This window comes from Cytobacillus firmus, from assembly GCF_023715565.1.
Classification (GTDB): Bacteria; Bacillota; Bacilli; order Bacillales; family Cytobacillaceae; genus Cytobacillus; species Cytobacillus firmus_C.
Genome location: NZ_JAMBOJ010000002.1, coordinates 1 through 57,671 on the forward strand (window position 1 = coordinate 1; position 57,671 = coordinate 57,671).

A 57,671-nucleotide genomic window follows, 5' to 3' on the forward strand; every position below is an offset into this window, starting at 1 on the left:
CATCAACTGCTTACGCACTTGTTTCGGATATTTGCGTTTACTTCTTATGGATTTTCGTTCTATAACGTCTGAAGATGCTTCAATCTGTTTATCATATTCGGTAACGACTTCGTCCACTTTTTGAACGTATTGATTGAGCTCTTCCAATGATAACTGTTCGTCGCTTTCACGTTTAATTTCAGGAATGATTTCGTTCTCAAGAAGCTCACTATATAGCTGATTTGATTTTTCAATTACACTTTGATGATATTTTTCAATCGATTTCTTCCAGACAAACGTAAATTTATTCGCATTCGCTTCAATCTTTGTACCATCAATAAAAACCGCTTCTTGATCAATACATTTTTCTTCTACTAATTGACAGCGAAATTGAACGAAACATTGGCGAATTAAATCTTTCACTTCTGGCTGAACACGGAATCGGTTGATTGTACGATAGCTTGGTTCATACCCTTGAGCAAGCCACATCATACGAAGACTGTCTTTTAATAGAGCTTCAATTTTGCGCCCTGAGAAGACAGATTGAGTGTAGGCACATAAAATAATTTTAAGCATCATACGTGGGTGATAGGCGGGACAGCCCTCATTTCGAAGAAATGGTTCAAAGGCTTCTTGAGGAATACTTTCAACTAAGTGATGGACATGAAAGGCAATATCATTTTTTTGTATATTTACCTCACAATCCAAAGGCAGAACTAATTGATTCATGTTATAATTTTTAAACATAAGGACCCTTCTTTCTGATTTGATTTGGTATGGTAACTTAATTGTATCAGAAGTGGTCCTTATTTTTCTCAAAAACAATCAAAGCCGGTGACATTTTACTCGTCGTAAAATGTCACCGGCTTTTTCATTTCAGAGGTGGGTTTTGTCCCAGCCTCTTTTTGCATTTTTTAGAAAGGAAAGCTATATAGGAGAAAGTATCTATGAAAATTTGCGTGCAATATTTAATATTATTTTAAAACTTTCGAAAAAGTATAGAGTAATTTGTCGTAATTTGGTAGATTAGTAAGGGATATGAAAAAATAGGGGGGATTTTATACTATAGGAAAAATTTAATTTAAATATTGGTTGGTACCCGTTTGTAATGGATAAGGAATCCATTCACATACTTTCATGGTCTGATGAACGGCGTAGTGAGTTTGCTTTATAGCCACATAGTGCCAGGATCCCATTATAAATAGACTGTTTCTTTATTAGTAAACGGAATTTAGGTGGTCTGCATATATGGCAAGGCAAAAAATTATTATAGGGGAGCAGTTTAGTGAAAAAAGCAAAACAATCAATTGTATATTTTCTCATTTTTATTTTAATTTTGCAGTATTTACCTTATCAGTCAGCCTCAGCTGTCATGGCTTCTGAAATGGAACCAGAAAAAGCTGTGATTTTTGCGGAAGAATCTGGTGGAACAGTCAGGCTTTATGAAAGTGATTCTATAGAAAGCGACATTGCCTATTTAATTGAGGATGATACCGTAGTATCTATTTTAGAAATAGGATTAGAGTTTACTTTTCTGGAGTATAAAGATGCAAAAACAAATACTCTTTGGAAAGGGTATGTAGAGAATACCAGATTGGTAGATCTATCTAATGCGGAAGATTTCAGGCTTAATAGGGCTGAAAAGGAACCCGAATCCGTCCCAAACAGTGAGGATGCCGAATTAGAGGAAGCGGATGCTAATGATGAGGCTTCGAATGCTGATGCTGACGGGGAGCAGTTGCAAGAAGAAGATAGCCATGAGGATCTTTCCCAAGAAGGATCCGTGGATCAGGATAAAGGCACTACAGAAGAAACTGTCTCAGAGACTATAGAAGCACCTGAGAACGAACAGGTAAAAGCTGATGAACAGCAGGCGGAACCGGAGGAGCCTTCCGAAGAGGAAGTAATAACTATCGAAGAAGGAAAGCAAGAAATTTCCCCTGCAAGGTCTCAGTTTCAAGCTATGTCTTTGAAAAGTATATCAATCGAATCAGTTAGCCATGAAGGAATTGCACTAGCAAGCCCTACCCATGTGTATGCTGAAACATCAACTGGCTCTAAATCTCTTAAGAGCTACTCGCAGGGTACCATATTAAAATACGAAACTTTTTCAACAGATTGGTATCGTGCGACAGTGTATATCAGTGGTAAAGAAACTGTTGGGTATATAAAGAAGACAGATGTTGAAAATATTGCCTCTTCTAAAACTAATCTTGAGGGAGTGGGCATAAAATCTCCAACCAATATATATACCAAGGCTTCGAAAAGTTCTTCTGTCATTAAAACATATGCACAGGGAACAATTTTAAAATATCGCACTTTTACTTCTGAGTGGTATGAGTGCACTGTCTATATTAATGGAAATGCAACAACAGGCTATATTAATAAAAATGATGTAGAGGATAAAGCAGCTAAACAATTGAGTCTGCAGGGTGTGGCACTAAAAAGCCCGACAAATGTGTATTCCCAGGCTGCTGATGGAACCAAGGTGCTAAAAAGCTATTCAGCCGGAACGATATTAAAGTATTCAACGTTTATTCCAGGCTGGTATGAATGTATAGTTTATGTTAGCGGAAAGGCAACAAGGGGATTTATTAAAGCATCGGATGTGGAAAATGCCATGGAGAATCCTGTAGCGTACAGTGGTGTAGGAATAAAATCTCCTACTAAGGTTTATCAAAAGCCTTCAGCAGATTCTGCAGTCCTAAAATCATATGTACAGGGAAGCATTTTGAAATATCAATCCTTTGTGACAGGCTGGTATTCAGCAACTGTGTACATTAATGGGAAGGCAACAACAGGCTATATCAGTGCAAATGATGTGGAAAATCCGGTTATCAGCCCAGAGAAATATATAGGTGTTGGCTTGACTTCGCCTGTAAAGGTTTATGAAATACCTTCGGCGAGCTCGAGCGCAATCAAATCGTATAGCCAAGGAAGTATCCTTCAGTATGAGACATTTATACCAGGCTGGTATTCGGCCACTGTCTATATCAGTGGGAAAGCACGTACGGGTTATATTAAAGCCGGTGATGTAGAGAACAGTATGAAATCTCCGGTCAACCTTACCGTTTGGGGGATTGCCAGCAAAGTAAATGTCCATTCGACAGCTTCCAGAAGTGCAAGTATCCTAAAATCCTATAGCGGAGGCACCGAATTAAAGGTACAAACCTTCACTTCATCATGGTACAAGGCCACTGTATATATCGATGGATCGCCTAAAACAGGTTATATCCACAAAGATGATGTAAGTACCGAAAAACCTGGATTCCTGGAATTAGACCTAAGAAAGCCAGCCAAAATCACTGCAAAGGATATTGAAAACTTTTTTGACCGAAAAGGCAGAGGAGACAGTCCTTTAAAAGCCTATGCTCAAAATTTCATCAATGTCCAGAATAAATACGGGGTTAATGCAGCTTACTTAGTGGCCCATGCCATTTGGGAAACAGGATGGGGCGGCTCCAATTTAATCACTTATAAAAACAATTTATATGGATATGGTGCTTATGATGTATGTCCATTCACTTGCGGATACTATTTTAATACTATTGAAGAGAGTATTAATGCCGTAGCTTATATTGTTAAAAGAGACTATTTAACTCCTGGTGGAGCATATTATAATGGACCTACTTTAACAGGAATGAATGTCAGATATGCCACAGATCAAAATTGGAAGAATGGTATATCAAACCTTATGGAGGGCATTCAGTCATATGATGCCAAATACTATTCTTCGACTGCAGCAATTACTGGGAATGGAAATTCTCCAGGGAACTTAAGCAGGGACATACCTGCAGGTAAACCGGTTCCTTCTAGTGTGGTCATTGATTTCCCTGAAGGAATTAGTGCTACGATTAATGAAACGCTTAACTTTAGATCTTTGCCTTATACTTCTTCCAGTACAGTGATCAGTAGTTTGCAGGCTTCTACCAAAGTAACGGTTCTAGGATATAATACGGACGTGAGAACTACAGGTAGTTATCCGTATGACCACCGCTGGTATCGTATATCTGTTGGCGGAAAAATAGGCTGGGTATATGGAAAGTCTTTAACAATTGATAACCTGCTTCAGATTAAGGGTGTTACGACTACTTTAAACATCAGAAATGCTCCTAATGGAAATGAAGTCATCGGTTCAGCACCGGCGAATGCATTCCTTAAAAGTGTGGTAGTTAAGGGTCAGCCAGTTTCAAGCAATGGCTGGTATAATATCTATATGCTTAATTCCACAGTCACCGGATGGGTGTCGGGAGATTATATCAACGAGATTCACAACTAGGTGAAAGACCAGGAAAAGTTCCTGGTCTTTTTTCTATCCCCGACATTCGTGCTGGGGATAGAAAAAGCCCTTAGAGTATAGCAATTTCTGCTTACTTTAAGGGGTTTAATAATTCTTAATAGGAAATAGCTCTTTTCTCTTGGTTACTCCAAATTTTATTAAATTCTTTTTTGCTGATCTTTGCGCCTTTTTGCCCTGTCCAAGGATCATTATAATAATAATCATTATTGTCATAGCCGGTAAGGGTTATCGCGTGCACGGTAAATCCATGCATAGGTGAAACCCAAACTACAACAGGCTTACGGTTGTATAATTGTTTTTCAATTGTCGTGTTTGACTTCTTAGAAAGATTAACGGAGCTGCCTGCATATTTTTTTGTAATACCCATTAAAGCAGTTGGGTAGATGGTCCACCCAAACTTAGTAAATGGGTCACCTACATATCCAAGGTATGGGCTGGAATAGTGTTTAGGCATTTCTTTAGCAAGCTTTACCTTGTCAGCGTTTACGCCCTTATATTGAAGCATCATAGTGACGGCAGTTATTTCACATCCCGTCGGCAGCTCAGGCAGCTGTTTTACTAACGGAACATTCAATTTGACGCCGCTTACCTTTGACCAATGATCCCCATATTTGGTTCCCTGATTGAAATAATAGTCGCTTAGAATGACACCTGTATTATTTTCTTTGAGGGTAGCAACAGCTAAAGTACTATTTGTATTCATTCTATATAAGTATTTTATTTTAGAGGCATGTCTTCCATATAGTGCATTTGCGTAATATTGATATCGAGTCAAAATGACTTGTGAACCTTTTTCTCTTTTACTGGCGCTTGTTACATGTCCTGAAGCGTTTAAATCAAATATATAAAGGATTTTGTCACTGTGTGAACCATATCTGGTTTTTGGATAATATTCATATCGCGAAAGTATTCTTGCGGATCCCTTTTCTCTTTTGGAAGCTCGGGTTATGTAGCCTGAAGTATTTAAGTCAAAGATATATTTAATTTTATCACCATGAGAGCCATAAAATGTATTTGGATAGTACTGATATCTGGAAATGATCCTCTTTGTGCCTTTTTCTCTTTTAGAAGCATTTACAACATGCCCTGAAGTATTCAAGTCAAATACATATTTGACTTTATCGCCATGGGAGCCATATGATGCTTTTGGATAATACTGATATCTGGAAATGATCCTCTTTGTGCCTTGTTCTCTTCTAGAAGCATTTACAACATACCCAGAAATGTCCAAGTCCAAAACATACTTTATTTTTTCTCCATGTGATCCTAATTTTGTTTCCGGAAAATATTGATACCTTGTTAGGATCCGTCCTGTTTCTTTCTCTCTTTTTTGAGCGGATACAACATAATTTGAGGGATTGATAGCGAAAACATATTTGATTGAATTTGCGTGATTTCCGTAAATAGTATTTGGATAGTACTCATAATTGTTAATTGTTCGCTGTGATTGTTGTTCTAATTTTGATGCATTTAAAACATTTCCTGTACTATCCAGCTTGAAAATGTACTTAATATTTTGATTAGCGTTTTCTATTGCTGCTCCGGGGTAGAATTCCTGGATTTCACTTATAGTGTCTTGTGAATATACTTCAGCGTAAGTGACTTCATTCTGGCTATTTAGGAAATACTTTGTGTCTCCTTTGATAATTGCCTGATTTTCTGTCGTTAAAGTATTGGAAGGTTTAGCTGATAATGATGACTTTTTTTCTCTCTTTTCCGGTGAATCAGACTGTTTTTGTTCTTCCGATGCTTTAGAAGCTTTTGCTCCTTCATCTGTTTGAATGGTTGGGTCTACTTTTGCTTTGACAGCCTCTTCAGAAGCATCTTTAATTTCATCGGCTTCTGCTTCAGGCTCAATTTCTATGCTTGATTTATCCACTTCAATTAACTCCATTTGTGACTTGTCTTCATTTGAAGGTACATCTTCTGTACCAGATTTGCTCTGATCTTCCGTTAACTCATTGTTTACTCCTGTAGTTTCATTTCCCTGATTATCAACTTCTTCTCCTTGAGCTTGAGGATTGTAACCTGGGAAAATGAGGGAAAAACTAATAATAAAAAATAATCCTTTTCTGTTCATTATTTCCTCCCAATAAATATAGTAATCTTATCTATTTTATAGCAGATAAAATGACATTAATAGAGGAATTTTTGCATGATTCTACGAAATTCGCATTTTTCCTTTGGTTTATCAGTCACCTGAAAGTAAGATAGTGTCTGTAAATGTTGGATAAAATGGATGTAATAATTGTGTAAAGTTTTCAATAAACATATTGCATTTAAGTGAAAAAATGTAAATATCCCCTGAATTCATTTACTCCAAAATAAGAATCCCTTATTCTATAAGAAAAATTCATGAATACATTGCATAGAGGTGAAAAAACATCAGCATACTGCTGACTTCAAAATCCTGCTTTATCCTTGTCCTCGAATGATCAAGCGGCAATTATTGGCCCTTCATCTTTTGTGGTATATTAATGGAGAAAATTTAAGATGACAAGGAGTTTTCTTATGAAACTAGAACATGTGGACATTTTGGGTGTTCCTTTTGTTCATGCAACCCGCTCTCATTTTGTTGATCAATTGCACCATCATATAAATGCAGAACAAAAAGCTTTTGTGATAACGGCAAATCCTGAAATTGTAATGAAAGCCAATGAAGAACCGTCGTATATGAAGGTGGTGGAACAGGCAACCTATGTAACCGCAGACGGGATCGGAGTGGTAAAAGCAGCTAAGCTGTTAAATAGGCCGCTTCCTGAGAGGGTATCAGGCTTTGATGTGATGATGGACTTGCTTCATTTAGCAGATCAGCATCAGCATCGTGTGTATCTGCTGGGGGCCAGGCAGGAAACGCTTGAAAAGGCTAAAAGGAACATTGAAACGAAATTTCCTCAGTTAAAATTAGTCGGTTCGCATAATGGGTTTTTTGATTGGAATAGCAGACATATTCAGCAGGAAATTGCTGAAAAGCAGCCGGATCTCATTTTTGTGGCTTTAGGTGTGCCAAGACAGGAAAACTGGATTGCTGAAAATATTCATCAATTTGACAAAGGTGTGTTTGTCGGTGTTGGGGGCAGCTTTGATGTCATTGCAGGGACCGTGAAAAGAGCGCCGGAAATCTGGCAAAGAATGAATCTGGAATGGTTTTACAGGCTGTTAAAGCAGCCAAGCCGTTTTGGACGGATGATGGCACTGCCGAGATTCGCTTTCAAGATTTTAGCGCAGAAAGCAAGAAGCTAGCATGAAGCAAACGTTTATTAAAAGCACGTTAATCTTATCCATAGCTACGCTTGCATCAAAGATACTTGGCAGCGTTTTTCGAATTCCGCTTCAGAATATTGCCGGAGATGAAGTGCTCGGTATTTTTAGCTTAGTTTATCCTATCTACATGGTGGCATTGATCCTTTCAGTTGCTGGAATTCCAATTGCTATTTCCAAGTTGATTTCTGAAGCCAATGTGCATGGAGATCATGAGAAGATTTATAAAATATATGTCACTGCAGTGATTTTGGCCTTTTTGTTTGGGCTAACTAGTTTTACGCTTATTTATAGCTTTTCTGCACCGATAGCGGCCGTCCTGGGCGGTGCAAGCACCCGCTTACCATTAATTGTTGTCTCGGCCACTCTTCTTGTTGCGCCGTATATGGCTGTGTACAGAGGCTATTTTCAAGGCTTTCAGGATATTAGGCCAACAGCCGTTTCGCAGGTGCTGGAGCAATTTATTCGGGTGGCCTTTATCCTGATAATTGCTTATGTGCTCGTTGAAAGGAATTATTCCGATGAGGCGGTGTCAGCGGGCATTATGGCTGGCTCCATTTTAGGGGCTGCTGCATCCGCTGTATATTTGCGAATTTTGTTTGCCCGTTCTTCTTTAAAGCCCATATCAGAAGGATTTCGTTATACATTCAGTGATTTTTTGAAAACAGGAAAAACGATACTCTATATTTCCCTGCCGATCTGTATCGGCGCCATCACGATGGCGCTTTTGAATTTCGTGGATTCTGTGACCATTCCATATAGTCTAAAGAGAACAGATATTGACCAAAATATTACCTATATGTATGGAATTTATGGGCGGGGACTGTCGCTTGTTCAAATTGCTACTGTATTCTCAAGCTCGATCGTGCTTCCGCTTATTCCGCTATTAACCGAAACGCTGGCGGAAAAGAACCATGAAAAGGCAAGGGGGATCCTGGAAAGAACTCACCGTCTGACACATCTTGTGTCATGGCCCGCAGCATTCGGGCTGCTGGCATTAAGTCTTCCTTTAAATCTGGCGCTGTTTAAAGACTTGGAAGGAAGCACTGTGCTTGCGGTCATCGGCTTTAGCTCTGTATTTACTTCGTTAACTGTACTAGGTACAGGGATTTTGCAGGGAATCAATCTGGCCAAGCAGGCTGCCTATATCATCGTTTGCGGTGTGGTTCTTAAAGCTGCAGCTAACATCATACTTGTCGGTCTGTTTGGCCTAATCGGGGCAGCCTTTTCGACATTGGCCGTATATGTGGTCATTTTTATTGCCAATACTATTTTTATTAAGAAGGCGGTTCCGTTCACTGTGTGGAAATGGAAGGATTCCGCTGTTGTGATTTCTTCCATTATTATGGGAGGGCTCATTAGTCTTTCGATACTTTATGCGAATATTGAACAGTGGAGCAGAATGAAAGCTTTGCTGTTTTCCGGAGCTGCTGTTATAGCAGGTGCCTTCATTTACTTTGTCTTTTTATATATTACAAGGGGTATTGATAAAGCAGAAATCACCTCCTTGCCTTTATTGAACAAGAGGAAATCAAAAGGAACAAATTAGCATTCGATGCTTTCTTTGAAAGGATGTCGAGAGTGAAAAAAGCTGTTCTTAGTTTATTGATTCTGTCTCTTCTTTTAACGCTGCCTGGCCTAATGAAAAGGCATCAGGCTGAATGGAATAATCGGAATTATGAAACAGTTATTCCGTTTCAGGATATTCAAACACTGGTAGCAAAGGATCCCAGCCTGAAATTGGAGGATGTTTTGCAGGATTTGAAAGATGCTGGACTGCATGCTGTCAGTGTGCAGCCTGAAACCTTAAATAGCCTGGAGGACATAGGGGATATTAACGTCCTGACCGGCGGGAGAATCCAGGAAATGTCTATTCTGAATAGTGAATTGGACGATGCAGCCGACCGGGTTTCTAATGAAGGAGCATATATACAAATCCAAAATGAGAACAAGCTGACAGGCCGGCTCACGGATGTTTTTCAGGCAAAAGAAACAGTCAGAATTGCAGACAAGGAATTTATTCATTTTCCTTCACTGAACAGTGCCCAATTCAATGAAACACCTATTGGCTATACGGAAGAAATGATAACTGAAATTAAGAAAGCAGATCTTTCAGTCGTTTTTAGAATGCCTAATTCATTGGATGAAAAAAATTCATATGTATTTAACCAGCTGCTTGATCTTTCAGATGAGAAATCAAATCGCCTTTTGATTTCAGGTAATGAAGTCATCGGCTATCCGGACATAGAGAAGATTAAAAGGTATGCTCAAAAGCTTAAGGAAGAGAATATAGCTGTTTATGCCATTGAATTTTCTGATCAGGTTGGAATCGGTACAATGGCCAGAGCGCTGGATTATAATATAATCCGGCTGCACAGCATTGACTTGAACAAAGTTCCAAGCATGGAGGAAGGCGTGGATAGGGCTGTTCGGGCCGTAAAGGAAAGAAATATCCGCTCCCTGTTCATAAGAGTGGAGAAGGGGTCAGACTCTAAGGAAGCCCTTTTGAACACTGAGGAGTTTATTCAAGCAATAAATAATCAATTGCCTGTCCATTATAAAGCTGGTAAAGCCCAGGTATTTGATCCAATATCTGTACCGTACTGGAGTCAATTGGCTGCTTTAGTGGCTGCAGTCCTTTTCATCTCTATTGCTGTACAAGTGATTTTTTCCAGGCGGGCTTTATTCTATGCCTCGCTTGCAGGCCTGTTTTTGATTGCGGCAGCCGCCTTTTTGCTGAAGACCCAGATCCTGCTGCAGGGGCTTGCTTTACTGGTTGCCATTATTACACCGATTTTTGCTGTCATCCCTATTAAAAATAGAAAAGGGATATTCCTGACATATGGCCGGGCGGCTCTAATCAGCTTTGCGGGCATTATCATTATTACTTCGCTTTTAAATGGAAATGAGTATTTAATTAAGATTGAAGCGTTCCGAGGGGTTAAGCTGACCTACATCGTTCCCATCCTCTTTGTCATGATTTATGCGCTTTTACGCGACTTCAAGAGCATTCTGAACATGAAGGTTCAGTATTGGCATTTAGCTGTTATAGGTTTAATAGGCTTTATTGGCTTGTACTATATAAGCCGGACAGGTAATGCGGGGAGCGTCTCTTCCATTGAGCTTGCTTTTCGCCAATGGCTGGAAGAGGTGTTGTATGTAAGGCCGAGAACAAAGGAATTCCTGATTGGCTTCCCGTTCTTTGTATTTGCCCTGTACATCTATCCCCTACATCAAAAAATTAGTTTGTATTTGCTTATACCAGGTGTAATCGGGTATTTATCTATTGTTAACACCTTTACCCATTTGCATATACCTCTCTATATTTCACTTCTGAGGACTTTTTACAGCCTAGTATTAGGATTAGTGATCGGCCTGCTATTTATCTTTTTATATAAACAGGGCCGGTCCATTTATGAGAAGAAATGGAAACTGAGGTGTTAATAAATGAAGGTAGTTCTTTCAGGTTATTATGGTTTCGATAATGTTGGGGATGAGGCGATTCTTTATTCAATCATCCAGGCTTTACGGGAAAAAGAACCAGGAATCGAAATTACTGTACTATCGAATAACCCTCCACATACAGAGAAAACTTACAATGTCAAGGCAGTGGACCGCTGGAGCGTGTTAGCGGTATGCAAAGCCTTAGCTGCTTCGGATGGTTTGATAAGCGGAGGAGGCAGTCTTCTTCAGGATGAGACGAAACTTAGATCGATTCCCTATTACTCAGGCGTTATTCAATTTGCAAATATAATCAGAAAGCCGGTATTTATCTATGCACAAGGAATGGGTCCGCTGCGCCATCCTTTCAGCAGGGCAGTTGTAAAGAAAGTATTAAGAAAAACGGAGATAACAGTACGCGACCAGGCATCCAAAAAGCTGCTCGAAAGAATAGGAGTCAAAAATCCAATTGAAATTGTGCCCGATCCTGTATTAGGGCTCAAGCTTGCAGAGCAAAACAGCATTTGGTGGGAGAAGCAGGCCTTTACAGGAAGTGTTGTTACGGTATCCGTCAGAGATTGGCCGTCTTCGGCAAACTACAAAAGCAAGATGGCAGAGGCTTTAGATACCTTAGCACAGGAAGGAAAGCAGATTGTTTTTGTTCCCATGCACGGAAAACATGATGAAAAAGCTTCTAAAGAAACGGCTGACAAAATGAAGGAGAAGAGCTATATTGCTCCTTTTGATGCTTCGATTGAAGAAAAAATAGCCATCATCGGAAAGTCCGATTTACTGGTTGGAATGAGGCTGCATGCCCTTATCTTTTCTTCAATCACCTATACGCCTTTCATTGCTATATCTTATGATCCAAAAATTGAAGCATTTGCCGAGATTGCCGGACAGCCTGTAGCAGGTAATGTAATGGACAATGACTGGAATGGATTATCTCTTTCACAAGCGATAAGAGCCGCCTTGCAAAACAAAGGGGCGGAATCTGCGCATCTTAAGGAAACAATCGGCCGCCTGCAGCGGGAAGCGAGTAATACGGCTCAAAAAGCTCTAAAATATTTTGAAAGGGAGGCGAAGGGGGATAAAATAGGCGAGGGTCACTAAAAAAACGCTAAAAACCTTGTAACTATTATGCTGCCTTGAACGTCTTATTAAAGGAATAGATAGTTAATGTCGAAATAAGGAATCAGGTTGAAGGTTATTTTCGGAAAATTTGTAATATATATGAAAACTAGGTCAAAATAAAAAAGCCATTTGTTACAGATGTATGATATAATTAGGCTCGGTATATACATTTGTTAGGAAAAATATGCCTGATTCCGAAAGTGAAATAGGGGCATTATACTCATAAGGAGGGTCTTTATGTTTTACTTGACCTTAGTATTATGTTTTTTATGCTCTGTGATTATGACCCCTTTTGTAAAAAAATTGGCGTTAAAAATAGGAGCTACTGATCGGCCTAACCATAGAAAAATTCATCAAAAAGTAATGCCCCGATTAGGTGGGCTTGCGATATATATCAGTTTTTTGCTTGGAATGCTCATTTTTCAGCCTGACAAGGAGTACCATATTCCCATACTGGCGGGCAGTTTGCTGATCGTCATTCTCGGGGCATTGGATGATAAGTATGAGCTTTCTGCGAGAATTAAGCTGATTGTACAGATTGCAGCTGCCTTAATTGTTGTATTATGGGGCGGAGTGGATGTTAATTCCATCAATACTCCTTTTGGCGGGAAAATTGAATTTGGTTATTTTGCCATTCCGATTACAGTCCTGTGGATTGTCGGTGTGACGAACGCAATCAACCTGATTGATGGTTTAGATGGCTTGGCAGCGGGCGTATCATCGATTGCACTAATCACCATTTCAAGTATGGCAATCATAATGGGGAATACCTACGTAATCGCTGTTTCAACCCTTGTTTTAGTTAGTACACTTGGCTTTCTCTTCTATAACTTTCACCCCGCGAAGATATTCATGGGTGATACCGGAGCTCTTTTTTTAGGGTATATCATTGGTGTCCTATCCCTATTGGGCTTCAAAAATGTCACAATGATTTCGTTTATCATCCCAATTCTCATTTTGGGTGTGCCGCTATCAGATACATTTTTTGCGATCATCAGAAGGATAGTGAATAAAAAGCCTTTATCAGCACCAGATAAATCCCACCTGCATCACTGTTTATTGAACTTAGGATTCACACACAAGCAAACGGTATTGATGATTTATGCGATTTCAGTTTTCTTCGGCCTTGCAGCTATCATCTTTTCTCAGGCAAAAGTGTGGGGGGCTCTATTATTCATTACGGTCATCGTCCTTTTAATTGAATTATTTGCAGAAGTGATTGGATTAGTGGGGAAGGATTATCAGCCGTTGTTAAAAAGGCTGAAAAACAGAGTTGCCTCCTCTGCCAAAAATAGATAAAGATATATAAGCAGCCTGATTAGGTTGCTTATTTTTATGCCTGTAACAATGGACTGAAAAAACTGAAAATTATCTTTACATTTCTATAATATCTGCTTAATAAATCCATGTTATTTTTTATTTAAAGGAACTTAAGGAGTGATAACATGGTCAAGAAATTGAAAATTAGTTGGCACCAGTTTTGGTTTTTAACTTATAACACGATCCTGTCCACGGCCTCTACATCGCCTTATAATTCCAGTCTCATCAAAAAATCAAAATATCATCAATTAAAACTGATACAGCATTTATAGGCTGTATTTTTTTTCCGCAGGGGAGATTGCAGAAAGAAACCTCTCAACTTTTACGAGAGTTGAGAGGTTTCTGCATTTTTAGTATTCACTTTCGACTTCACTCTGATAGTCTGTCTGACTATCACTCTGTAATTGATTCTCATCATCATCCATTGAATTTTGTCCGTATTCTGTAGGGCTTAGATCTAAATGGCCTTTTAATTCAGTCTGGATTTCTGCAAGGCTCGTCTGATCCAATTCATAATAATAAACGCGATTCCCGTTGCTGTTCGGCAGGTACATATCCTGTCCCGCGATATTTAATGATTCGATGTTGATGGATGATCCTTCTGTGGCATAGTTTAGGAATGCCTTCATCTGATCAAAGGTTAAATCAGTCTCCATATTCTTTCCGACTGCTTCAATGACATTGGCATACTTTGAAATAGAGCCAACTGAAGCTGCTCTGTCTACAATGGCTTTCAGGATTTCCTGCTGCCTTTCGCCGCGCTGGATATCGCTATCCTTTTTTCGGGTACGGGCCAATGCCAGTGCTTCTTCACCATTTAATAATTGGTATCCGGGTTCTAAACTGATGGCATTTGGTTTATCATTTGAGTCCTGTTCTGAAAATGCGTAAGGGACATCTACTTGAATACCATTCAAAGCTTCCACTATATCGATGAACGCATTGAAGTTTACTTTTACATAAAAGTCGACTGGAATATCGAGCAGTCCTTCCACTGTTTCAATTGTAGTGGCAGGGCCACCGTTTGCATGAGCGTGAGTAATTTTATCCTGATATCCCAATTGTGGAATGTAAACATAAGAGTCTCTTGGAATGCTAAGCAATTTAACTGATTTTGAATCCTTATTGAAAGTAGCTAGCATAAGCGCATCCGATCTGGAGGATGTGCTGAAAGACCTTTTGCTGCTGTCATCCACACCAATAAATAGCACAGAAATATTGTCTATATCCGGCTGGGCTGCAGATGCTCTTTTCGTAGTGCGATCTATAGGATTATATGAATCTTCCATAACTGATTGTGCTTTATTATATAAAAATGTTCCATAAGCCGTGGCGCTGAGTGTCAGTAGAATAATGGGAAGGAAAATAAAGAAAAAGATTCTCCTCTTCCTTTTGGTCTTCTTTTTTTCAATTAGTATCGAGCGTCTATCATGAGGCATTTGTATGCTCCTTTATTTAAAAGTAAAGAGTGCCATCTGTTATTTTATAATTTTTAGGAAGTTTAGTAAAACAAAATATTAGGTACCTTATAATTTTACCTCTTCTTCCAGGTAAAGGCTGTCACCTAAAGTAATTTCACCGGCACCATTTGTTAATTCGGTCATCCAGTTAATAAAAGCGCCAGTTTGATTTTCTTCAACAAATGCTTCAACTGTGACTGTATCAAGATAATGAATATCCTTTATCGCATAAATGGAAGACCTCAGCTCATTTTCAACTTTTCCAAGCAAGGTATATTCAATCTTTGTCTTCATAACGGTCATGAGCTTTCGTTCAACGATTCCAGTTGCCTGCAAGCCTTCTGAGGTGGCCCTTCCGTAAGCCCTGATTAATCCGCCTGCTCCTAGTTTTATTCCGCCGAAATACCTGGTTATGACAACGACTGTATCTTTTAGTTGTTTCTTCTTCAACACTTCCAGAATAGGCACACCAGCAGTTCCGCTTGGTTCTCCATCATCATTTGCTTTTTGGATCTGGTCGTTTTCTCCAATTAAGTAGGCAGAACAATTATGAGTGGCATTGGAATGCACCTTCTTAATCTTCTGAATAAATTCCAGGGCCTCATCTGCTGTTTCTGCTCTTCCTACATGAGCAATAAACCTGGATCTTTCTATTTCGATTTCATTTTCTCCGTATCCCTTAACTGTATAATAAGAGGGCAGCACAGAACCGCTCCTTTCATAACTCTTAGTCCAAAAAAATCAGCTAAATTCATTATAATTCGACAAGTTTCCTAACATCAATTTTTTAACAGAATGTAATGAAACTTTAATATAGAACATTTTTTCCCATGTTATAATGTAAGCAATTCTGATGTTTATGCTACTATAATAAAAATGTGCCGATTTTAATCTTTAAGTGGTATAAATATACATATTATTTTCCCTGGTAGTCATGTTTACCCTGCTTTTATATAGGATATAAGACACAGGGAAAAATCACAAGCCTAAGCCTTTTTACCGAATTTTAGGTAACCTGGTATAATTTTCAGACTGGAAAGATAGTATCTTAGCTCATTTAGCGCTAAAATAAAGGTACATAGCGGAAGGGTTACGCCCTTGGAGGAGTGTAAATGAGTATTAAGAAATTCGATTCCAAGACTCTGGATCTTATTCTTGAAAAAATGGTTCAAACAGTAGGTACCAGTAAAGATGAAATATTTCGTATAGGCGAACAATGCCGGAATGACCACAAGACTTTAACAGAAGAACTTATGGAAGTTAAGCAAATGGTTCTTAAAGTAATTGAAGAAGGGGATCGGCTTGAAGTGCAAACCCGGTTTGCAAGAAAGCGCCTTTCTGAAGTAAGCATGCACTTTAAGGATTATTCGGAGTCAGAAGTCCGTGAAGCATATGAGAAAGCCCATCAGCTTCAAATGGATTTATCCATGAACCGTCACCTTGAAAAACAGCTGAGGGATCGCCGTGATGATATTGAAAGAAGGCTTATAGGTGTTAACGACACTATTGATAGAGCAGAAGTCCTGATTTCTCAAATAACGGTTGTGATGAACTATCTGACAAGTGATTTGAAACAAATGGGAGAAATCATTGAAGACGCGAAGCTCAAACAGGATTTTGGCCTGAAAATCATCGAAGCACAGGAAGAAGAGCGGAAAAGAGTATCCCGTGAGATCCATGACGGACCTGCCCAGATGATGGCGAATGTCATGATGAGATCTGATTTAATTGAACGGGTATACAAAGAACGCGGTGCCGATGAAGCCATTACAGAAATAAAAGACCTGAAAAAAATGGTCCGCAATGCGTTATATGAAGTTCGAAGAATCATTTATGATTTGCGCCCAATGGCACTTGATGATTTGGGGTTAATACCTACCCTCAAAAAATACTTAACAACGATCGAAGAGTATCACAGGAGTACAAAGATATATTTTGCGAATGTAGGCCAAGAAAAGCGTCTGTCTCCTCAATATGAAGTTGCTTTGTTCCGCCTGATACAGGAGTCTGTTACAAATGCACTAAAGCATGCAGATGCAAAAGAAATCCAAGTAAAGATAGAGATTAATAATTCTAGGGTTGCAGTAGTTGTAAAGGACGATGGAAAAGGCTTTAATATTCGTGAGAAACGTCCTGGCTCATTTGGAATTATGGGGATGGGAGAAAGGCTTGAGCTTTTGGATGGCCAGATGTCCATAGATTCCAAACCGGGCAAAGGAACCATTGTCATCATTCAAGTTCCATTGAATAAAGAAACAACTTAAGAATAGAGATAGAAAACTAACTGGAGATTTGGGAGGCGAAGCATTTGAATACAAAGATCGTCATAATTGATGACCATCAATTATTCAGAGAAGGGGTAAAGCGGATTTTAGATTTTGAAAAGAGCTTTAGTGTAGTGGCAGAAGGTGACGATGGCAGCGAAGCCATGGCTCTTGTGGAAGAGTATGACCCTGATGTCATCATTATGGATATCAATATGCCGAACACAAATGGCGTGGAAGCGACCCGCCAGCTTATTAATAAATATCCGGAATCAAAAGTAATCATTCTTTCCATCCATGATGATGAGAATTATGTTACTCATGCCCTTAAGACAGGAGCTAGTGGATACCTGCTAAAAGAAATGGATGCAGATGCATTAGTGGAGGCTGTGAAGGTTGTTGCTGATGGAGGCTCTTATCTGCATCCGAAGGTGACGCATAACCTGGTAAATGAGTACCGTCGTTTGGCAGCAGAGGGAACTGGCAACAGCTCCTATACACAGGTGGAAATCCGCCGTCCGCTTCACTTGCTGACACGCCGTGAATGTGAAGTGCTTCAGCTCCTTGCAGATGGAAAAAGCAACCGGGGAATTGGGGAAGCTTTATACATAAGTGAAAAAACGGTTAAGAACCACGTGAGCAATATCCTGCAAAAAATGAATGTAAATGACCGTACTCAGGCAGTTGTTGTAGCGATTAAGAACGGCTGGGTAGAAGTGCGATAATTTTATTGAGAGGAAAAGTCCTTTTGGGAAGGGGCTTTTTCTTTTTTATTTTTAACTTTACTCCATAAGCTCTTTAAATTTCCTTCAACAACAAAAGGGCCATTTAAATACCTTCTGATGGCCAGTTGGAAAATTTCTTCAATTAGTAGAAAGATTACAAACGAAGAAAGAATAATAATGACTGCTTGCGCCATATGGTTACCTCTAATCTCTTAAAAGTGATTACCTAATTACACTAATGATAACGGAAAGACAAGGTAAGTTAAAGGTATTTATATACTTTTTTTGAAATATTAACCAAAACGGCACCCGTATCACATACTACGAGTGTTTATTTTATTAGTGCGGCCGCAGCTGTTTGAAAAATAGCTTTTATATTAGAAGATCTCTTTTTAGCCTGGTTCACCATGTCAATAAGCTCTTCAATTTCTTCAGGGGAAGCACTGTCTATCAGCCATGACGCAAGTTCTGTCCCACTGACAGAATGGTTGATATTAGGAACTTTAATGTGTTTAAATTTACTTAATTCAATATTAAGCATGTGATGAAGTGTTTCTAAGGTGTATTTATTTGATGTGGTGGTATTTGTGGAAGAAGTGCTTTTACTCAATTTGTTACAGCTCCTTTACAAATTAAAGACACAAAAAGCATTTTATCACATACATGGTAATGATTTGAAGGTAAAAAATTACCAGGTCCTAAAAGTAGGTATTATGGGGCATGGGATTATTTCCTTTATAACTTAATGCATTTTCCCCCGCAATCATATAAAATGGTACATACAAAAGAGAAAAAAGATAAGGATGGTACCTCAATATATGAAAACGGCTGTTGTAACGGATAGTACAGCATATATTCCTAAGAATTTAAGAGATAAGTTAAATATACATATGATTCCGCTGATCGTGATTTTTGGCGGGGAGACCTATCAGGAAGAAGTGGAAATTACGGCGGCAGATTTTTATGAAGAAGTGAAGCATAAAGATCTCCCAACAACTTCACAGCCGCCGGTGGGTGAGTTTGCCGAGCTGTTTGAGAAATTATCGAAAGAGTATGATGCGGTAATCTCGATTCATCTGTCGAGCGGCATCAGCGGCACTTACCAGGGGGCAGTCACTGCAGGGAGCATGGTGGAAGGTATTCAGGTGTTCCCATTTGACTCAGAAATCAGCTGTATGGTGCAGGGCTTGTATGTGATTGAAGCCGCTGAACTGGCTGCTGCCGGAAAGAGTCCACAGGAAATTGTGGAGCGTTTGGAGGAAATGAAAAAGAGCGTTCGTGCTTATTTCATGGTGGACGACCTTTCGCATCTTCAGCGCGGAGGACGTTTGTCCAGTGCACAAGCCTTGATTGGAAGTCTGCTCCAGGTTAAGCCGCTGCTTCATTTTGAAGATAAGAAAATTGTTCCGTTTGAAAAGATCCGTACGCGCAAGAAAGCGATGAGGCGGATGGTTGACCTATTCTGGGAAGATGTAAAAAGCGGGGAGCCTTATCAGGCGGTTATTATCCATGCCAACCGGGAAGCAGAAGCACGTGAGTGGAAGGCTGAGCTTGAAGCGGAATATCCAAATGTGGAATTTATGATCAGTTACTTTGGTCCGGTTATTGGAACTCATTTGGGCGAAGGCGCAATGGGATTTGGCTGGGTTAAGAAGTAATGTTTGCGCCATTCTGGGGAGTGGCGCAGATTTTTTGAGAGGAGTGATGTGGATTTGCAAATAGATTGAGGACTTCTGCAAGTAGAAAGCTTGAATATGCAAATAGCGCGCCCAAATCTGCAAATAGATTTGAAAACTTGCAAATAGAACCGTAATACTTGCAAATAGACAGATAAACTATTTAAGCCAGAGGTGAACTAATTGAGATTTACTCCTGAAATGACCCCCTATATAAAAGATTTCCCTCCAGAAAGCCTACCGATATCCTCTATTGAAACCATCCCAGAGCTGCCACTCATCAAAAACTACACATTTAACAAAGAACTTCAGCAAATCCTCCATGGAAAACAGCTTTTACTCGAAAACCTCCAGCATCCACTCGACGAAATCCATCAGCACTATGAGAATGGCTATATTAATTACCGAAAAGGGATCATTAAGACCAAAGGCAAGACAGTGTGTGCCAGATGCGGCAATAAAGACCGCACACTGTTCGCGAGCTTCCCGTGTGCCTGTTGTGGAGAAAATGACTGCACATACTGCCGCAAATGCATCATGATGGGACGGGTCAGTGAGTGCACCCCGTTGATTGGCTGGTGCGGACCGGAGCCGGTCAGTGAAATAAACGAGCATCCCCTGGAATGGGCAGGCAATCTTTCACCCGGTCAAAAGATTGCATCCGATCAGGTGAAGCATGCTGTTATCGAAAATAAAGAACTCCTCGTCTGGGCTGTCTGCGGTGCAGGAAAAACGGAGGTTCTATTCGAAGGAATCAACACTGCCCTCTCCTCCGGAAATAGAGTCTGCATTACCACTCCGAGAACGGATGTGGTGCTCGAGCTTGGTCCACGGCTCAAAGCAGTTTTTCCTGGTATCCAGGTGGCAGTCCTCTACGGCGGCAGTGAAGACCGCCATCTTCAGGCCATCTTAACTATCGCCACCACGCATCAGCTGCTTCGCTTTTACAAAGCGTTTGATACTGTAATCCTTGATGAAGTGGATGCCTTTCCTTATACAGCGGATGAAAGCCTTCAGTATGCTGTCCGCCAGTCCCGCAAAGAACTTTCCTCGATGATTTATCTGACAGCTACCCCAAATCAAAAGTGGCAGAGTGAATGCCGGAGCGGGAAAAGAGATTATGTCACTATCCCGGCCAGATATCATCGTCACCCCTTGCCTGTGCCATCCTTCAAATGGTGCGGCAATTGGGAAAAGTCGCTTCAAAAAGACAAACTCCCGCCTGCAATCACCCAATGGATTAATAAAAGGCTCGATAACCAAAAGCAGTGCCTGCTCTTCCTCCCCAAAATCGACAAAATGGAAAAGGTCCTCACCATACTCCGGAAAGCCTATCCTAAAATCCAAGCTGTGCACGCAGAAGACCCAGAGCGAAAGACTAAGGTTCAAATGATGCGCAATAAGGAAATTCCGATGCTTCTCACTACGACCATCCTAGAAAGAGGGGTTACGTTTCCCGATATTGATGTAGCGGTGTTTGGCGCTGAAGACCGCATTTTCACAGAAAGCGCACTAGTCCAGATTGCAGGACGGGTCGGAAGAAGTGCTCAATTTCCAGGCGGAGATATCACCTTTTTCCATTACGGCAAAACCGAAAACATGGTCAAAGCACGAAAACAAATCCTCAAAATGAACGCTGAAGCCAAAAAGAAGGGATTGATCGACTATTAACTGCTTAATCTGCCATGAAGAAATTCTGTCAGCTGTCAGCTGGTCTACTCTATGGTCACGGCCGAAAGAGAGCTATTTATGCCAAAGTTGCTCGGATAAACTGCCCTTTATCAAAGGCGATACATGTGCTAAATGCAGCCGTCCTTTCAGCTCGCTAGATCCCCAATTTCGAAAAAGGGATCTATGCACAGATTGCCTGAGGTGGAACGAGGATTCAATATGGTCAGGACAGCTTGATAAAAATCATTCAATCTTCGCCTATGATGACTTTTTGAAAGATACAATCGCCCGCTATAAATTCAGGGGTGATTATATCCTTGCTAAAGTATTCTCCCCTTATATCAGCAAAAAACTGCAGACTCTTCAATTCGACTTCCTTGTTCCCGTCCCGCTAAGTCCTAAGCGGCTTTACGAAAGAGGATTTAATCAATCATCAGCCCTTATTCGGGAAGCAGGCTACACACCTTCAGAGCTTCTTCTGCGCAGCCACTCTGAAAAACAATCCAAAAAGTCGCGTAAAGAACGCATACAACTTATGCAGGTCTTCGAGTTATGTCCCGATTCTGTGGTTGAAGGCAAGAATATCCTTCTCTTTGATGATATTTATACAACTGGATCTACTTTATACCATGCTGCAGTAGTACTTAAATCTGCCGGAGCTAAATCGGTGTGCTCATTTACGCTTGCTCGCGGTTGAATTTTGGAAATATTAACAATGTAATAAATTTCTATATTTGTATATATAGTACAAATTTCCTATGGTATCTTATTACTAGGAAAACCGTTATTTACAGATGTATACGAAGGCTCAGGAAGGGCACTGACACGGCAGCGGGGTACTATGAACCTGTTTGCCTATGTAAATAGGAAAGGAAGTTTGTATTGAATAAGTTATTTTCACGCTTTATTAGACAGACCGAACAAGTGCAGGTAGAAATTGATGAACCAGAAATTTTCCGCACTCTTTTTATACATAATCCGGATATGACCTTCATTACTGATAGAGAAGGCAATGTATTGGAGGTTAATAAGAGTGCTTCTGATGTAACAGGATTTAAAAAGGATACGATTATAGGTAAGAATTTATCCTCTTTTATTCGAGAAGAAGACCGCGCTGAGGTATTAAGCGCTTTCCATAAAGTTATAAAAGGGAAGCCCCAAAACATCATCTTTTCTATCCCCCGTAAAAATGGCCAGCTGATTAAGGTTAATAACATATCCATCCCTTTATATAAAGAAAATCAAATTATAGGTGCAATTGGCATTTCAAAGGATATAACCGATGAGGAAAATCTAAAGATGGCTTTGGAACTGCAGAACCAAAAATATAAATCATTATTCGATAACCACCCGGATGCTATTTATACACTTAATCATGATGGTGAATTCACTGGGTATAATGAAGCTCTGCCAAAATTGCTGGGCTATTCACCTGAAGAATTAGCTCAGTCTTTTAAGGAGGTTGTAGCAGATCCTTATAGAAAGATAACACTTGAAAGTTTTCAAAAAGCACTGAAGGGACAGCCTCAAACCTACGAAAGCGTCGGAATTAATAAAAAAGGCGAATTAATCAATGTGCAGATTACCAATGTCCCAATCAAAGTTAAAGGTGAAACCGTGGGGGTTTTTGGAATAGCCAAAAATACTACGGAGTTTCATCAGCAGCAAACTGAACTGCAAAGGGTTAAGTATAATTTGAATCGTGCTCAGGCTGTCGCTGCAATTGGAAGTCTGGAATATGATGTGGAGAAGGATGAATCGTTATGGTCTTCACAATTATATCGAATTCTTGGCGTAGATCCGATAGAAGGGCCATCTCCCAATTTTGCTGTCCATTTGGCTTGTATTCATCCGGATGATCGGCTCTTATTTAAAGAGAATGTTAATCGGCTTATAAATGAAAAGGGGAACATGGAGCTTGAATGCCGGATTTTAAGAGATTTTGGTGAGGTTCGTCATGTTCACTACAAAGCAACTTATTATATAGATGATTTTGGAGATGCCAAAATTACAGCTACAGTTCAGGATATCACTGAGAAAAAAATCATTGAACAAAAACTCTATGAAAATGAGCGGAAAATTGCCCAAATCAATGAAAATCTGGATGTCGGCATTTTTTCTTCCGATATTTTAGAGAGAAAGATCCTTCATTTTTCCAAAGGTGTAGAAGGAATCTTTGGTTACACACCTCAGGAATTTAATAATGATTACGACTTGTGGGACAGAGTCATTCACAAGGAGGATTTGAAACAGGTTCATCGTGAACGTGAGAAGCTGAAGGATGGTAAGATTGTCCGTTTTGAATACCGGATTACCCATAAAAATGGGGAACAAAGGTGGGTGAAAGTCCATAGCATTCCCCATTTGGATGATAGCGGGGAATTGATTCGGGTTGATGGGTTTGTGACAGACATTTCTGAGCAAAAAAAATTGGAAGAAAAGATCCTGCATATGGCTTTGCATGATTACCTAACAGAGCTCCCCAATCGGAGGTTCTTTGACCATAAGCTTAAGAAAATGCTAGATAGAGGTTCACGGGAGAAATTCGCGGTTATGTTCGTTGAACTAGAGAGATTAAAGCATATCAACGATACACTTGGAATTGCTGTCGGAGACGAATTACTAAAACAAGTTTCTGAAAGAATAAAAGCTTTGCTGACTGGCAGGCAAATAATTTCGAGAATAAACGGTGATGAATTTGCCATCTTAATGGAAGGTTTTCAAGGAGTTGAAGAGCCGACCATTTTAGCACAGATGATTACTGAAACACTTTCAAAGCCCTTTTTGATAGACTCCTATGAACTTTATATATCTTCTACAATTGGAATTAGCATATACCCCAATAATGGCCAAACGGAAGAAGAGTTGATCCGTAATGCTGATGCCGCTCTCTATCATGCTAAAAAAAGAGGGAAAAATAGTTATCAAGTATACAATTCATCAATGGATATTGAAGCATATAAGCTTTTTACCCTTGAGCAGGATATGCGTACAGCTTTGAAAAATAGTGAGTTATATCTTGAATATCAACCGAGGATTGACACGAAAACAGGCCGGATACTGAGTGCCGAGGCTTTGATTAGATGGAATCATCCTGATTGGGGGAGGGTCTCCCCTTCAGAATTCATACCAGTCGCAGAGGAATCAGGCTTAATTTTAGATATAGGTGATTATGTCATCGAGAAAGTATGTGAGCAGCTGAGAACTTGGAAAGGTAAAGATCTTAATGTCGTTCCTGTGTCAGTCAATATATCACCGCAGCGCTTTCTGAAAAATGACCTTGTATCGACCTTTAAAAAAGCCTTGGCAATGCATAGGATAGAACCTGGCTTAATTGAACTGGAGCTGACTGAAACGTCGCTGATCAATTACTCTGAAAACGTTATTTCTGCACTTACTCAATTAGGGGAAATGGGTGTGAAAATAGCATTGGATGATTTCGGTACAGGCTATTCATCTGTCACTCAGCTGAGGGAGTACAAATTTAATGTGCTGAAAATTGATAAGTCTTTTATTCAGAATATGGATAAAAGTCCTCAAGATGCAGTGATAACATCTAACCTCATTCAGCTTGCCCATGGCCTTAATATGGAAGTGGTGGCTGAGGGAGTTGAAACGTTTGAACAATTTCAGCTTTTACGGCAAAAAGAATGTGATCAAATTCAAGGTTTTCTGTTCAGTAGACCTCTCCCGCATGATATTTTTGAGCAAAAACTGACTATTGGTATTCTTAAGCCTAAGGATGCGAAGAAAGGGAATGTCTTTAAAAAAATGAGGGAATATTTCCGTGTTGAGTTTCCATATCCGCTGGGGGCAGATATGACCATCCTTAAGCTCAATAACAAAAAAGTGGAAATGGGAACCACGGAGATTCTAATAGAAGATATGGGTCCGGGCGGAGTGAAGTTTTTATCGAAAATAAAACTGCCGGTGAGGCAGGATATCATCTTAAAAATTGAGACAGAGTTATTGGGAGGAGCGGTTTCTTTTACAGGAACAATCGTTTGGAAAGAAGAGCTCTCGGATACTCTCACGAACTATGGGTTCCAATTTATCATGGATGAAAACCAGCGGGCGGCTTTAGTCACGATTCTGAACAAACTGCAAATCCAGCTGAAGAAAAATTCCATGGTACCGGAATGCCGTTTCATCCAAATCAGCAGCAGTCATCTATATTTTGACTAATTTTTCTATAATTCTCAGATTCTTCGAGCTATAATGGTGTCAAAAGAATCTCAGAGAGGAAGAATCATATGGCTGAGTTAACCAACTGCCCAAAATGTGATGCCATCTTTGTCAAAAACCAATTCCGTGAAGTCTGCCAGAATTGCTGGAAAGAAGAAGAGAAGGCTTATGAGACGGTCTATCAGTTCATCCGGAAGAGGGAGAATCGTACTGCTACTATCATTCAGGTTGTGGAAGCAACCGGAGTAGAGGAAGACTTAATTTTGAAATTTATCCGTACGGGGAAATTGAAGTTGGCTCAATTCCCGAATCTTGGCTATCCTTGTGAAAAATGCGGTGCGAGCATCCGGGAAGGAAAAGTCTGCAAGAGCTGCGCAGGAGAGCTGAAAAAAGATCTTCAACAGTTTACCGCCGCTGAGGAAGTGAGAAGAAGAAAGGCTGCCCAGAGAGAAAAACAAGGAACTTATTTTGCCGTCAATGAAAAAATAAAACGTTTCTAAGCTATGTGACTCATCCGCATAGCTTTTTCTATAGGCTTTTTGATATATTTTTTAACCAAAAGCAAATTATGATTTAAACAAACTGCCGCAATAGCCGATAATAGAATTAGGTTAAATCGGCCGGAAAGAAAGAGAGGGGTACACATGAAAATCAATAATTTTGGTCCTTCAGGCGTGAACCCGTACAAACGCCAACTGAACAAGCTTGAAAATGCAGGAAAACCAGCCAGAACGGCATCAGATAAAATTGAGATCAGCACCACTGCAAAGGAAATGCAGCAGGTATCACAGCTGAGCGAGAACCGTAAAGCAAGAGTAGAAGAGCTTAAAATTCAGGTAGAGAACGGCACCTATAAAATCAACCCAAAAGAAGTAGCGAAAAGCATCGCTAATTTCTATACGAAAAAGTAATGGGGAGGGATTGGCATGTCAGCCGAAGCGCTTACGGCAGCAATGGAGAAACTGCTTAAGCTTCATAAAAGCCTTTATGAACTCGCAGTTAAAAAGACAGACATTATTAAGACCGGCGACATGGACGCCCTCAATCAGATGCTGAAGGATGAGCAGGCTCACATTGCGGCTATCAGCCGATTGGATCAGGAACGGGAAAAAGCAGCAAATTCCATCGCACCTATGCTTGAAAGCCCAACCGTATCAGATTGTTTAACTATCCTCATGCAGCCTGACCGTCTCAAACTAGAGGCCATTACAGAGGAGCTTGCTGAGCTGGTGAACGAACTGAAAGAGCAAAACTTCCTAAACCAGCAGCTTGTTCATCAGTCACTTCAGTTTGTGAATGTCTCTATGAACCTATTAAGGCCACAGCCAGAAAATATGAACTACGGTCCGCCTGCCAGAAAGAAATCTGAAAAGATGAATCCAGGAATTTTCAACTCGAAAGTGTAGTAGAACGGAGGAGCAAACATGCGTTCAACTTTCATGGGACTTGAAACAGCCCGCCGCGGCATGTTCACCCAGCAAAGTGCTTTATATACAACAGGCCATAATATTTCAAATGCGAATATGCCCGGATACACCAGGCAGCGCATTAATTTCGCGCAAACCGAGCCTTATCCGGGCGTTGGCATGAACCGCCCTCAGATACCCGGTCAAATGGGAACAGGTGTTGAAGCGGGAACAGTTCAGCGAATAAGAGAATCATTTTTAGACCTGCAATATAGAACTGAAAACACCAAAATGGGCTATTATGGTGCCATGAGCGAGGCTTTAACCAAGATGGAAGAAATCATGAATGAACCTTCTGAGAACGGATTGCACAGTACGCTGGAAAAGTTCTGGAATGCGCTTCAGGATCTATCTAGCCATACTGAAAACACCGGAGCCCGAGATGTAGTGGCAGCCACCGGGCAGATGGTTGCGGATACGCTGAATTATTATCATAACTCCCTGTCGCGTGTTCAAGAGGATATAGGCAATCAGGTTGACGTGAAAGTTGCTGAAATTAATGCAATCGTCGAGCAAATTGATCATCTGAATAAACAGATTGCCTCTGTTGAGCCGCACGGATATCTGCCGAATGATCTGTATGATGAGCGGGATTTATTGGTCGATAGCCTTTCACAATTGGTTAACGTAAAAGTGAGCGGTGTGGTTCCGAATACATATGGAAATGCCAAACCGATGGCAGCGGGCCTTTATAATATAGAGATTGTCCAGAAGGATGGAAAATCCTATAATCCGCCTATTAACCTCATTTCCGTAACAAAAGAGAACGGCATAGTGGGCACTAACAAGGTAGAGGTTGAAAAAAATGAAGAGAACGGACTTGTAACAGGATTAAAGATAGGTCCCGCTTCAATTGCACAGTTTGAGACTTTATCCGGTGAACTATCCGGTTTAATTAACAGCTATGGTTATGAAGCAGATGGTTCTGCTAAGGGTGCTTACCCTGAAATGCTCGAGAAGCTGAATAGAATGGCGTCTGCTTTTGCCAAGGAATTCAATGAGATTCATAAGAATGGATATGCACTTGGAGCAGATACAGTATCCGGATTAGACTTTTTCGAATTTGATGAGAAAAATCCGGCACAAAGCATGAAAGTGAATCAAGCATTGCTTGATGATTCATCAAAAATTGCCGCCGCAGCCGAACAAGGTGGAGCATCAGGTGATAACAAAAATGCACAGCTGCTGGCTGATTTAAGAAAGAAAAGCTTTAGTGATTATACATCATTGACTGATGAAGAAAAATCAAAACTGAATGGAAACCTGGATTCCTATTATTCAGGTATTATCGGTAAATTAGGCGTAGACTCTCAGAGTGCTAAAAAGGACCTGAAAAACGCCCTTGTGCTGGCAGATTCAGTAGACCGGAACAGGCAATCCGTCAGTGCAGTCTCATTAGATGAAGAAATGACCAATATGATTAAATTCCAACATGCATACAATGCTTCAGCCCGAAATATAACAGTGGTAGATGAAATGCTCGATAAAATCATCAACGGCATGGGCGTTGTAGGCAGATAAAGGGTGAGATAAAGTGCGCGTAACACAATCGATGTTATCAAATAACATGCTGAGAAATTTAAGCAACAGCTACAGCAGATTGGACAAGCTGCAGGATCAAATTTCTACGCAAAAGAAATTCACCAAGCCATCGGATGATCCAGTTGCTGCAATGATGGGGATGAACTATCGTACGGATTTAAACCGCATTCAGCAATTCAGCCGCAACATCGGGGAAGTGAGAAGCTGGGTTGACAGCACCGATGACGCCCTGGATAAAGGCGTGCTAGCCTTGCAGCGAATAAGAGAGCTCACAGTTCAGGCAAGCAACGGAACGCTTGAGGGGGATCAGCTCAAAGCCGTTGCTGAAGAGGTCAAGCAGCTTAAAGAACATCTGCAGAATCTCGGAGATACGCAAGTGGGAGGAAAGTATATTTTCAATGGCAATCAGACAAATGTAAGGCCATCTGAATCCGGTTTTCAAAGCGGAACCATTGAGCTTGAGGTATTTTCGGGTATCAAAATCCCTATCAACACAGAAGGAAAAGCTCTGTTTGGGGACATGCTCAGTGAAGATGGAGATATTCAAAAACTAATCACAGCGCTTGAGACGAATGATCCAGCAATTGGGGATATGCTTGAGACTGTTGATAAAAATATAGATAACTTCCTGTCTGCCCGTGCCCTGATTGGTGCCAAACAGAATCGGGTCGAGCTGATGGAGGACCGCCTTTCCCAACAGGAAGTCTTCTCAACCAGAATCCTTTCTGATAATGAAGACATCGATATGGAAAAAGCCATCATCGAGCTCACAACCCAAGAAAGCATCCATCGTGCAGCACTAAGTGTTGGGGCAAGAATCATTCAGCCAAGCTTAACCGACTTTTTAAGATAATCAATGAAAAGCTATCCATAGGAGATAGCTTTTTTTCATAAAAGAGGTGTCTAACATGAACGTGCCGCAGATCAGGCTGGAATCCAACTATATCAAAATGGGATTAAAGATAGAAAAACCGGTGCAGCAAATCGAACAGCCCCCTGCCATCCAATCCATTCAGCAGCCCAAAGCCATCCTGGAAATTAAAACAATCCCAGGAATGCTGACAATCGACCAGACAAAAGCACGCGAGGACGTCGATTTAAAAAGTGTTGGCAGAAGAATAGAAGAGTTCGCCCAAAACGGGTACCAGGATTGGCTGAAAGGGCTGGAGAGAAGAGCTGCACAGGGAACGGAGCTCATGAAAATTGAAAACGGCGGCAACCCCATCACTTACCAGGCCAAGGAAAACAGTGAGGGTCCTCCCCAGCAGTTTAATATTGGCTGGGTGCCGTCTCATAATAGTGTAAAGCTTCAATACGAACCAGCCAAAGTCAACATTGAAGCTCAGCCGCAAAAGCCGAATATTGAAGTTGAAATCAGAAAGCCGGTTCATAACTATACGCCAGGTAAAGTTAGTACGGAGATTATTGAGAAAAATAGCCTAAATGTTGATTATATCAACCTAACAATTTAGTAAAGTGGTGAAAAAATGAATATTTTAACGAAATTTCATGGTGAGCAAGAGATAAACAGAGAAAATATTATTGCGTTTCCATCAGGGATTCCAGGTTTTTTGGAAGAGAAAGAGTTTTATATATTACCTCTTGAAGGGACAGACTTATTTGTATTGCAGTCAGTTAAAACAACTGAAGTGGCATTTATCGTGACAGATCCGTTTGTTCTATATCCGCAGTATGAGTTCGTTTTGCCGGAAGAGGCAATAGAGAAATTAGAAATCCAATCAGATAAAGATGTGGCAACGTTTGCGATTTTGACAGTAAGAGAGCCATTCCAGGACACAACCGCTAACCTGCAGGCACCCGTTGTGATTAACCAAACAAAAAAGCTAGGCAAACAAGTTATTCTTATCCAAACATCATACGGGACAAAGCATAAAATCTTGAATCCTCAAGAACAGGGGGAGAGATAATGCTTGTACTCACAAGGAGACTCAAAGAATCGATCATGATTGGTGATGACATTGAAATCTCCATCATCTCTGTTGAAGGTGACCAGGTAAAGTTAGGCATCAGCGCGCCGAAAAATGTTGATATTCATAGGAAGGAAATATATCTATCTATTCAGCAGGAAAATAGCAGTGCAACTCAAACTGAAGCAAATGCAATCGAAAGCCTAAGCAGCTTTTTTAAAAAGAAATAAAATTTTTTTCCAAACTATTAAACACCTGCCAAAATAAGTCGATATAACCAGTGTAAAGCTGAACAGCAAAAAGGCGGCCGACTTTTCTGTTGTTAGTAAAACAACCACATGGATGTGGGATATATACTCAAGGAGGAAATTAATAATGAGAATTAATCATAATATTGCGGCGTTGAATACTTATCGTCAGTTGAATACTGCATCAAATGCACAATCAAACTCCATGGAAAAGTTATCTTCAGGTCTTCGTATTAATAAAGCTGGGGATGATGCTGCTGGCCTGGCTATTTCCGAAAAGATGCGTGGTCAAATCCGTGGTTTGGATATGGCTGCGAAAAATGCCCAAGATGGCATTTCTCTAATCCAAACATCTGAGGGGGCACTAAACGAGACACATAGCGTACTTCAACGTATGCGTGAATTAGCAGTTCAATCTGCAAACGATACTAATACTGATACAGACCGTGGGGAACTTCAGAAGGAATTAAATGAACTTATTGATGAAGTTGACCGCATTGCTAGTAAAACTCAATTTAATACAAAAACACTTATGGATGGTACTTTTAAAGAAAATGGATTAAAATTCCAAATCGGAGCAAATGCGACACAAAATATTGAATTGAAAATAAACGATATGCAATCAGCAGCAATAGGTACATTAGATGCGGATGGTAATGTAGTGACGGCCTTATCTACTTTAAAATCAACTGATTTAACAGCAGACGCAGGTATACTTAATCAAGGTATGGCTGACTCTGCAATTACAGTTATTAATGATGCAATCGAACAGGTTTCTGCAGAACGTTCAAAACTAGGAGCTTACCAAAATCGTTTAGACCATACAATTAATAACTTGAATACATCATCAGAAAACTTAACTGCTGCTGAATCACGTATTCGTGACGTAGATATGGCTAAAGAAATGATGGAACAAACGAAGAACTCCATTCTTTCACAAGCTGCTCAAGCAATGTTGGCACAAGCGAACCAACAACCACAAGGAGTTCTACAACTTCTTCGTTAATATTAGATTACAGGAGGCTCTAGTAATGCTAGGGTCTCTTTTTATATTAATTTCGTGAAAGAAAGGGAACAATGAGCAGGATTTTAGACATTGATATGGACTTTTTCTTGAATATAATTGCTATAGAAAAAACTGGAGATGTTAGATTAGATGAAAGTAATTATGTTCCCAGGGAAGAAAAAGATTTCCGGTTATTTTTAGAAGAAAAATGAAATTTGAGCAAAGAGAATAAGATCTTGGGCAGAATAATAAAAGATTATAATAAGGCATTTTACTTTTGCGAAGAGTTAATAAAAGAGAAAAATATTGAAGTTCCTTTTCAAGTTACACAAGTTGATGCCCATACTGATTTGAAAGCAGGTTAGCCATTTTAGGCGACATGCTCCACCTACCTATATCTAGAAGGTTAAAAGAATTTAATATGAGCGAAAGGTTCTGCTAATCCCTATCATTAGCAATAGTATGTGGATTGTTTAATAAGATAGGGTTAATCATTCACGTTGATTTTGATTACTGTGACTTACCTACTCTCTTTTAAAAAAGGTAATGTAGATACAAGTATATTAGAAAAATGAAAGCCTACGAAAAATTAGCTATAGAATATAGCAATTTTAACTGTCCCGTCCATATAGATCCAGAAATCCCTTATCAAATAATTCGCTATGAACCATTTCTGTCACAATATTACTATGACTATCTTGTTTTTTGGCAATCACCAGGTCACACACCTAAGACAGCAGACTTCATGATTAAATTAGTTAAAGACTTTATCATCGAAGTATAGGTTCTCATACCATCATCATTCTTAAAAATTAATTAAAGGTGTAGTTAAGCAATGAGTAGCCGAAGGTTGCTCCTTTTCTTTTTTGAGCAAATAGGGAAAGTCGTTTGTTCCCCCGTGTCTAGCTGTTCACAACTAAGAGAGAGAGAAACGGTGCCTGTTCCTACATATATTAATGAATTAAAGCAGAAATACCTTACTCTTTAATGGTCCAAACAAAAATCCCATTGGCATTATCACAATATCCTTCCATCTAATTTCCCTCTCAACATTTCCGCTCCTCTACCGATATAAAAACTAAGAATATATTATAGGTAGGGGATTTCCATGATCGAACGCTTATCATCTCAACACACGCCTCTCACACCTAGACTTTCTAATAATAATGAAGTAAATAATGAGTTTACAAAAAAAGAATCCAATATACTAAAACAGCCAGCACATAAACAAGTTGAACCATTGAAGGAAGATCAGCTAACACAAGTAGTCGACAGCATGAACGAATTCTTACAAGCTTCCCACACCTCATTAAAGTTCGTTCTACACGAAGAACTAAATGAATACTACGTAACCCTAGTTGATGACCTAACCCAGGAAGTAGTAAAGGAAATCCCATCAAAGAAAATGCTGGACATGTACGCAGCAATGACAGATTTTGTTGGACTAATGGTAGATAAGAAGATTTAAAAGGAGGAGTACATATTGGTTAGAATCGGAGGTCTGGCAAGCGGGATGGATATAGACCAGCTTGTATCAGATCTAATGAAGGCAGAACGGATGCCTCTAGATAAATTAAAGCAGAAGAAACAAGTGCTGGAATGGCAGCGCGATGATTATCGTGCAATAAATGCTTTGCTTCTTGATTTCAGAAGTGAATTGACGCAGATGAAGCTGACTACCCGTTATCGCACGCGCCTGACCACTTCTTCAAATGAAGCCATGGTAAGTGCCACAGCAAGCAGCGCAGCAAGTCAGGCTTCTTACTCGATTTCAAAGGTAACAAGGCTGGCAAGTGCGGAGACTCGCGTGAACGGCGGAAGCATTTCTGCGGATGGGAAATCTATCGACCCAAGCAAAAGTCTTTATGCACAGGAAAACAATTTTATGTATAAAGGCAATCATACAGATTCAGGTGGAAATCCTGTCAGTAGTGCATGGAAAAATGGTGCTGTTTTAAATAAAAGTATAAACGTGACCGATCCAGCTGCTATTAGCTTCGGAGACATGTCCAATGTGGAACTTAGTGAACTCAGTTCCTGGAGTGTAAAGGTTAATGGAGTCGGATTTAATGCGCTGAGTGAGGCAGAATTGACTGCGGCGAACCGTCCTTTAAAAGAGAACGAAGTGCTGGTAAAAGAGGATGGAACACTGCAGTTCGGCAAGGAGCCTGCAAAGGGAAGTGTCATTAAGATTGATTATGTAGCGACTGAACGGACAGGTTCCCATGCTATTGCAAGCGGCACTTCCTCTATTCAATTGGCTCAAGGTGCCTTGAACGAAGTGAAAAGTATTAAGGTAAAGGAAACAATCTCTGGAGAGACCACTGAAAAAACTTTTTCAATGGGTAATACCGTGAATGGAGAAAGAGAAATACTCGATGATGCGAATAAAGTGGTAGGCACCCTTAACTACGAAACAGGCAAAATCACGTTTAATTCTGATATGCAAAAACCGGCAGATGGATCTGACACAACCATGACTCTAGATATTACATATGATCACAAATACACTGCTTTTTCCGTAGACACCTCAACTTCTAAAGGAGAGCGTCATGATTCCTTTCTTATATCAGGGAGTGAGTCTCTAAATAATGTTATCAGTAAAGTCAATGCTTCAAGTACTGGTGTCAATATGTTCTTTGACAGTGCTACAGGCCAAATGACAATGACCCGCACAGAGACGGGTGATTTTAATAAAGATGGGGATGAAATCACGACAAATGGCAGCTTTCTGAATGATGTTCTGCGCTTTCAAGGTGCTGTGGTCAAAGAAGAAGGAAGCAATGCCGAATTTGTCATTAACGGTTTGGCTACCAATAGAAGCTCCAACACTTTTGAGGTCAACGGTGTTACCTTTACCCTTAAGCAGACCTTTGAAGATCAGACGGTCAGCATCAATGTCAGCAATGATACCACGCAGGTTTTTGATAATATTAAAGCATTTGTGGATAAATACAATGAAATGATCGATCAAATCCAGAAAAAGACTGGTGAAGAACGGTATCGAAGCTATATTCCATTGACCGATCAACAGCGTGAGCAGCTTTCGGATAAGCAGCAGGAGCAGTGGGAAGAGCGGGCTAAAAGTGGTCTATTGCGTAAGGATTCTACCCTTCAGTCTGTTTTATCAGGGATGCGGATGAACTTTTACCAGCCCGTATTGAATGATCTTGTTTCTCCGCTTTATAATCAGCTTGCCAGCATCGGCATTAAAACGACCAGCAATTATCTAGAAGGCGGTAAGCTGGAAATTGATGAAGCCGCCCTGAAAAAGGCAATCGAAGATGATCCTGTGTCTGTTGAAAATCTTTTTAGAGGAGATGGGCAGACAGACGGGCAGAGAGGGATTGCCCACAGGCTTTATGATACTGTGAACGCTGCGATGGATAAATTGAAGACAAAAGCAGGAAACAGCTTTTCGACCAATCAGCAATTTACCATCGGCAGGGAACTGAATGATGTAGGCAAGCGGATTGATAGTTTTGAAAATAAATTAAAGCAGGTTGAAGACCGCTACTGGCGCCAATTCACCGCCATGGAAAAAGCGATCCAGCGATCCAATCAGCAATCCATGTTCCTTATGAACCATTTTAGCAGCGGCATGTAAGAAGAGGGAGTGTTAACACATGGCAGTAAGCAATCCATACAAATCCTATCAGCAAAATTCAGTGAATACCGCCTCTCCTGGAGAGCTGACACTGATGCTGTATAACGGATGTCTTAAGTTTATTCATCAGGCGAAGAAAGCTATTGAAGAAAAGAATATAGAACTGAAAAATACCAATATCCAAAAGGCTCAATCTATTATTCAGGAGCTGATGGTTACGTTAAATATGGACATGGAAGTGTCTAAAAATATGATGTCCTTGTATGACTTCATGAATCGCAGATTAATGGAAGCGAATATTAAAAATGATGCTTCCATACTGGATGAGGTGGAAGGCCTTGTGACAGAGTTCCGGGATACGTGGAAGGAAGTCATACAGATGAACCGGCAGAAGCAGTTCTCGCAGGGCGGTACGGCTTAGTGAGTTCGGTACAAACCTTTTATGATGCCACACAAAAGCTAATAGCATTACTTGAAGATGCAGAGCTTGACCGTGATGTAAAAATCAGTCAAGTTGAAGGCTTGCTTGAAAACCGCGAGCAGGCAATGGCTCGCATGGCCCCTCCCTATTCAGACGCCGAAAAGGACTTGGGAGCGAGGCTCATCAGTCTTAATGCAAAAGTTACCCAGCTCATGACAAGGGAAAAGCTGTTTATCCAAAAAGACATTAAAGCCTTAAGCGTGAAAAAGGAATCAACCGGAAAATATGCTAATCCCTATCAATCCATGGCAACGGACGGCATGTTTTATGATAAAAGAAAATAGGTGACTAACATTGTTGACCCTGACCGAAGAGCAATACGTTTTTATAAAGGAATACAGCGATCTTTTATTTACCATCGATGAAGCATTTGATTATATCGTTAAGAGCTTTAGCGATTTCAGTAAAACAGAGGGGGAGCGGCTTCTTGGTGATATTTTTCAGGCGTTCCCTCAGGTTGCTTCAGCTCATGAACAGCTTAGCCAGTTTGTTCAAGGCAACGAGTCCTTTCTTAAAACTATCGCGGATATCAGTGCAGTAGCAGATCACGCTGAACAGTTTATTCAGAACTTCGATGATCTGCCGGTTAGACAGGAGATCATCTCGAAAAAGCTCTATCCTGCATTTGCAGAGTGGCATGAAAATATTCAGCAGGAGTTAAATCCATATATCCAATCCTGAATCGGATAGCCAGGAGGTGTTCATTTGGATATCCCATTAATGTCCATGGTCTTATCCCAAGGTCAGGTCCAGCAGCAGGCATCTATTTCAGTCATGAAAAAAGCAATGGACCAGGCAGCAGGAAATGCAGAATTCATCAATAAGATGATGAGCGGGTCTCAGATACAGGCCCTCCAGCATGCAGCCCAGCCTCATTTGGGCAGTAATATTGATATCAAAGGATAAGCAGCAATTATAGCTGCTTATTTTTTATACTTCATCAATTCGACAAATTTTCTCAATCTTTTTACCAGTTTCAGCAGGAGTAATTGGGGGTAAAATAGAAATATAAATATATAGTCTTAATATACTTTTAAGACTAGGTATTCTTTTACAGACGCTAAGGTTTTTGTAGGCGTTCTGAAGAAGTCGCCATTGTATAATGAGAAGGAGGAGTTCACGTATGAATTACAACATTCGTGGTGAAAACATTGAGGTAACTCCAGCAATTAGAGATTACGTAGAGAAGAAAATTGCGAAGTTAGAAAGGTATTTTACTGAAACTCCTAATGCAAATGTACATGTAAATTTAAAAACGTATAACAATAACCGTTCTAAAGTGGAAGTAACGATTCCGATGCCGAATCTGGTTCTTCGTGCAGAGGAAGATCATGATGATATGTATGCAGCGATTGATCTGATTACCGATAAATTGGAGCGTCAAATCCGCAAACATAAAACAAAAGTGAACCGGAAATTCCGCGAAAAAGGCAATCTGACTGCTGTGTTTGCAGCGTTGGAAAATGAAGCAGAGCCACCTGAACTGGATGAGGAGGATAACGATCTTGAAGTTGTCCGCCAAAAGAGCTTTGACTTGAAGCCGATGGACAGTGAAGAGGCAATCCTGCAGATGAACATGCTGGGCCACAGCTTCTACGTGTTCACAAATGCCGAGTCTAATTTAACAAATGTCGTGTACAAGCGTAAAGACGGCCGCTATGGTCTGATTGAAGCTCAATAATAAACGTGAAAACCCCGCTGCTGAGGCGGGGTTTTTGTTTGGTGCGGGTTCATTGTTGGGCTATTTGCAGGAATGGGCCTGCTATTTGCAAATTTGCCGTTTTATTTGCAGATATCAAGCTCTATTTGCGAAAATCTCTTTTCTATTTGCAGGTTTCCTCAGCCTATTTGCAGCGTTCACATCTTGTTCACCTAAAACGGCACTGCCAACCCCGCCTAAACCGTAAATTTCTCCAATTCCCTCTCCATCACACCAGTCATTTCCTTCAACTGCTCCACCTTCACCATAACCTGCTCAAATGCACGAAGCTGTTCTTCCGTAGAAGCGGAGATTTCCTCAGTCCCGGCAGCTGTTTCTTCGGTTACCGCCGAAATGTTTTCCACAGCACTAATGACCTGCTGGCTCATATCACTGGAGCTCTTCATATCTTCAACTAGTTTTTCCAAATGGCTGTGTATGCCGGATACATGTTCGGAGATGGTTTCAAAGACCAGTTCCGTCTCGCTCATCGACTGGGATTGCTCCTTTGAAAGAGCATGTCCCTGTTCAGTGGCATTGTAAATATGGCTGATTCCATTTTGGATATTGCTGACCATGGATGAGATCAGATCTGTTGCTTTGGAAGAGGAATCGGCAAGCTTCCGGACTTCTTCTGCCACAACGGCAAATCCTTTACCGGCCTCACCAGCTCGGGCTGCTTCAATTGCCGCATTTAAGGCCAGCAGATTTGTCTGGTCCGCAATATCTTTCACCGTGTTAGCTGCCCCTTCAATTTCCTTGGTGAACTGAGCAAATTCACTGACTGAACTTCGGATATGATTAGACGAACTGGAAATCTCGTCTGCAAGTTTCATTTGTTTTTCTAAAGACACCCGTCCTTGGTGAACAGATTCCAATGCCTGTGTGCTTTGCACAGCACTCTCGGCACTCGACTAATGGACCGCTGAAAATTGCTCACCCATCACGCTCATTAATTCGGCTGTTGCTTGCACATCTTCCGAGATGGCCTGGCTCCCTCTCGCTAATTCGTCCGTTGAAACAGCTACCTGGCTGCTGCTTTCATTTAAGCTGTGCATATAGGAAGCCACATCCCCGGCAAATCCTTTTACATTCTGGCTGACCTCTTCAATGGATTGCACGGTTCCTTTCAGGTTCACTACCATTTTCGAAAAAGCTTCCGTTAGTTTATCCACTTCATAGCGGCTGTTTTCTTTAAAGGAGAGCTGTGACAAATCTGCTGTTAAATCGCCCTCTGATATTTTCTCTGCTTTTTCCACTATCGCATTGATTGGCTTTGTAATTCCTCGGGCAGCCATCCATGAGAATACAGCTGATAATAGAATAAGCAGGAGGCTTCCTATGAGGGAAGAATTCGTGATAAAGGCGATTTTCTGGCTGGTTTCCTGAAGAATGCCTTCATACCATTCATTTGTGCGCTTCTTTAAAAGGTGCATATCATTTAATATGCCGGAAATCCGTATGCTCTGACGCTTGATTTCCGCTTTGTTTCCTTTGTTGAAGGCTTCAGTGGAAACTTTCGATAGCTCTGCATACTTTCCTTCAATACTGCCAATGATTTTTTTATGCTCAGAAACTGTGGCAACAGAAGTGAGTGAAGCCAGGTTTTCCTGAACTTCTGTCATCATGGTGAGTGCCTGGTCCTTGTTGGCGTCACTCGAATTGTAGGTGTAATTGGCAAGCGACTGGCTTGTCACCACGAGGCTTTGCTCCAAGTCCTTCACTTTCAGTAAAAGCTCTACATCATCTTTAGCGGAGCTTTGAATGTGTAATGTCTGGTATATGATAAAGCCAATCATGCTGACAGAGAGTGCGAGCGGGATCAGCGTGACAATTATAAGGCGTTTTCGTAAAGTCATCTTGGAAGCTCCTTTATTCAGCTTTTACTGTGATTTTTCCATTGATTATGTCTTCTGTTGCTTTTTTTAATGCAGCCTTCTGTTCCTCTGTTAAGGAAATGACGCGGATCTCAGAAAGGCTGACACCGTTTTCTGCCAGTCCCCATTCATAGGAGGAAGCTTCGATTTTTTCGTTTTCTGTCAATTCCTTCGCCAGGTTAAAGACAGCAATATCGATATTTTTGACCATCGATGTGGCAACGGCTTTTTCTGCAACAAAATATTGGTCTGAATCGACACCGCCGGCAAGCACGCCTTTTTCTTCGGCTTTCTTCAATGCGCCAAATCCGGTGAATCCGGCAGCAGGGTAAATAAAGTCAGCACCTGCAGCAATTTGTTTTTCAGCAATTTTCCCGCCAAGAGCGGCATCACCAAAATCTCCGGCGTATTCACTTAATACATCTATTTTAGGATTGAAATGCTTGGCTCCTTGCACAAATCCATTTTCAAAATGATGGATGACAGGCACATCAACACCGCCGATAAATGCGAGCTTGCCTGATTTGCTTGTCATGGCAGCGAGCATTCCGACAAGGAAGCTGCCTTCATGCTCCTTAAACGTAAGCGAGACGACATTATCAAGATCAGATGCAGCATCAATCAGCAGAAATTGCTTTTCGGGATATTTCTTCGCCGTTTTTTCAAGCGCTTCCTGTGCTGTGAAACCGAGTCCGATTATCAGATCATGATCTTCTTTGACCAGCTCTTCAATCGGTTTTTCAAAATTCCCGTCAGGCGCCTCTTTGTAATCAAACAGAATCCCAAGCTCATCACGGGCTTTTTTCAGACCCCGGAAGGCCGAGTCGTTAAAAGACTCATCTCCAAGTCCGGAATCTGATAAGAGAATGCCAATTTTATATTCTTTATGATTGTTTGTGCTTTGTTCAGAGGCAGAGCAGGCTGCCAAAAGTAAGCTGAACATCAGCAGGAAGGGTAATAGTTTTTTCAAGGTAAACCTCCATGTTGTTATATTTCGCCTTACATAATATCGGCAGAAAGGAGGAGGTTTTAAGTCTGAAGTCAGACCTCACGATGAAAAGTTGGCAAAATAAAAAAGCCTGCATTTGCACAGGCCTCAATATCATTCCTCCAGAACCTTATATTTTTCCTTTAATGACTCCGGAGCCATTTTGACCATTTGCTGAAGAACAAACGATGTAATCACAATATCATCCGTAAATCCGAAGATCGACAGGAGGTCGGGAACAAGGTCGAGCGGAAGAAGGATATATAGAAGACAGGCCGCAACAGGAAAGAGCTTCTTGCCTGCTGATACTTCCCTTGAAAGAAAGTAATCCTTCAGAAAGGGCAGGAACTTCCAAAACTTAAATACAAATTTTATACGTTTGAAAAACTTCATTTTGTTCACCTTTTCTAGTTCATTCACTGGATGGAAGCTGATAGATAGTATGTTTCAAGTATGCTTTTTTGTAAAGTGTTCAACTAGGTATGATTTTCCTCTTATTATAAATTTTTTTAGGCTATTAAATAATCGTGATTTTATCCAGGTCAGCACTTTTGACGCCTTCGTTGAAAATTAATCTTGTTTTAAATTGAAAAATCCGGTCAGGTGCAGAGCAGGGAATGTCTTCAGGCAGCTGGAAGTTAAAGTCCATTTTGTTCGTTTCTTCTGATTCGATGACTTTGGTGGACAGAATGGTCGCTGTCCCGATCACTTCCTCCTTCTCGTCCTCAGGCGATGTCATGACCAAATCACACTCAATCCGCTTAATCTGCTGTTCAATGGTTCCTCCTTCAATCAGGAAGATTCCGCTCACATTTTCCCCGGGTGTATATTGAAGCTTTGGCAGCTGCAGATCAATTTTCGCAGAGCCTATTCCAAGCATTGACATGTATTTTCGTAAAATCAACAAAGATCTCTCCTCTAATTTTATATAGGGGGAGCTGCTCGCTCACACCACAGTTTTGATGTTTCTTACTTTACGTGGAAAACACGATAAAGTTTCAAGAATTTTTCTCTCTTTACCTATTCCTCCATTTTATAAAGTAAAACGTGTCGTGGTGCGGGCTCGTATATAAAATGGGCCATTACCGCGGTGGTGAAGGCTCATAAATAAAGGGGCTGGGACAAAAGCATTTCGACCAAAGAAAAAAACGAACTATTATTCGAAATTCTGATTTAGAGTTTCGTAATAGTTCGTTTTTTTTATTTTTATTACTTTTTAAAATAGAAATCATTCGGCTTTAACAACGGACAATTTAGTTCTGTCCCAGCCTCTTGGTAACAATTGTTAAGGTTGCCAACAAAGCAGAGAGCATTTGCCCGCAATGACGACTCTGCTGTAAAGCAACTTTGCTTTAGGAGAATCTTATAGATAAAGCATTTTGAATCCTTACTTTTTTGTCAATATCCTTTTCTTACAGTGGAAAAACCTATAAACAAAACAATCAAAGATGCAGTGAACCCAATGAGGATACTGTTCGGTCCTTCGCTGAAAAATAAAAAGACCCATCCGGATAAAGTACCAGCCAGTACTGAGGCAGGCATGAGCATGCCTTTTTCCTTCCTGCTCCATAAAATATGCAACATAACCGGTAATGCTGCTGCAAAGAAAACTCCTGAAATGAAGAATAAATCCAGCAAAGATATGGAGAACAGGTAGGCCCAACTTGGAATGACCGCCACAAACAAAATCAGGATCCCCCACATATGCTTATTCAGCTTGAGGTCATTCCGGTCATACAGTACATAAAGTGAATGAATTTGTGATAAAAAGGTTTCAAAGAAGATAATCATGAGAATAAAAATGAGCAGAATCGAAATTGTGAAATACTCGTATCTCAGGAGAATCTTTTCGAAGACTGAGTAAAAGTTTTGAAAACCGCCTTTGTAAATGGCCGATAAAGCAATCATTGAAAACGAAAAAGGAATCGTGCTCCAGATAAGTCCAGTCATGCTGAGGCCGATCCGCAGTTTTTCTTTTTTGCTTTTTAAAAGCATATTCCACATCTTCAGATCCAGCAGCAGATGACCGAGCATGGCGAAGGTAAAAGCCGTCAGCAGCAAGGGGAGTATATCCCATTCCACATAAAGCAGGTACGGATGGTACAGCCGGATGCCATCATATACAACTTCAATTCCTTCCAGCATATATGCATGAACAAGAATCATGATCATAATTAAAAAAAGTATGCCGACCTTGAGCATGCTGAATCGGGAAAACCATTTCAACCTGGAAAATATCGCTATTAGAAACCCAAATGAAAAAAATAAACTCATTCCGACAGGAACTGGAGTGCCCAAAGGGAAGACAAGGATTCCCGCCGCAAAGCCCATGACCGTAAGTCCGAAAAAAATGGCCAGCAGAAGAACCCGCTTCATCCACTTTAAAGCAGGTTCAGACAATCGGCTTGCCATGATTCCGAGAAAAGATGAAGTTTCCTCTGAAGACCGTATCCGTGTAATGATTGGAATTAGGGCCAAAAAGGCAAGGGCACCGGCTGCTGAAAAGCTGACAGTCCCAATAAAGCCGTAACGCAAAAAAGCTTCCGGTGCTGTAAAAACGGCATTGCCTGAAGTCCATCTTGAAATAATGGCGATGCTCAGCAGCCCAAAGCCATATTGAACTGATTTGGATAGGTTTGTATTCATCAGTGCTGCTCCCTGTATTGCTTTGGTGTGATGTTTTCTTTTTTCTTAAATTGGCTTGAGAAGTAATGTAGACTGTTGAAGCCGGTTTTTTCAGCAATCTCTGAAATACTGTAATGGGTCGTGGACAGAAGATGTTTCGCTTTTTCCAGCCTGTAAACTGTCAGGTAGTCAATAAGAGAAGTGCCGACTTCCTCACTGAACCTGCGGCTTAAGTATGCTGGGCTTGCATGTACCTTCGCAGCAATATCCTGAAGGCCAACCCGCTGTTCATACGACTCATGTATTTGATTTAAAGCCTCGTTTACCATTTTGGAATATTCTTTTTGAAAAATAGGAGTGGAGAACTTTTTCAGTGTCTCTTTTAATTCTTCTTCAATAATCGGTTTGGTCAGGTATTCGGAAACCCCCAGCTGAATGGACTTTTTGGCAAAATCAAAGTCCTGGTGGGCTGATAAAATAATAATCTGCAGATGGGGATGGGTCTCCTTTAAGTCTTTTACCAGTTCAAGACCGGACTTTCCCGGCATCTCGATGTCCACGAAGGCGAGATGGAAGTAATGTTCTTTGCTGATGGCAAGAGCCTGGCTGCTGTCATAGGCAAAGTGGAAGTTCCATAATGGAAATGCCGGCTTTAAAATATATTCGAGCTGTTCAATTACGATTGGTTCATCATCGATGCATAAAACATTCATGCCTGTTCCTCCCCCAGCTGGAATTGGACTTTTGGAAGTGTTATTTTCACAGTTGCCCCGTCTTTTTCATTTTTAAATATGTCTAAATCAGAGGTTTGAAAAAGAAGATCAAGCCGCTTTTTGACGTTGGAAAGACCCTGTCCTTTAGATATCATGTCCTTAAATGAATTATCACCTATACCAAGGCCGTTATCCTCCACATATAAGGTGATGCAGCCTTCATGGCTGACAGCCTTAATGGAGAGGGAGAGCGGTCCCGTTTTTTTCTCCAGCCCGTGCTTGAATGAGTTTTCCACAATCGTCTGAAGAAGGTAAGGAGGCACATAGTGCTTCAATGCTTCCTCATCTATATCCTCCGCAATGGTGAGGCGGTTATGAAACCGCAGCTCCTGAATCTTCAGATAATATTTTGTGTACTCCCATTCCTTCTCTAATGGAATGAGCTGCTCCTTGATCTGGTATTTGAATTTTAAAAATAGGGACAGGGTTTCCATCGCTTTAATCAGTGTATCTATGCGGTTTAAACGGGCAAGACCGAGCATCAGGTTGATTGTATTGAATAAAAAATGGGGGTGGATTTGCTGGTTCAGCTGCATATATTTGCTTTCTTGCAGTGTGTTTTCAAGAACGACCTGCTGTTTCTCAAAGGAAAGCGTGTCTATTTGTTTCTCAAACGCCAGCACCATCATTAAAATAATCGCACCCGCCATCGGAACGAATATCGAAAAAATTGCAAACAATGAAAAGGTCTCGTAAGTAATTAACATGATCTTCACTGCCTTAAAAGAATTTCTAATAGTATAACATGTCAGATAACTGCTTAGTAAGGTAATTCGGGAAACGTAATAAAATAGCATTTGCAAATAGATCCGGGAATTTTGCAAATAGATTTAAGATTTTGCAAACAAGAAGAGTTTATTTGCAAATAGATTTACAAATAGAATCTTATTTCTGCAAATAGACACACTGAAGAAGAGTGAGTGGCTGAATTTAAGCTATTATTAAGCAAGAAAAATAGCAAACGCCGCAATTGGAACGCCAGGAAGCCTGCAAAAAGGCTGCAATCCAGCGGAAAACCATGAATGAGCCCCAACGCAAACTACAATAAAGAGCGAAGCCGCAAAGCTCCGCTCAAAAGGGGGTTACACAATATATTGAGATCAGCTCTAGGCTGGTACTCTAACAATTTAAGAGATTTGCTCCGCATAATGGCAGGCAGCCTGGTGTTCTTCTCCCAGACTCTTAAGTTCCGGATCTGTCTGTTTGCACAAATCGGTAGCCAGCGGACATCTCGTATGGAACCGGCAGCCGGAAGGTGGATCGATAGGTGACGGGACATCGCCCTTCAGGATGATCCGTTCTTTTTTCTTCTTCCGGTTTGGTTCCGGAATGGCTGACAGCAGTGCCTGTGTATAAGGATGGCACGGGTTGTCGAATAAGCTTTTCTTCTCAGCAATTTCAACCACTTTTCCCAGATACATCACGATAATCCGGTCAGAGATATGGCGCACAACCCCAAGGTCATGAGAGATAAATAGATAGGTTAAGCCGTATTCCTTCTGCAGTTTTTTTAATAGATTCAGAACCTGAGCCTGAACGGAAACATCAAGCGCAGATACGGCCTCATCACAAATGATCAGCTTTGGTTCTACCGCCAACGCACGGGCAATTCCGATTCGCTGGCGTTGGCCGCCGCTGAATTCGTGCGGATATCGATCAATATGTTCTTCCTTTAATCCGACCTGTTCTAAAAGTTCAACTGCCCGGCGCCTCCTGTCCACTTTCGGAACAACATTCAGGATCCCCATTGCTTCCTCAAGCGTCTGGCCAACCGACCTTCTTGGATTGAGAGATGCGAACGGATCCTGGAAAATGACCTGCAAGTCTTTGCGGATCGAACGCATCTCCCTTTTTGATTTAGACAGCAAATTCGTTCCCTGAAAGATCACCTCCCCGCCAGTCGGCTCATCCAGGCGCAAAATCGCACGCCCTGTGGTTGACTTTCCACAGCCGGATTCTCCGACAATGCTGACGGTTTCTCCTTCATAAATTGTAAAGTTCACGCCGTCAACCGCCTTTACATGATTGACAGTGCGGCCAAAAACGCCGCCTTTAATCGGGAAGTACTGCTGCAGGTCCTTGACATGAAGGATTTCCTTTTCTTTAGTTAGCGTGGCTGACATCTGCTGCGACCTCCTTTACTGCCGGTCCGTCCCATCTTTCCGAGTACATCCAGCAGCGTACTTTGTCATCGTTATCTATTAATAAGTCCGGTTCTTCCGTCCTGCACAAATCAGTGGCAAACGGGCATCTAGGCGCAAAGCTGCAGCCGGGGGGGAGGTTGTCCGGGCTTGGAACCGTGCCCGGAATGGCTTCCAATTCCTCGACATCCCTGTCGACAGCTGGAATACTTCTAAGCAGGCCTTGTGTATAAGGATGCTTAGGGTCTTCAAAAAGGGAATCCACATCTGTATGCTCAACAATTTTCCCGCAATACATTACAGCGACACGGTCACAGGTTTCGGAGACAACCCCCATATCATGCGTAATCATGATGACAGCCGTTCCTAGCTGTTCCTGCAGATTTTTTAAAAGGTCAAGGATTTGCGCCTGGATTGTTACATCCAAAGCTGTCGTCGGTTCATCAGCAATCAGCAGCTCTGGCTTGCATGCCAAAGCCATCGCAATCATGACACGCTGGCGCATCCCGCCGCTTAATTCATGAGGTTCCTGTTTGGCTCTTTTTTCGGGAGAAGGGATGCCGACTAGTCTAAGCATTTCCACTGCGTTTTGCCATGCTTCCTTCTTTGGAAGCTTTTGATGAATCCGGAAAGCTTCTGCAATCTGCTCTCCAACCGAATAGACAGGATTGAGTGAAGTCATCGGCTCTTGAAAAATCATCGAAATCTTGTTTCCGCGCATTTGCCGCATGCCTTCCTCTGTTTCTGAAAGCAGGTTTTTCCCTTTAAAATTGATTTCCCCGTCCACAATCTTTCCCGGAGGCTTTGCAATAAGCCGCATGATGGAGAGAGAGGTGATGCTCTTGCCGCTCCCAGATTCTCCAACAATGCCGAGCGTTTCTCCTCTTTTTACATTAAAGTCAACACCGTCAACTGCTCTAATGACTTTTTTGCCGGAGAAGAAATGAGTTTTTAAGCTTTTCACTTCCAGTATCGTTTCTTTATGTTCAGTTCCCATATTTCTTGCTCCTCTCAATCGGGGATGGTTTTAGTTCAGTTCAACACGTTTATTCAGGAATCGGTAGGACAGGTCAACAAGCAGGTTGACGATGACAAACAGCACAGATACGAATAAAATGGATCCCTGCACAAGCGGCAGGTCGCGCATCCGGATGGCATCAATAATCAATCGTCCGACTCCATTGATGGCAAAGACAGACTCTGTTAAAACGGTTCCGCCGAGAAGGGCTCCAAACTGCAGTCCGACAACTGTAATAACTGGAATCAGTGCATTTTTTAAGGCGTGCTTATAAATGATCAGTCGTTGACGGACACCCTTTGCCTTGGCAGTGCGGATATAGTCCTGGCGGATAACCTCAAGCATGCTTGCGCGGGTCATTCGGGCCACAATGGCTGCACCGCCTGTTCCGAGTGTAATAGCCGGGAGGATGATATGGCTGAAGGTCCCCCAGCCGGCAACAGGGAACCACTGTAGTTCCACTGAAAAGTAAATGATCAGCATAAGGCCGAGCCAGAAGTTCGGCAGGGATACGCCAAGAAGGGCAACCATCATTAAGGCAACATCTGTGAAACTGTTTTGCTTTGTTGCAGCTATAATTCCGATTAGAACACCTAGAACCACTGTAATCACAATACTCCAGAAGGCCAATTCAAGTGTGATGGGCAAACGGACGAGTATTTCGTCCAGAACAGGGCGGCTTGTCCGGATGGATTCGCCAAAATCCCCTTTTACAACATCCCCAACATAACTGAAGTATTGCAGGGCGAGGGGCTGATCAAGCCCGAGGTCATGCCGGATTGCCTCTACTTGCTCATCAGTTGCTCCTTCCCCAGCTACCAGAACAGCGGGATCGCCGGGAACCATTTGCATGATGAGAAAAACCATAAGGGTAACGCCCAGCAGAACCGGGATGATTTGAATGAGCCTGCGCATTAGAAAAATAAACATGGTAGTACCTCCTTAGTTTTTCATTCGCGGATCCAGTGCATCGCGGAGTCCGTCACCAAATAGGTTAAAGCCCAGAACGATCAGGGCGATGGCAATGCCCGGGAAAAGTGCGATATGCGGTGCTGTGAACAGGAAGTCACGGCCATCGCTCAGCATGGCTCCCCATTCTGGAGTTGGCGGCTGTGCTCCCATTCCCAGGAAGGAAAGTCCGGCAACTGATAAAATCGATGTAGCCAGACGCAATGTTCCCTGTACGATGATCGGACTCAAAATATTAGGCAGAATATGAACAAAAATAATTTTCAGATCGCTTGCTCCTAAAACTCGTATGGCATCGATGTATTCCATTTTCTTAACACTTAAGGTTGAGCCGCGGACAATGCGGGCAAAAGTAGGGATTGAAAAAACACCGACAGCAATCATGACATTAATGAGGCTTGGTCCGAGTGCACTGACAATGGCTAATGCAAGCAGCAATCCAGGGAATGCAAGCAGTACATCAATGAAACGCATGATAATCGTATCCACCAAGCCACCGTAGTAGCCGGAGATTATTCCCAGGACAATTCCGAATAATGCCCCGATAAAGACTGATACAAAGCCAACTGCCAGGGAAAGCTGTGAACCGTACAAGATACGGCTGAAAATATCCCGCCCTTTATCATCAGTCCCCATAATATGGTCAGCTGATGGAGACTGCAGTTTGTTCACAAGGTCAATTTCGAATGGATCATAAGGCGAGATAAGTGGTGCAAGGACAGCGAGAATAATGTAAATAAGAACAATGCTGCCGCCCACCAGCGACATTTTGTTTTTGATAAGGGCTTTTGCCAGGTCGGCTCCCTTGGCCTTCCTTTTAGATACAGGCACTGGAGCTTTGGCTGTTTCTTGAGGATTAGCAAATGTGCTCATGATTTTGTTCCCCCCATGTCTCTTATTGGTTGAGACCTAATTTATCAAAAATATTAACTATTTTGTCTGAATTTTATGATAAAGTAAAAAATTCGCAAAAACATGACAAAATATCGAAAACATTGGCTAATTATTTTTCCTATAATGGATTCAACCTTAACAAATGAGCTGATTTAGGCAGATTCATTGTAGAACCATCGTAGAACTACATATTCAAACATACTAGGGGGTGAAGGGATGGAACATAGAATTGAAAAGCTAAGAAGGAAAATGTCGGAAAATGGCTGGAAGGGTGTTTTTATATACTCTCCTGAGAACAGATACTACTTTTCCGGATACAAAGGATCTGCAGGTGCTCTGTTAATAGAAGAGAATTCTCAGAAGCTATTCACAGATTTCCGCTATGTGGATCAGGCGAAAGATCAGGCACCCGATTTCGATGTGATCCAGCATCAGCAAAACCTGATCGAAATGGTTTGTAATTCCGCAATTAAAAATGGAACACTCGCCCTTGAACTTGGAGATGTCCCAGCATCAGTTTATCTGGAAATTCAAACAAGGCTGCCGGAAGTTGAGCTTGTTGATGTTACATCTGAAACAAATGAAATCCGCATGATTAAAGATGAAGCAGAAATTGAAAACATGAGGCGAGGGATTGAGATATGTGATCAGGCTTTCACGCACATTTTGGATTTCATCCGTCCAGGCATAACTGAAAAGGATATCGGACTGGAACTGGAAATTTTCATGAAAACGCAGGGTGCCGAACGCATTAAGCCCAATCATGTGATTGCATCAGGTCCGCGTTCCTGTCTTCCCCATGGACAGGCTACAGACCGGATGGTCGAGGTCGGGGAGTTTGTCAAAATGGATTACGGCGCCATTGTAAACGGCTATTTCTCTGATTTTACGAGGACCGTTGTTGTGGGAGAACCGTCTGAAAAGCAGGAGGAGATATACAATATCGTCCGCCGGGCGCAGGAGGAATCCTTGAAGGCAATCGGTCCCGGAAAAACGTGCAGAGAGCTTGATGAAATCGGACGCGGCATTATCCGTGAAGCAGGATATGGCGATAACTTTGGACACAGCCTCGGACATTCCTTGGGCTTGGCCATCCATGAACAGCCTGCCATGAGAGCGACAGATGAGACCGTTCTTCAGGAAGGGATGGTCATCACTGTAGAACCGGGGATTTATATTCCCGGGTTTGGCGGAGTCAGGATAGAAGATTTGGTTGTGATTACGAAAGATGGTCATGTGAATTTCACCAAATCAACGAAAGACCTGCAAGTGATATCATATTAAACAGGGGGTAAGGGAAAATGAAAATGAGAAGTTTTTGGCTGGGAATAGCAGCCCTGATTTTATTATTAGCCGGATGTTCTGGAGGCAGCGACCCCGGAAGCCTGGAAGCTTCCAGCGGTGATTCTAATGCTTCAAATAAAGACCTGGTTATTGCTGTCCTGTCAGATGCGACTAAATTGGATCCTCATCTTGGCACAGATATTCCATCAGCGAATGTGTATCACGGAAAAATTTACGAAGGTCTTGTGCAGCAGGATGAGAATATGGAAATCCAGCCTGCTCTTGCTACAGAATGGAAGCAGCTTGACGATCTAACATGGGAATTCAAACTTCGCGAAGGCGTAAAGTTCCATGATGGAACTGATTTTACTGCACAAGCTGTTCAGAAAACAATCGAACGTGTTCTTTCAGAAGAAACGGCTTCACCGCGTTCAAACCTATTTGAAATGATAAAAGAGGTAAAAGCAGTTGATGATCACACGGTTCAATTGATTACAGAATACCCGTATGCGCCATTATTGGCCAACCTTGCTCATTATGCAGCCGGCATCCTTAGCCCAGCTGCCATTGAGTCAGGAGAAAGCCTTGGTCAAAATCCGGTTGGAACCGGCCCATACAAGCTTGGCGAGTGGAAGCCAGGACAGGAAATCAAATTGACTGCATTCGAAGATTACTGGGGCGATAAACCTTCAATGGAAACTGTCACATATAAGGTGGTTCCGGAAGATTCTACCCGTATTGCCATGGTTGAAACAGGGGAAGCGCATATTGCGGAGCCTGTGCCAGTAACAGAAGTAGAGCGCATTGAAAACAGCAATAGCATGGAGCTTGTGCGCAGTGATGCGTTAGGTGTTGATTACATCGGATTTAACATTGGGAAAGAACCATTCAATAATGTAAAAGTACGCCAGGCCATCAGCTATGCGATTGATACAGAAGCGATTGTAAAAGGTGTTTATAACAATGTGGGTACAGTGGCAACAGCGCCGATGGGACCTGCCATCTGGGGTCATAACCCTGATCTTGAAGGTTATAAATATAACCTTGAAAAAGCGAAGAAGCTTTTAGCAGAAGCCGGTTACCCGGAAGGCTTCAAAACAACCATCTGGACTAATGACAATAAAGCCCGTATGGACGTAGCGGAAGTTGTTCAGTCTCAATTAAAAGGCATTGGAATAGAAGTAGAAACAAAAGTAGTGGAGTGGGGCGCTTACCTTGAAGGTACAGCAAAAGGTGACCACGATATGTTTATCCTTGGGTGGTCTAATATGACTGGAGATGCGGACTACAACCAGTACTTCCTGTTCCACAGTGATGCACGAGGAAACCCTGGAAATCGTTCTTTCTACAGCAACCCGAAAGTGGATGAGCTGATTGACAAAGGACGACAGGAAACAGATGAGCAAAAACGTCTTGAGATCTATGCAGAAGCTCAGAAAATTGAAATGGAAGAAGCACCTATCGTCTTCCTTCGCAATGATGAAGACCTTGCTGTTATCGGCAGCAAGGTGAAAGGCTTCTGGATGCATCCATCAGGATTGTACATGCTTGAAAAGGTAACGGTTGAATAAGGCTTTAATCAAAAATAGGAGCTGTAGCCCTTAGGGTACGGCTCCTTTCATCGCAAGTATTTCTAAATCCGAAGGTTTTTATCAAATTAAAACGTTCATAGTTTAATAATTTGCTATAATCAAAACTAAACAATAATTCCAGAGGTGAACTCCATGAATTTCGATTTCCAACACCATCCCTACCCATCCCAGCGAACGACCGTCATGGCAAACAACGGCATGGTCGCAACGTCCCAGCCGCTTGCGGCACAGGCTGGATTAGATATCATGAAAAAAGGCGGAAATGCCATTGATGCCGCAATCGCCACAGCGGCAGCATTAACGGTGGTTGAACCGACATCCAACGGAATCGGCGGCGACGCATTTGCCCTCGTCTGGACGAAGGGAGAACTGCATGGTTTGAATGCAAGCGGCCCTGCACCAAAGTCCATTTCAATAGAAGCTCTAAAGGAAAGGGGCTACGAGAAAATGCCGACACACGGCTGGATGCCTGTCACGGTGCCGGGTGCTCCATCCGCATGGGCTGAGCTTTCCAAGCGGTTCGGCAGGCTTTCGTTAAAAGAAGTCCTTCAGCCCGCAATCGAGTATGCGGAAAAAGGGTATCCTTTAACACCGATCCTCGGCAAGTACTGGCAGTATGCGTATAAAAAGTTCAAACAAATCCTGACGGAAGATGATTTCCAGCATTGGTTTGAAACCTTTGCTCCGGACGGACGGGCTCCTGAAATTGGCGAGGTCTGGCGGTCTGAAGGCCATGCAGCCACTTTAAGAGCCATTGGCGAAACAGACAGCGAAAGCTTTTACCGCGGGGAGATCGCTGAAAAAATTGATGCTTTTTCAAAAAAATACAATGCCTTCTTATCAAAAGAAGACCTTGCTGATTACAAGGCGGAATGGGTAGCTCCCATCAAAGTGAACTATCGAGGCTATGATGTTTGGGAAATCCCGCCGAACGGCCAGGGGCTTGTAGCTCTCTTAGGGTTAAACATTGCCAAAGGCTATGAATTTGGTGATAAAGATACGGTTGATACATACCACAAACAAATTGAAGCGATGAAGTTAGCTTTCACAGATGGCAAGGCATTTATTACGGATGCTGCGGAAATGAAAGTGACTGTTGAAGAACTGCTCTCGGAGGAGTACGGCAAATCCCGCCGCAGCGAAATTGGTGAGGAAGCCGTAACACCTGAGCCATACGAGCCGCCGCGCGGGGGGACTGTTTATTTGGCGACAGCCGACAGCGATGGGAATATGGTTTCCTTCATCCAAAGCAATTATATGGGATTCGGCTCAGGGCTTGTAGTTCCTGGAACGGGAATTGCCCTTCAGAATCGCGGACATGACTTCTCTTTGAACCCGGAACACCACAATGCACTGAAGCCGGGCAAGAAAACATATCACACGATTATCCCTGGATTCCTGACAAAAGACGGCGAAGCGGTTGGACCGTTCGGTGTAATGGGCGGCTATATGCAGCCGCAGGGTCATATGCAGGTGGTCATGAATACAGTGGATTTCCACTTGAACCCGCAGGCTGCTCTCGATGCGCCAAGATGGCAGTGGATTGAAGGGAAAAAGGTCCAGGTGGAGCCCCATTTCCCTAATCACATTGCCCAGGCTTTGGTGCGCAAAGGACATCAAATTGAGGTAACCGTTGATACAGGCGGATTCGGCCGCGGCCAAATTATCTGGCGTGACCCGAAAACAGGCGTTCTTATGGGAGGAACCGAAGCGCGAACAGACGGATCAATCGCAGCCTGGTAATAAAAAGTGAGGAAGCAGAACGCATATAAGAGTAAAATAACCATATAAAAGGTATAGGGGAGCGGACCACACAAAAGCCGCTCCTTCATCTGCTTTTCCGGAGATGGAGGCAGTGTTACCTAACTGGTCTAGTAGTGGTATAGGTACCTGGTACCGATGATAAAAACAACGAAAAGAGGTGGAGGCATCATGAAGCAGCTTGACATCTTTATGGCTTTTTTTAGGGTAGGCATCCTTGGCTATGGCGGCGGCCCGTCGTCAATTCCGCTTGTCCATAAAGAGGTTGTTGATAAATATAAATGGATGGATACAGATGAATTCGGCGATGTGCTGGCGCTCGGGAATGCACTCCCAGGTCCGATTGCCACAAAAATGGCCGGTTATATCGGCTATCGTGTTGGCGGTATTCTTGGCATGGTCACTGCACTTGCAGCAACAATGGTACCAACAATTGTCCTTATGATTATTCTTCTTACCGCATTGAATACATTCAAAGACCAGCCATGGGTAGCAGGCATGACAAAGGCGGTCGTTCCGGTTGTGGCCGTGATGCTGGCAACACTTACTTGGGATTTTATTAAAAAGTCCTCGAAGTCATCTCTTGGCTGGGGCTGGACACTCCTTTTTACCGCCGTAAGCTTAGTTCTTCTTGAATTCGTTAATATTCATCCTGCGATTATCATTTTTGTTTTGCTGATAGCGGCTCTCCTGAAAAAAGATAAAGCGGATAAAAATGAAGCCAAAAAGGAGAGGAATCTCGCATGATTTACGTTCAGATTTTCTTGGCATTCTTCATTCCGGGGATTCTTGGATATGGCGGGGGACCGGCATCCATTCCGCTGGTTGAGAATGAAGTGGTCGACAATTATGAGTGGCTCACCACAAATGAATTCAGTGAAATGCTGGCAATGGGCAATGCACTGCCTGGTCCGATTGCGACAAAAATGGCCGGTTATATCGGATATGAACAGGGCGGAATCCTCGGGGCGATCGTGGGGGTATTTGCCACTGTAGCTCCATCCCTGGTCCTGATGATTACCCTGCTCGGACTTCTTATGAAATATAAAGAATCTCCGCGCGTCAAACGAATGACTACTTATATCCGGCCGGTTATCGCAGTACTGCTTGGCATCATGACGTACGATTTTTTATTTTCAGCATACGAAGGCGCCGGCATCTGGCAAACACTTTTCATCGGGCTTATTAGCTTCTTCCTCATGGAAAGGCTTAAAGTCCATCCGGCCTATGTGATTGCTGGAGCGCTCGTCTACGGAGGACTTGTTTTAGGATAGAGGAGGGTTTTTATGACATTTTCCATCATAGGATACGATCCGAAGGAAAAAGAGTGGGGAATCGCGGTTCAGTCGAAATTTCTCGGGGTTGGTGCAGTAGTGCCCTTTGCAAAGGCTGGTATTGGGGCAGTTGCGACTCAGTCATACGCCAATACTTCATATGGACCCCGTGCGCTGCAATTAATGGAAGAAGGTAAAACGGCTGAGGAAGCACTGCAAATCATAACTAAAGATGATCCGGAACAAGAGCTCCGCCAGGTCGGACTGATTGATAGCATGGCAAACCCGGCAACGTTCACAGGGGAAGGCTGCTATGATTGGGCTGGAGGCATAACCGGACATCATTTTGCCGCTCAGGGCAATATCCTTGTGGATGAAAAAACGGTTGAAGCAATGGGCCAGACGTTTATCTCAACAGATGGTACTCTGGCTGAGCGCCTGCTCGCTGCTCTAAATGCTGGACAGGAAGCCGGAGGTGACAGCCGGGGACAGCAATCCGCAGCCCTTCTTGTAGTGAAAGAAGCTGGCGGATACGGAGGATTTAACGACCGCTACATAGACTTAAGGGTCGACGACCATCCCGAACCAATTACCGAGCTCATTCGGATTTATCATCTGCAACAGCTCTATTTCGCACCTTCAAAGGCTGAACGAGTTGCTTCCATTGATGGTGAGATAAAAGAGGAGCTTATCCGGGAATTAACTCGGCTCGATTATTTAAAGACTGGTCAGGATGAAGAACAGCTATTGAAAGCATTATCTGCCTTTATTCATACCGAAAACTTTGAAGCCCGCGAGCAGGAAGCGGGGAAGATTGATTTGGATGTGTTGGCGTATATGAAAAAACTTTGAAACGGAGAGGGAGCTCTTCGTTTTTTCTTTTGGTTCAGATTAGGTGGAATTTTAGCTTCCTTAACCTGCCAAGTATTTAAATCCACTGAAATAATGCCTTATTTCCCGATAAATGTTAGGATAGAATAGTTAAACGAAATTGGTAGGAGAGATTTAGAAGATGTCAACAGTAAAAGTAAGCAGAAACGAACCGTGCCCATGCGGGAGCGGAAAAAAATATAAAAAATGCTGCGGCAGCAGGGATGCTGTGTCGATTAAGGATGTATTGAACCACGAAGTACTTGAGCTTCAAAAGGAAGCAAGGGTTTATGCACTAACTCATTTTTCGGAAGATATGAAAGAGGATTTCAAGGATCTTCTGGAAATACTTGAAGATATTGAACCACAGGAAAAAGAGTTCTATGAATTTGTGCACTCATTCTGGTACGTTCTTTTTGGAACGCTGGATGATGAGGAGTCCGTAATGGATGAATTCATCCATTCTAAGCTGCCAGCCGTCATGCGTCCCCGCTTGAAAAGCATTTTGAAGTCGTGGGTGGACAGCAAAGCGGCAGCTGGAAAATTAATTGAAGTGACTGAAGACAAAGCCGTTATCGAGGATTGTTTGACCGGAAAGGTTTACAATGTTTCCCTTTTTGGTGATATGGACGTTAAGGAAGGGAACTTTGCCTTTGCCATGCTGCTTCCTTATGGCGAAGAGTATGTGGCGTTTCCTGCTATATTTGACCTGCCGGGAGATAATGCTGCGCAGTTTGCAGATTACATCCGGTATTCCTTCGAAGAATCCGGATATGAGAATCCTGAAGAATACTTGGCTGAATACCTCCTTGACCTTATGAATGACACGCCAAAATCATCAGCTGGTCCAAATATGGACAATTTCGACTGGCCAACTAAGGGTGCAGAGCAGGTTGCCAACATGTTCCGTGACGACATGATAAAAGCCGATGAAGAGCCATGGCTGATCGGCATGGGAATTTCGCTTTGGATGGAGTACCTTAATAAAACCGGCAAACAGGTTAAAAAGCCTGATAACTATGTTGCTGGTCTACGATACCTTGTAAGCACAATAGCTCCTGTAAAGGAAAATCTCACTCAGAAAGAATTCGGAGAGCTATACGGCATTAGCGGGAACCGGGTTTCAACTTATTATGGAGAAATCTATGACGCTGTCGAAAAAACGATTATTGAACTGATAGAATCATCGAATTCGTAAAATAGAGAGCATCGCTGCTCTCTATTTTTATTTTAGGGAAGTCAGCTTCTGACATAAGTATGTGTAAAAAGCTAAGCTGTGTCAGAACCCAATCCACCTTCTGACACAGGCCGCCGGAAAAAGTCGTTTTAAGTCAGAACCCAGTCCAACTTTGGACACAGATTCTGGCAATAAGCCGTTTTGTGTCAGAACCCAAGCCACCTTCTGACACAAGCCGCCGGAAAAAGTCATTTTGAGTCAGAACCCAGTCCAACTTTGGACACAGATCCTGGCATTAAGTCGTTTTGTGTCAGAACCCAAGCCACCTTCTGACACAGATCGGGGCAATAAGCCGTTTTGTGTCAGAACCCAAGTCACCTTCTGACACAGGCCGCCAGAAAAAGTCGTTTTAAGTCAGAACCTAGTCCAACTTTGGACACAGATCGGGGCAATAAGCCGTTTTGTGTCAGAACCCAATCCACCTTCTGACACAGGCCGCCGGAAAAAGTCGTTTTAAGTCAGAACCTAGTCCAACTTTGGACACAGATCCTGGCAATAAGCCGTTTTGTGTCAGAACCCAAGTCACCTTCTGACACAGGTCGCCAGAAAAAGTCGTTTTAAGTCAGAACCTAGTCCAACTTTGGACACAGATCCGGGCAATAAGCCGTTTTGTGTCAGAACCCAAGCCACCTTCTGACACAGGCCGCCGGAAAAAGTCACTCTGAGTCAGAAGCCAGTCCAACTTTGGACACAGATCCCTGAAAAAAGCCATCCTGAGTCAGAACCCAAGCTGTATCCGGACTCAGCCCCGATATTAAGCCACCCAGCCGCCGAACTGTAACCAACATCCCAATCATCAAACTAACAACCTCGATTAACCCCGCATGCGGCATAAGTTGTCACCCCCCTCTCAAAGTGGTAATATTAATAAGAAATAATGTGGATTTTCATAGGAGGATTCTGCCGGGAAACAGCGAATCTATTACTACCTGTGCAATGATATTAACTATGAAATCAGATATGTCCAGCCCTGAA

56 protein-coding genes and 1 pseudogene are annotated in these 57,671 nt (G+C 41.9%); 38 read left to right on the forward strand and 19 right to left on the reverse strand.

Features of this window, described 5'->3' with window-relative positions:
* A partial coding sequence (locus M3205_RS00855; RefSeq protein ID WP_251168205.1) for a transposase occupies positions 1–726 on the reverse strand: 726 nt, incomplete at its 3' end.
* A gap of 538 nt (positions 727–1,264) precedes the next feature.
* Between M3205_RS00855 and M3205_RS00860 the strand changes: the two genes are divergently transcribed.
* Positions 1,265–4,258, forward strand: a complete 2,994-nt coding sequence (locus tag M3205_RS00860; protein WP_251168206.1) for an SH3 domain-containing protein — start codon at positions 1,265–1,267, stop codon at positions 4,256–4,258.
* Between the two features lie 115 nt (positions 4,259–4,373).
* Here the strand turns inward: M3205_RS00860 and M3205_RS00865 are convergent, their stop codons facing one another.
* Positions 4,374–6,359, reverse strand: a complete 1,986-nt coding sequence (locus tag M3205_RS00865; protein ID WP_251168207.1) for a C39 family peptidase — start codon at positions 6,357–6,359, stop codon at positions 4,374–4,376.
* 431 nt (positions 6,360–6,790) lie between these two features.
* Here M3205_RS00865 and M3205_RS00870 point away from each other — a divergent pair, with 431 nt between their 5' ends.
* From M3205_RS00870 to M3205_RS00890, 5 genes are all read left to right on the forward strand, one after another.
* Positions 6,791–7,522: a WecB/TagA/CpsF family glycosyltransferase gene (locus M3205_RS00870; RefSeq protein ID WP_251168208.1), complete on the forward strand. Its 732-nt coding sequence runs from the start codon at positions 6,791–6,793 to the stop codon at positions 7,520–7,522.
* A 1-nt stretch (position 7,523) separates the two neighbouring features.
* Positions 7,524–9,089, forward strand: a complete 1,566-nt coding sequence (locus M3205_RS00875; RefSeq protein WP_251168209.1) for a putative polysaccharide biosynthesis protein — start codon at positions 7,524–7,526, stop codon at positions 9,087–9,089.
* Positions 9,090–9,121: 32 nt separating this feature from the next.
* Positions 9,122–10,984: a DUF5693 family protein gene (locus M3205_RS00880; protein ID WP_251168210.1), complete on the forward strand. Its 1,863-nt coding sequence runs from the start codon at positions 9,122–9,124 to the stop codon at positions 10,982–10,984.
* A gap of 3 nt (positions 10,985–10,987) precedes the next feature.
* A complete protein-coding gene (gene csaB, locus M3205_RS00885) occupies positions 10,988–12,094 on the forward strand; it encodes a polysaccharide pyruvyl transferase CsaB (RefSeq protein ID WP_251168211.1) in 1,107 nt (368 codons plus the stop codon).
* Positions 12,095–12,352: 258 nt separating this feature from the next.
* The gene (locus M3205_RS00890; RefSeq protein ID WP_251168212.1) at positions 12,353–13,414 is read left to right on the forward strand and encodes an MraY family glycosyltransferase; all 1,062 of its coding nucleotides are present in this window, start codon (positions 12,353–12,355) and stop codon (positions 13,412–13,414) included.
* A gap of 371 nt (positions 13,415–13,785) precedes the next feature.
* On the opposite strand, the gene M3205_RS00895 is transcribed toward M3205_RS00890, so the two are convergent.
* A complete protein-coding gene (locus tag M3205_RS00895; RefSeq protein WP_251168213.1) occupies positions 13,786–14,874 on the reverse strand; it encodes an LCP family protein in 1,089 nt (362 codons plus the stop codon).
* 87 nt (positions 14,875–14,961) lie between these two features.
* Complete coding sequence (locus M3205_RS00900) at positions 14,962–15,600, reverse strand: YigZ family protein (protein WP_251168214.1); 639 nt, start codon at positions 15,598–15,600, stop codon at positions 14,962–14,964.
* A 407-nt stretch (positions 15,601–16,007) separates the two neighbouring features.
* Here M3205_RS00900 and M3205_RS00905 point away from each other — a divergent pair, with 407 nt between their 5' ends.
* Both M3205_RS00905 and M3205_RS00910 read left to right on the forward strand, forming a co-directional pair.
* Positions 16,008–17,159, forward strand: a complete 1,152-nt coding sequence (locus tag M3205_RS00905) for a sensor histidine kinase (protein ID WP_251168215.1) — start codon at positions 16,008–16,010, stop codon at positions 17,157–17,159.
* Positions 17,160–17,203: 44 nt separating this feature from the next.
* Entirely contained in the window at positions 17,204–17,884 is a 681-nt protein-coding gene (locus M3205_RS00910; RefSeq protein ID WP_159863842.1) for a response regulator, read from the forward strand.
* A gap of 2 nt (positions 17,885–17,886) precedes the next feature.
* On the opposite strand, the gene M3205_RS00915 is transcribed toward M3205_RS00910, so the two are convergent.
* Together M3205_RS00915 and M3205_RS00920 are read right to left on the reverse strand one after the other, a co-directional pair.
* The gene (locus M3205_RS00915; RefSeq protein ID WP_159863840.1) at positions 17,887–18,078 is read right to left on the reverse strand and encodes a hypothetical protein; all 192 of its coding nucleotides are present in this window, start codon (positions 18,076–18,078) and stop codon (positions 17,887–17,889) included.
* A 137-nt stretch (positions 18,079–18,215) separates the two neighbouring features.
* The gene (locus M3205_RS00920) at positions 18,216–18,494 is read right to left on the reverse strand and encodes a hypothetical protein (protein WP_159863838.1); all 279 of its coding nucleotides are present in this window, start codon (positions 18,492–18,494) and stop codon (positions 18,216–18,218) included.
* 208 nt (positions 18,495–18,702) lie between these two features.
* On the opposite strand from M3205_RS00920, the gene M3205_RS00925 reads away from it, so the two are divergent.
* From M3205_RS00925 to hpf, 23 genes and pseudogenes are all read left to right on the forward strand, one after another.
* On the forward strand, positions 18,703–19,542 hold the full coding sequence (locus tag M3205_RS00925) for a DegV family protein (protein ID WP_251168216.1): 840 nt from the start codon (positions 18,703–18,705) through the stop codon (positions 19,540–19,542).
* 219 nt (positions 19,543–19,761) lie between these two features.
* Positions 19,762–21,231: an ATP-dependent helicase ComFA gene (locus tag M3205_RS00930; protein WP_159863934.1), complete on the forward strand. Its 1,470-nt coding sequence runs from the start codon at positions 19,762–19,764 to the stop codon at positions 21,229–21,231.
* Between the two features lie 7 nt (positions 21,232–21,238).
* Positions 21,239–21,418 (forward strand): annotated as a pseudogene (locus M3205_RS25775) (double zinc ribbon domain-containing protein); the annotation flags it as partial.
* Between the two features lie 84 nt (positions 21,419–21,502).
* Positions 21,503–21,928, forward strand: coding sequence for a ComF family protein (locus M3205_RS25780; RefSeq protein WP_311315680.1), 426 nt, complete (start codon positions 21,503–21,505; stop codon positions 21,926–21,928).
* Between the two features lie 185 nt (positions 21,929–22,113).
* Positions 22,114–25,416 carry an EAL domain-containing protein gene (locus tag M3205_RS00940; RefSeq protein ID WP_159863835.1) on the forward strand — a complete coding sequence of 1,101 codons (3,303 nt, stop codon included), beginning with the start codon at positions 22,114–22,116 and terminating at the stop codon, positions 25,414–25,416.
* 68 nt (positions 25,417–25,484) lie between these two features.
* Positions 25,485–25,916 carry a TIGR03826 family flagellar region protein gene (locus M3205_RS00945; protein ID WP_159863833.1) on the forward strand — a complete coding sequence of 144 codons (432 nt, stop codon included), beginning with the start codon at positions 25,485–25,487 and terminating at the stop codon, positions 25,914–25,916.
* Between the two features lie 144 nt (positions 25,917–26,060).
* Complete coding sequence (gene flgM / locus M3205_RS00950) at positions 26,061–26,327, forward strand: flagellar biosynthesis anti-sigma factor FlgM (RefSeq protein ID WP_159863831.1); 267 nt, start codon at positions 26,061–26,063, stop codon at positions 26,325–26,327.
* A gap of 15 nt (positions 26,328–26,342) precedes the next feature.
* Positions 26,343–26,822 (forward strand): flagellar protein FlgN, encoded by a 480-nt coding sequence (locus tag M3205_RS00955; protein WP_159863829.1) that lies wholly within the window; start codon positions 26,343–26,345, stop codon positions 26,820–26,822.
* An 18-nt stretch (positions 26,823–26,840) separates the two neighbouring features.
* A complete protein-coding gene (flgK, locus tag M3205_RS00960) occupies positions 26,841–28,403 on the forward strand; it encodes a flagellar hook-associated protein FlgK (protein ID WP_251168217.1) in 1,563 nt (520 codons plus the stop codon).
* 13 nt (positions 28,404–28,416) lie between these two features.
* On the forward strand, positions 28,417–29,277 hold the full coding sequence (gene flgL, locus M3205_RS00965; RefSeq protein WP_159863825.1) for a flagellar hook-associated protein FlgL: 861 nt from the start codon (positions 28,417–28,419) through the stop codon (positions 29,275–29,277).
* Between the two features lie 55 nt (positions 29,278–29,332).
* Positions 29,333–29,896: a DUF6470 family protein gene (locus M3205_RS00970; RefSeq protein ID WP_251168218.1), complete on the forward strand. Its 564-nt coding sequence runs from the start codon at positions 29,333–29,335 to the stop codon at positions 29,894–29,896.
* Positions 29,897–29,911: 15 nt separating this feature from the next.
* Complete coding sequence (gene fliW / locus M3205_RS00975) at positions 29,912–30,352, forward strand: flagellar assembly protein FliW (protein WP_159863821.1); 441 nt, start codon at positions 29,912–29,914, stop codon at positions 30,350–30,352.
* A complete protein-coding gene (gene csrA, locus M3205_RS00980) occupies positions 30,352–30,582 on the forward strand; it encodes a carbon storage regulator CsrA (protein ID WP_159863819.1) in 231 nt (76 codons plus the stop codon). Before fliW ends, csrA begins: the two co-directional genes overlap by 1 nt.
* A 145-nt stretch (positions 30,583–30,727) precedes the next feature.
* Positions 30,728–31,606, forward strand: coding sequence for a flagellin Hag (hag, locus tag M3205_RS00985; RefSeq protein WP_159863817.1), 879 nt, complete (start codon positions 30,728–30,730; stop codon positions 31,604–31,606).
* Positions 31,607–31,677: 71 nt separating this feature from the next.
* Positions 31,678–31,818 (forward strand): hypothetical protein, encoded by a 141-nt coding sequence (locus M3205_RS00990; RefSeq protein ID WP_159863815.1) that lies wholly within the window; start codon positions 31,678–31,680, stop codon positions 31,816–31,818.
* A 24-nt stretch (positions 31,819–31,842) separates the two neighbouring features.
* Positions 31,843–31,971 carry a UPF0489 family protein gene (locus M3205_RS00995; protein WP_236566196.1) on the forward strand — a complete coding sequence of 43 codons (129 nt, stop codon included), beginning with the start codon at positions 31,843–31,845 and terminating at the stop codon, positions 31,969–31,971.
* A gap of 743 nt (positions 31,972–32,714) precedes the next feature.
* Positions 32,715–33,074 carry a flagellar protein FlaG gene (flaG, locus tag M3205_RS01000; protein ID WP_159863813.1) on the forward strand — a complete coding sequence of 120 codons (360 nt, stop codon included), beginning with the start codon at positions 32,715–32,717 and terminating at the stop codon, positions 33,072–33,074.
* Positions 33,075–33,089: 15 nt separating this feature from the next.
* On the forward strand, positions 33,090–35,213 hold the full coding sequence (gene fliD, locus M3205_RS01005) for a flagellar filament capping protein FliD (RefSeq protein WP_159863811.1): 2,124 nt from the start codon (positions 33,090–33,092) through the stop codon (positions 35,211–35,213).
* Between the two features lie 19 nt (positions 35,214–35,232).
* Positions 35,233–35,634: a flagellar export chaperone FliS gene (gene fliS / locus M3205_RS01010; protein WP_159863809.1), complete on the forward strand. Its 402-nt coding sequence runs from the start codon at positions 35,233–35,235 to the stop codon at positions 35,632–35,634.
* Positions 35,574–35,978 (forward strand): flagellar protein FliT, encoded by a 405-nt coding sequence (locus M3205_RS01015; protein ID WP_251168219.1) that lies wholly within the window; start codon positions 35,574–35,576, stop codon positions 35,976–35,978. The genes fliS and M3205_RS01015 overlap by 61 nt, the downstream gene beginning before the upstream one ends.
* A gap of 10 nt (positions 35,979–35,988) precedes the next feature.
* The gene (locus tag M3205_RS01020; protein ID WP_159863805.1) at positions 35,989–36,375 is read left to right on the forward strand and encodes a hypothetical protein; all 387 of its coding nucleotides are present in this window, start codon (positions 35,989–35,991) and stop codon (positions 36,373–36,375) included.
* A 24-nt stretch (positions 36,376–36,399) separates the two neighbouring features.
* Positions 36,400–36,600, forward strand: coding sequence for a YjfB family protein (locus M3205_RS01025; protein WP_201306518.1), 201 nt, complete (start codon positions 36,400–36,402; stop codon positions 36,598–36,600).
* Between the two features lie 217 nt (positions 36,601–36,817).
* The gene (hpf, locus tag M3205_RS01030; RefSeq protein WP_159863803.1) at positions 36,818–37,375 is read left to right on the forward strand and encodes a ribosome hibernation-promoting factor, HPF/YfiA family; all 558 of its coding nucleotides are present in this window, start codon (positions 36,818–36,820) and stop codon (positions 37,373–37,375) included.
* A gap of 215 nt (positions 37,376–37,590) precedes the next feature.
* Here the strand turns inward: hpf and M3205_RS01035 are convergent, their stop codons facing one another.
* The 12 genes from M3205_RS01035 to nikC form a co-directional block, all read right to left on the reverse strand.
* A complete protein-coding gene (locus M3205_RS01035; RefSeq protein ID WP_251168220.1) occupies positions 37,591–38,229 on the reverse strand; it encodes a methyl-accepting chemotaxis protein in 639 nt (212 codons plus the stop codon).
* Positions 38,230–38,307: 78 nt separating this feature from the next.
* A complete protein-coding gene (locus M3205_RS01040; RefSeq protein WP_251168221.1) occupies positions 38,308–39,252 on the reverse strand; it encodes a HAMP domain-containing protein in 945 nt (314 codons plus the stop codon).
* Positions 39,253–39,265: 13 nt separating this feature from the next.
* Positions 39,266–40,240 (reverse strand): BMP family lipoprotein, encoded by a 975-nt coding sequence (locus tag M3205_RS01045; RefSeq protein ID WP_159863799.1) that lies wholly within the window; start codon positions 40,238–40,240, stop codon positions 39,266–39,268.
* 132 nt (positions 40,241–40,372) lie between these two features.
* Positions 40,373–40,651 (reverse strand): DUF1232 domain-containing protein, encoded by a 279-nt coding sequence (locus tag M3205_RS01050; RefSeq protein WP_159863797.1) that lies wholly within the window; start codon positions 40,649–40,651, stop codon positions 40,373–40,375.
* Positions 40,652–40,775: 124 nt separating this feature from the next.
* Positions 40,776–41,162, reverse strand: coding sequence for a sporulation protein (locus M3205_RS01055; protein WP_159863795.1), 387 nt, complete (start codon positions 41,160–41,162; stop codon positions 40,776–40,778).
* A 494-nt stretch (positions 41,163–41,656) separates the two neighbouring features.
* On the reverse strand, positions 41,657–42,904 hold the full coding sequence (locus tag M3205_RS01060) for a hypothetical protein (RefSeq protein WP_251168222.1): 1,248 nt from the start codon (positions 42,902–42,904) through the stop codon (positions 41,657–41,659).
* Entirely contained in the window at positions 42,904–43,596 is a 693-nt protein-coding gene (locus M3205_RS01065; RefSeq protein ID WP_251168223.1) for a response regulator transcription factor, read from the reverse strand. The genes M3205_RS01060 and M3205_RS01065 overlap by 1 nt, the downstream gene beginning before the upstream one ends.
* Positions 43,593–44,363 carry a sensor histidine kinase gene (locus M3205_RS01070; RefSeq protein WP_251168224.1) on the reverse strand — a complete coding sequence of 257 codons (771 nt, stop codon included), beginning with the start codon at positions 44,361–44,363 and terminating at the stop codon, positions 43,593–43,595. Before M3205_RS01070 ends, M3205_RS01065 begins: the two co-directional genes overlap by 4 nt.
* Positions 44,364–44,783: 420 nt before the next feature.
* Positions 44,784–45,779, reverse strand: coding sequence for an ABC transporter ATP-binding protein (locus M3205_RS01075; protein ID WP_251168225.1), 996 nt, complete (start codon positions 45,777–45,779; stop codon positions 44,784–44,786).
* The gene (locus M3205_RS01080) at positions 45,760–46,794 is read right to left on the reverse strand and encodes an ABC transporter ATP-binding protein (RefSeq protein ID WP_251168226.1); all 1,035 of its coding nucleotides are present in this window, start codon (positions 46,792–46,794) and stop codon (positions 45,760–45,762) included. The genes M3205_RS01075 and M3205_RS01080 overlap by 20 nt, the downstream gene beginning before the upstream one ends.
* A 30-nt stretch (positions 46,795–46,824) precedes the next feature.
* Complete coding sequence (gene nikB, locus M3205_RS01085; RefSeq protein WP_251168227.1) at positions 46,825–47,745, reverse strand: nickel ABC transporter permease; 921 nt, start codon at positions 47,743–47,745, stop codon at positions 46,825–46,827.
* Positions 47,746–47,757: 12 nt separating this feature from the next.
* A complete protein-coding gene (gene nikC / locus M3205_RS01090) occupies positions 47,758–48,657 on the reverse strand; it encodes a nickel transporter permease (protein WP_251168228.1) in 900 nt (299 codons plus the stop codon).
* A 237-nt stretch (positions 48,658–48,894) separates the two neighbouring features.
* On the opposite strand from nikC, the gene M3205_RS01095 reads away from it, so the two are divergent.
* From M3205_RS01095 to M3205_RS01125, 7 genes are all read left to right on the forward strand, one after another.
* The gene (locus tag M3205_RS01095) at positions 48,895–49,962 is read left to right on the forward strand and encodes a M24 family metallopeptidase (protein WP_251168229.1); all 1,068 of its coding nucleotides are present in this window, start codon (positions 48,895–48,897) and stop codon (positions 49,960–49,962) included.
* Positions 49,963–49,979: 17 nt separating this feature from the next.
* Positions 49,980–51,533, forward strand: coding sequence for a glutathione ABC transporter substrate-binding protein (locus tag M3205_RS01100; RefSeq protein ID WP_251168230.1), 1,554 nt, complete (start codon positions 49,980–49,982; stop codon positions 51,531–51,533).
* A gap of 153 nt (positions 51,534–51,686) precedes the next feature.
* On the forward strand, positions 51,687–53,297 hold the full coding sequence (locus tag M3205_RS01105; RefSeq protein ID WP_251168231.1) for a gamma-glutamyltransferase family protein: 1,611 nt from the start codon (positions 51,687–51,689) through the stop codon (positions 53,295–53,297).
* Between the two features lie 189 nt (positions 53,298–53,486).
* Positions 53,487–54,062, forward strand: a complete 576-nt coding sequence (locus M3205_RS01110; RefSeq protein ID WP_251168232.1) for a chromate transporter — start codon at positions 53,487–53,489, stop codon at positions 54,060–54,062.
* A complete protein-coding gene (locus M3205_RS01115; RefSeq protein ID WP_251168233.1) occupies positions 54,059–54,589 on the forward strand; it encodes a chromate transporter in 531 nt (176 codons plus the stop codon). Before M3205_RS01110 ends, M3205_RS01115 begins: the two co-directional genes overlap by 4 nt.
* Before the next feature lie 12 nt (positions 54,590–54,601).
* Positions 54,602–55,441: a DUF1028 domain-containing protein gene (locus M3205_RS01120; protein WP_251168234.1), complete on the forward strand. Its 840-nt coding sequence runs from the start codon at positions 54,602–54,604 to the stop codon at positions 55,439–55,441.
* Positions 55,442–55,601: 160 nt separating this feature from the next.
* The gene (locus M3205_RS01125) at positions 55,602–56,657 is read left to right on the forward strand and encodes a YecA family protein (protein WP_251168235.1); all 1,056 of its coding nucleotides are present in this window, start codon (positions 55,602–55,604) and stop codon (positions 56,655–56,657) included.
* Between the two features lie 695 nt (positions 56,658–57,352).
* Here the strand turns inward: M3205_RS01125 and M3205_RS01130 are convergent.
* The gene (locus M3205_RS01130) at positions 57,353–57,529 is read right to left on the reverse strand and encodes a hypothetical protein (protein ID WP_251168236.1); all 177 of its coding nucleotides are present in this window, start codon (positions 57,527–57,529) and stop codon (positions 57,353–57,355) included.
* Positions 57,530–57,671: the final 142 nt, after the last annotated feature.

Coding starts and splice junctions, on each gene's coding strand:
- M3205_RS00970 (WP_251168218.1), top strand. CDS start 29,333: ATGAACGTGCCGCAGATCAGGCTGGAATCCAACTATATCAAAATGGGA.
- M3205_RS00955 (WP_159863829.1), top strand. CDS start 26,343: ATGTCAGCCGAAGCGCTTACGGCAGCAATGGAGAAACTGCTTAAGCTT.
- M3205_RS01070 (WP_251168224.1), bottom strand. CDS start 44,363: ATGTTAATTACTTACGAGACCTTTTCATTGTTTGCAATTTTTTCGATA.
- M3205_RS01060 (WP_251168222.1), bottom strand. CDS start 42,904: ATGAATACAAACCTATCCAAATCAGTTCAATATGGCTTTGGGCTGCTG.
- fliS (WP_159863809.1), top strand. CDS start 35,233: ATGGCAGTAAGCAATCCATACAAATCCTATCAGCAAAATTCAGTGAAT.
- M3205_RS01125 (WP_251168235.1), top strand. CDS start 55,602: ATGTCAACAGTAAAAGTAAGCAGAAACGAACCGTGCCCATGCGGGAGC.
- fliW (WP_159863821.1), top strand. CDS start 29,912: ATGAATATTTTAACGAAATTTCATGGTGAGCAAGAGATAAACAGAGAA.
- M3205_RS00865 (WP_251168207.1), bottom strand. CDS start 6,359: ATGAACAGAAAAGGATTATTTTTTATTATTAGTTTTTCCCTCATTTTC.
- M3205_RS01040 (WP_251168221.1), bottom strand. CDS start 39,252: ATGACTTTACGAAAACGCCTTATAATTGTCACGCTGATCCCGCTCGCA.
- csaB (WP_251168211.1), top strand. CDS start 10,988: ATGAAGGTAGTTCTTTCAGGTTATTATGGTTTCGATAATGTTGGGGAT.
- M3205_RS00930 (WP_159863934.1), top strand. CDS start 19,762: ATGACCCCCTATATAAAAGATTTCCCTCCAGAAAGCCTACCGATATCC.
- M3205_RS00925 (WP_251168216.1), top strand. CDS start 18,703: ATGAAAACGGCTGTTGTAACGGATAGTACAGCATATATTCCTAAGAAT.
- hag (WP_159863817.1), top strand. CDS start 30,728: ATGAGAATTAATCATAATATTGCGGCGTTGAATACTTATCGTCAGTTG.
- M3205_RS01050 (WP_159863797.1), bottom strand. CDS start 40,651: ATGAAGTTTTTCAAACGTATAAAATTTGTATTTAAGTTTTGGAAGTTC.
- M3205_RS01115 (WP_251168233.1), top strand. CDS start 54,059: ATGATTTACGTTCAGATTTTCTTGGCATTCTTCATTCCGGGGATTCTT.
- M3205_RS01075 (WP_251168225.1), bottom strand. CDS start 45,779: ATGTCAGCCACGCTAACTAAAGAAAAGGAAATCCTTCATGTCAAGGAC.
- M3205_RS01065 (WP_251168223.1), bottom strand. CDS start 43,596: ATGAATGTTTTATGCATCGATGATGAACCAATCGTAATTGAACAGCTC.
- flgM (WP_159863831.1), top strand. CDS start 26,061: ATGAAAATCAATAATTTTGGTCCTTCAGGCGTGAACCCGTACAAACGC.
- M3205_RS01110 (WP_251168232.1), top strand. CDS start 53,487: ATGAAGCAGCTTGACATCTTTATGGCTTTTTTTAGGGTAGGCATCCTT.
- M3205_RS00915 (WP_159863840.1), bottom strand. CDS start 18,078: ATGGCGCAAGCAGTCATTATTATTCTTTCTTCGTTTGTAATCTTTCTA.
- M3205_RS00945 (WP_159863833.1), top strand. CDS start 25,485: ATGGCTGAGTTAACCAACTGCCCAAAATGTGATGCCATCTTTGTCAAA.
- M3205_RS00905 (WP_251168215.1), top strand. CDS start 16,008: ATGAGTATTAAGAAATTCGATTCCAAGACTCTGGATCTTATTCTTGAA.
- M3205_RS01080 (WP_251168226.1), bottom strand. CDS start 46,794: ATGGGAACTGAACATAAAGAAACGATACTGGAAGTGAAAAGCTTAAAA.
- csrA (WP_159863819.1), top strand. CDS start 30,352: ATGCTTGTACTCACAAGGAGACTCAAAGAATCGATCATGATTGGTGAT.
- M3205_RS00875 (WP_251168209.1), top strand. CDS start 7,524: ATGAAGCAAACGTTTATTAAAAGCACGTTAATCTTATCCATAGCTACG.
- nikB (WP_251168227.1), bottom strand. CDS start 47,745: ATGTTTATTTTTCTAATGCGCAGGCTCATTCAAATCATCCCGGTTCTG.
- M3205_RS00895 (WP_251168213.1), bottom strand. CDS start 14,874: ATGCCTCATGATAGACGCTCGATACTAATTGAAAAAAAGAAGACCAAA.
- M3205_RS01100 (WP_251168230.1), top strand. CDS start 49,980: ATGAAAATGAGAAGTTTTTGGCTGGGAATAGCAGCCCTGATTTTATTA.
- flaG (WP_159863813.1), top strand. CDS start 32,715: ATGATCGAACGCTTATCATCTCAACACACGCCTCTCACACCTAGACTT.
- M3205_RS00890 (WP_251168212.1), top strand. CDS start 12,353: ATGTTTTACTTGACCTTAGTATTATGTTTTTTATGCTCTGTGATTATG.
- M3205_RS01035 (WP_251168220.1), bottom strand. CDS start 38,229: ATGAAACTTGCAGACGAGATTTCCAGTTCGTCTAATCATATCCGAAGT.
- M3205_RS00870 (WP_251168208.1), top strand. CDS start 6,791: ATGAAACTAGAACATGTGGACATTTTGGGTGTTCCTTTTGTTCATGCA.
- M3205_RS01130 (WP_251168236.1), bottom strand. CDS start 57,529: ATGCCGCATGCGGGGTTAATCGAGGTTGTTAGTTTGATGATTGGGATG.
- flgK (WP_251168217.1), top strand. CDS start 26,841: ATGCGTTCAACTTTCATGGGACTTGAAACAGCCCGCCGCGGCATGTTC.
- M3205_RS01120 (WP_251168234.1), top strand. CDS start 54,602: ATGACATTTTCCATCATAGGATACGATCCGAAGGAAAAAGAGTGGGGA.
- M3205_RS01105 (WP_251168231.1), top strand. CDS start 51,687: ATGAATTTCGATTTCCAACACCATCCCTACCCATCCCAGCGAACGACC.
- M3205_RS01095 (WP_251168229.1), top strand. CDS start 48,895: ATGGAACATAGAATTGAAAAGCTAAGAAGGAAAATGTCGGAAAATGGC.
- hpf (WP_159863803.1), top strand. CDS start 36,818: ATGAATTACAACATTCGTGGTGAAAACATTGAGGTAACTCCAGCAATT.
- M3205_RS00990 (WP_159863815.1), top strand. CDS start 31,678: ATGAGCAGGATTTTAGACATTGATATGGACTTTTTCTTGAATATAATT.
- nikC (WP_251168228.1), bottom strand. CDS start 48,657: ATGAGCACATTTGCTAATCCTCAAGAAACAGCCAAAGCTCCAGTGCCT.